The sequence below is a fragment of the Collinsella sp. TM05-38 genome (genome assembly GCF_003466445.1).
Lineage (GTDB): Bacteria > Actinomycetota > Coriobacteriia > Coriobacteriales > Coriobacteriaceae > Collinsella.
The window spans coordinates 1-57,671 of the sequence record NZ_QSPM01000014.1; the positions used below are offsets into that span (position 1 = coordinate 1).

Below are 57,671 nucleotides of genomic sequence, written 5' to 3' on the forward strand. Positions count from 1 at the left end.
CGCACCTCGCGGCCCGCGGGACTTCGCGCTCCATGCGCGGTTCGGGCACGAGGATGCCCCCGAGTCAGTTCCCTTTCCTATGCGCCATGCGGCCCCCAGGGCACGTAGATGAGACCCAGGACACCGTGAACGGTGGGCGCCGCCCACCGGTCAGCGGCCAGAGCATGGGGGGCACGCCCGGTCCCGTTCCGAACCCGGAAGCTAAGCCCCATCGCGCCGAGAGTACTGCGGGGCCAGCCCGTGGGAGGCCAGGGCGCCGCTGACCGGTGGACGGCACCGAGCCGTCAGAGGAAATGGAGAAGGGGGAGGCCTCGCGGCCTCCCCCTTTTTGCGTTATAGACACGTTGTGCTTTGGGACCTAGCTCCCTCTTATGCGCTCTTACTGTTTGGCTGTATTTTGAGCCCTTCTAGTGTATTTGAGCGATAATTACTCGCATTGGCGTTAGGGAGGGCTTGATGTTTACCGTATTTGTCTTGGGCAATATTGCTTCGGGTAAGTCGACTGCCTGCCGCTATTTCGAATCTCGTGGCGCTATGCTTATCGATCTGGATGAGCTTGCAAAATCGCTGTATGTGCCGGGCTCTGATATCGTCAATGCTCTCGCGGATGAATTCGGTTGGGACATTTTGGATGAGGAAGGCGCCATTCGCCGCAGCATCCTCGCTTCTCGAGCTTTCGCTTCTCCTGATTCGGTCGCACGGCTCAATGGTATCGTGCATCCCGTTCTCATTGAACAGCTTTCGCTTAGGATTCTCGATCCGGTTTGTTGTACGGTTTCGTCTCCCCGTTATCCCTTTGCGGTAGTCGAGGTTTCTGCTCCGACTGGTTTTGAGGATGCATTTGGCTTGGCTGATGAAATTCTGGTCATCAGCGCTCCTTTGTCAGTTCGTCGCGAGCGTGCTATACAACGTGGCATGGAGCCATCTGATTTCGATGCCCGTTCTGCTTGCCAGCCCGATGAGTCTGCGCTGTGCAATCTTGCTACAACGGTTATTGATAATGCGGCAGGCGATAACTCGCTCTTTGAACAACTGGATGCATGGCTTGCGCGCCATGGGTTCGTGGATGTTGTGGATAAGGAGGAGGCCGATGCCTAAGACACGTTTCCTTACTTGGTATCGCCTTATACCGCTGGCTGCCGTTTTTGTCTTCGGCCTTATCTCATTCGTTTACTCGTATGCTCCTGCTGCTTTCTTTAAACCGCTGTATCCGATTGACTACGAGGCGTATGTAAAGCAATCCAGCATTTCGCATAATTTGGATCCGTATTTGGTGTGTGCTGTCATTAAGTCTGAATCGAATTGGGATCCCGAGGCCGAGTCGAATCAAGGTGCTCAGGGATTGATGCAGCTGATGCCCGAGACTGCCCAGGATATGATCGCCAAGGGCCTTGTCGACGGTGGCGAGTATTCGGTCGACAACCTTAACGATCCGGCAACGAATATCGAGTTTGGCTGTGCGTATCTTTCGTATCTTCTAGCGTATTTTAACGGGTCGACTGACAGTGCCATTGCCGCCTATAACGCCGGCATGGGCAATGTCGACGGATGGGCGCAGCAGAGTACGTCGCTTCATAATGCAATTACCTTTCCCGAGACGCAGGCGTATCTGATTCGTGTCAATAATGCCTGGGTTCGCTACAAGACCCTCTATCCCGATCGGTTCGTATAGGACTATGCCTGCCGCCTGCGTATACTGCAGATATATGAGTTAGGAGTATCCATGGCGGAATTTGAAGTAGAACGCGTTGGTGGTGAACTTAAGCGCTTTGGCGTTGAAGGCTCTGACGTGCCGTTTAAGGTCGTGTCTCCCTATGACCCTGCAGGCTCTCAGCCTAAAGCCATTGAGTCGCTTGTGCAGGGTGTGAGGGACGGAGACCGCTATCAGGTTTTGCTGGGCGTGACTGGTTCGGGCAAGACCTTCACGATGGCAAAGACTATTGAGGCCCTGGGAAAGCCGACGCTGGTCATGGCTCCGAATAAAACGCTCGCCGCTCAGCTTGCGAGCGAGCTCAAAGAGTTCTTTCCCAACAACGCTGTGGTCTACTTCGTCTCGTACTATGACTACTATCAGCCCGAGGCGTATGTGCCGCAAAGCGATACATATATCGAGAAAGACTCCTCGATTAACGAAGAGGTCGAGATGCTGCGACATCAGGCGACCGCATCGCTGCTCTCTCGACGAGATGTGATTGTCGTCGCATCGGTCTCGTGTATCTATGGCATTGGCTCTCCTGAGGACTATGCGGGCCTAGCCCCGAACGTCGACAAGAAGGTGCCGCTCGAGCGCGATGACTTTATCCATGCACTTATCGACATTCAATATGATCGCAATGACTATGACCTTGCACGCGGCACGTTCCGCGTGCGCGGCGATGTTGTCGACGTGTATCCGCCTTATGCCGAGCATCCGTTGCGGTTTGAGTTCTTTGGTGACGAGGTCGAACTGATTGGCGAGATCGATGAGGTCACCGGCGAATTGCTGCGTGAGTACGAAGCAATTCCTGTGTGGCCGGCCTCGCACTATGTGACCGAGAAGCCGAAGGTCAAGGCGGCTCTGAAATCGATCAGCGAAGAGTGCGAGAAGCGCGTGGCGGAGCTCAAGGCGACCGACAAGTTGCTCGAGGCGCAGCGTCTGCAGCAGCGCACCGATTATGATCTTGAGATGCTCGAGACGATGGGCTTTTGCAACGGCATCGAGAACTACTCACGTCATCTGGACGGTCGCAAGCCGGGTGAGCCGCCGTTTACCCTGATCGATTACTTTCCTAAGGACATGCTCTGCATCATCGATGAGAGCCATGTGACGGTGCCGCAGATTCGCGGCATGCACGAAGGTGACCGCTCGCGTAAGGTGACGCTGGTGGAGCATGGTTTTCGCCTGCCCTCGGCGCTCGATAACCGCCCGCTTCGTTTCGATGAGTTTGAGGCAAGGATCCCCCAGTTTATCTATGTTTCGGCCACGCCGGGTGACTATGAGCTGCGAGTGAGCCAAAATGACGTTGAGCAGATCATTCGTCCGACCGGTCTGCTCGATCCCAAGATCGACGTTCGTCCGGTCCGAGGCCAGATTGACGATCTTGAGGACGAGATTCGCGAGCGCGTTGCCCGCAAGGAGCGTGTGCTGGTGACCACGTTGACCAAGCGCATGGCCGAGGACCTGACCGACCACCTGCTTGATGCGGGCATTAAGGTCAATTACATGCACTCCGATACGGCGACGATGGACCGTGTCGAGATCCTGCGAACGCTGCGCGAGGGCAAGATCGATGTTCTCGTTGGCATCAACCTGCTCCGCGAGGGTCTAGACCTTCCCGAGGTCTCGCTGGTGGCAATTCTCGACGCCGATAAGGAAGGCTTCTTGCGCAACCGCCGTTCGTTGATTCAGACGATTGGCCGCGCGGCCCGTAACGCCGACGGCGAGGTCATCATGTATGCAGACGTTGTGACCGATTCGATGAAAGAAGCCATCGAGGAGACGCAGCGCCGTCGCGAGATTCAGATGGCATATAACGAAGACCATGGCATTGTGCCCAAGACGGTCCGCAAGGCCATTAACGACATTTCGAGCTTTATTGCCGAGGCCGAAAAGACTGTGGGCTCGAAGGGACGCTCGAGAGGCGATTCACTGGGTCACGGTGCGTTCTATACACCCGACGAAAACGGCGAGGGCGCCGCGCCGGAGACGTCGGCACCCGAGCAGACGCTTGCCGAGCAGCTGGAAGGGCTACCGCACGACGAGCTCGTGCGGATCGTCGAGACCATGGAGGAAGACATGCGTAACGCCTCCGCCGCCATGGACTTTGAGGAGGCGGCGCGCCTGCGCGATGCCGTCGTTCAGATTCGGGCGATGCTCGAGGGTGCGTCTGAGGACGAGACGATCGAGCGCTTACGTTCGCAGGCCCGCAAGGGTTCCACGTTCGCATCGGGCAGAAAACGCCAGGGTGCACGGTTTAAGAAATAGCGAACAGGCCCCGAGTTCCCTGTGGAGCTCGGGGCCTGTATCCTTTGCGCGCTGGAATTCGTGCGCTAGAGGTCAGCGATTAGGGCTTCGGCACAACGGATGCCGTCGGTGGCCGCGCTCATGATGCCGCCGGCATATCCAGCTCCTTCACCACAAGGGTAGAGGCCCGGGGTCGACACGGCATGGCACGCTCGGTCTCGGGTGACAGTGACCGGTGAGCTCGAACGAGTCTCCACACCGGTAAGAACGGCATCGGGGCGGTCGTAGACTCGTAGCTTTTTTCCGAGTAGGGGAAGTCCCAGGCGGAGCGACTCGACGATATGCTGCGGGAGGGCATCGTCGATCGCCGTCCAGGTCACGCCAAGTGGATAGGTTGGTTTTACCTTTCCGGGTGCCGTGCTGGCGCGTCCTGCGAGGAAATCTCCGACGAGCTGTGCCGGTGCGTTCCAGTTGGAACCGCCCAGGCGATAGGCAGCCGCCTCGCAGGCACGCTGGAGCTCGATGCCGGCGAGCGGGTCATCGTTGGGAAGGTCCTCAGGCGTGACGTTAACGAGCAGAGCGGCATTTGCGTTGCGTCCGTCGCGGGCATTGAGACTGGCCCCGTTGACGCACAGATGGCACGGTTCTGAAGAGGCGGCAACAACCTGTCCGCCGGGGCACATGCAAAACGAGAACACGCTGCGGCCGTTGGGAAGATGGGCAACAAGTTTGTAAGGGGCCGCCCCGAGCGCTGGATGTCCCGCCGAGGCTCCATATTGGGCTCGGTCGATGTCGCGCTGCGGATGCTCGATGCGAACGCCCATGGCAAAGGTCTTTTGTGCGAGGGTCACGTTGTGGTCCTTAAGGAGCTCAAAAATATCGCGAGCAGAATGCCCGCAGGCGAGGATGAGGTGCTTTGTCTCGATTGGCTCGCAAGCGGCGTCTTGGGACGATTGGACATCAATACCGGTGATGGCGCCAGACACGTCGATGCGAATGTCGACGAGCCTCGTTCGATAACGGACGACACCTCCGAGCTGCTCGATGCGCTGGGATATAGCGGTGACAACCTTGGGAAGGATGTCGGAGCCAATGTGCGGCTTGGCATCCCACAGAATATCGCGGGGTGCACCCGCCTCGACGAAGGTTTCGAGGATAAGGCGATGGGCGGGATTTTTGGTTCCCGTATTGAGCTTGCCGTCCGAGAAGGTTCCCGCGCCGCCCAGGCCAAACTGGATATTGCTCTCGGGGTCGAGGATGCGCTCCTTTAGAAAGAGGTCGATCGCCTGCGAGCGGCGAAATGCCGGGTCGCCGCGCTCGATGAGCAAGGGCTTAAGACCTGCTTCGGCGAGCGTAAGCGCAGCGAAAAGGCCGGCACATCCGGCGCCGACAACGACGGGGCGTTCTTTGGGTGCGCCGGAAACGGGGGAGGGGAATGAAGGCCCATCGTCTTCTATCGCGCGTACGCGCGAGCGGTCGCGCTCGGCAACGTTGCCGACCGCTTCTCGCTCGAGGTGGGGACTAGTCAGCTCAACACGAAAGCTCAGGATAAAATGGACGTCTCGTTTTTTGCGAGCGTCGATTGACTTGCGGTGGAGCTCGATGGACTTGATCTCGGAGTCCTTGCAACGTAGGACGCGCTTGGCGACTCGCTTGCCAACAATGAGGCAGGCATTTTCATCGCCGGCTTCATCGAGCGACGCGTTGACTTGGGTGATTTCGATCATCGAGGTCTCCTTAGAGGCAAGAAAGAGGCCGTCCGGTATCCCAGACGGCCCGAATGCGTTTTTGATTATAGACTGCGTGGCTACAGGCTGCTTGCAGCGCGAATGCCCGAGAGCCAGGCCCACGCAAGGTTAAAGCCTCCACAATCGGCGTCGATGTCGAGCGCTTCGCCGCAGACGTAAAGCGGGGCGTCGACAACGCTGCGCGCGCGTAAACTGGGTGTTGAGATGCTCTCGACAGATACGCCACCACGCGTGACCTGCGCAGAGCGTTCCTCGGCTGTTCCCTCGACGAGCAACTTAAAGTGCTTGAGGATCGAGACCAGGTGGATGACATCATTGGAGCCTGGATGGCACTGCTCGAACGCTGTGCAGACGACGCGGGAGAGTTGCGGGGCGAGCATGCCGTCGAGCCAACGGGGATTGCGGGGCGAAAAGCTATCGAGCAGCTCAACGCGCCGGTTGAGCGTATCGAGCAATTCGTCTTTGGAGAGGTCGGGGAAAACGTCGAGCAGGATCGTATCGCCGCGCTGGATACGACGGGAGAGGTTGAAGACAGCGACGCCCGAGATGCCGAAGGTTCGAAACAGCACTTCACCGTCTTCGTGCCAGAGCTCACTATGGTTACGGGCGAGCGTCAAGCGGGCGCGGACGCGCAGGCCATCCAACGTCTTGAGTGCCGCCCGATCGCCAACGACCGTTGCCGAAACGGGGCAGAGGATGGGGCGCAGCGAAGTGAGGGGGAGGCGAAACGTATCGGCGATACCGGTGGGGCTGCCGCCCGTGGCGATAATTACGGCATGTGCCTGCAGGGTCTCGTTCTTGCGAGGGACATCGACGAGCGCTTTCCGAAGCGAGCGGAGCTCCGATTTTCGGTCGTCGTGCCTTTTTGCCTTGAGCGTCCGCGCTGGACGGTCTATTTGGAGTACCCAGCCTTCGGAAGCTTCGTGCGCCGAGGCAACGTTGGCTCCGCAGATTAAGGTGATACCTAGGCGGTCGCAAACGTTGAGAAGCGCGTCGCGCACCGATTCTGCGCGAAGGGAGCGCGGGTACAGCCGGCCTTCCTCGGAGGTTGTCATGATACCCAGCGAGGAGAAGAAACCCATAAGCTCTTGTTCGGGCTGGGGGCCCATGACGGATTCGACGAATGCGGGGTGGTTATACCGCTGAGGATCAATCGATTCGTTGGAGAGGTTGCAGCGGCCGTTACCGGTCGCAAGGAGCTTAAGGCCACAGGCGACATCGCGCTCAACGATGCAGACGCTTTTGCCAGCGCGTGCGGCCGTAATGGCAGCGGCGAGGCCTGAAGCCCCGCCGCCGATTACCAGGACGTCATAGAAGGCGCTCGCGTTCACTTAGGCCTCGTCGGTCTCGTGCGGGGTAATGGCCTCGACGGCAGAGACTGCCTTGGGCAACATGTCATCGGGCAGCGCGGTCTCGACCTCGCCCTTATCGCAGGCCTCGGCGAGTGCCGGATTAATGGGAAGCTGGCCCAAGATGTCGAGGTTATAGCGATCTGCGACCTCGGGGAGCTTGCTCTTGCCAAAGACCTCAATCTTCTTGCCGCAGTCGGGGCACTCAATATAGCTCATGTTCTCGACAATGCCCAGAATGGGGACGTTCATCTTCTCGGCCATGTTGACCGCCTTGGCGACGATCATCGAGACCAGATCCTGCGGGCTCGTGACGATGACGATGCCGTCGACGGGCAGCGACTGGAAGACGGTGAGCGCGACGTCGCCTGTTCCCGGAGGCATGTCGACCAGCAGGTAGTCGATGGGGCCCCACGAGGTCTCGCTCCAGAACTGCCTAATGGCGCCTGCGATGACCGGACCGCGCCAAAGGACGGGGTCGGTCTCGTTTTGGAGCAGCAGGTTGGAGCTCATGACCTTGACGCCGTGCTCGGAGATTTCGGGCAGCATAAGGTTGCCAAGGGCATGGACGTGGCGTCCGCTCATACCGAACATCTTGGGGATGGAGGGACCGGTGATGTCGGCATCGAGGACGCCGACCTTGTGGCCGTGACGGGCAAGCTCGGTGGCGATGGCACCGGTGACAAACGACTTGCCGACACCGCCCTTGCCGGAAAGCACGGCGATGACGCGCTTGACCTCGGACAGCGTGTTCTCCTCAAATTGCGACGGCGACGTTTGTCCGCCGGCGGCCTGTGCGTGTTCGCAACCCATGTATGACTCCTTTGTATATGTTGGGGCCGGGGCCCCGCGATGTGACACGAGCGTCATTGTACCCTCGTTTGCGAGCGGGAGTCATTTGTGATGCGCGGCGGGCGATCGATGGCATTCGAAAGCATGGGTCGGGTATGCGACGTGCGCGTGTCAGATAAAGCAAAAGGTCTGAGAATCTTGTATTACGAACATCTGTGCGCGTTGAGTGCGCTAAACTCATCGACGGTGTGATTTGAAGTTATAGGAGGCAAGGAGCTTCCATGTCTGATTCTTCTATCGTTATTCGCGGCGCTCGTGAGCACAACCTCCGTGATATCGATGTTTCCATTCCGCGTGACCAACTCGTGGTCATTACCGGTCTTTCTGGCTCGGGCAAGAGTTCGCTGGCATTCGACACTATCTATGCCGAGGGCCAGCGTCGATACGTCGAGAGCCTTTCGAGCTATGCGCGCCAGTTCTTGGGCCAGATGGACAAACCCGACTTGGATTCAATCGACGGCCTTTCGCCGGCGGTGTCGATCGACCAAAAGACGACGTCTAAAAACCCTCGCTCGACGGTTGGCACCGTAACCGAGGTTTACGACTATCTGCGCCTGCTGTTCGCCCGTGTGGGCACCCCTCACTGTCCCGAATGCGGCCGCGTCATTGAGCGCCAGACGACCGACCAGGTTGCCGACAAGGTCTTGGCCGCGGGGGAGGGTCGCCGCGCGTTTGTGCTGGCACCGGTGGTGCGCGGGCGAAAAGGCGAGTACACAAAACTGTTTGAGGACCTTCGCGCCGAGGGCTTTAGCCGCGTGCGTGTCGACGGTGAAGTGCGCTCGCTCGACGATCCGATCGATCTGGACAAGAAGTTTAAGCACGATATCGAGGTCGTGGTCGATCGCATCGTGATCCGCGAGAACTCTCTGGGCCGTATCGCCGAGTCTGTTGAGCAGGCGACCGCGCTGGCTCACGGCAATGTAAACGTGTACATGCTGCCCGATCGTGATGCTCCCGAGGGGACCGAGGGCGAGCTGCTGGAGTATTCGTTGGCCTTGGCGTGCCCGGAGCATGGACACTCCATTGACGATCTTCAGCCGCGTGATTTTTCGTTCAACGCGCCCTATGGCGCGTGCCCCGAGTGCGATGGCCTGGGCTTTAAGAAGACGGTCGATGCCGAAGCGCTAATCGAAGACCCCTCGAAGTCGATCGCCGACGGGGTCTTTGGCAGCCTGTTTGGCAACTCTAACTACTATCCGCAGATTTTCGCTGCGGTCTGCAAACACTTTAAGGTGAGCGTCGGTACGCCGTGGGAGGATCTGCCTCCGCGGGTGCGTCGCGCGTTTTTAGACGGCATGGGCGACCAGAAGATTTCGGTCGACTATCAAAAGCTCGATGGGCGTCGCAGCCAGTGGGACACCAAGTTCTCGGGCGTGCGCAATATCCTGTACGAGCGCTATAACGAGACGACGAATGAGAACACCAGGGCGCGCTTGGAGAAGTACATTCGCGAGGAGCCGTGCTCGAGTTGCCATGGTGCTCGTCTGCGCCCCGAGATGCTCGCCGTTACCGTAGGCGGTAAGTCCATTTACGAGGTCTGCTGCCTGTCGTGCCGCGAGTCGCTCGAGTTTTTTGAGGGCCTGGAGCTTACCGAGCGCCAACAATTTATCGGCGGGCGCATTGTTAAGGAAATCCTGGAGCGCCTGCGCTTTCTGGTCGATGTCGGACTCGACTATCTGACCCTCGACCGTGCCTCGGCGACGCTTTCCGGAGGCGAGGCCCAGCGCATTCGCCTGGCAACGCAGATCGGCGCCGGTCTCATGGGTGTCCTGTACATTTTGGACGAGCCATCGATCGGCCTTCATCAGCGCGATAACGAGCGCCTGATCAAGACACTTGAGCGCCTGCGCGATATCGGCAACACCGTCATCGTCGTCGAGCATGATGAGGATACGATTCGTGCTGCCGACTATGTGATCGACATGGGCCCCGGCGCGGGCGTGAACGGCGGACACGTGGTCGCCGCGGGAACGCCTGCCGATATCATGGCGTGCCCCGATTCGATGACGGGTGCCTACCTGACTGGCAAGCGAATGATTCGGGTTCCCGACAAGCGCCGCAAGCCCGGTCGCGGCTGCCTTAAGATCACGGGCGCCCGTGCCAATAACCTCAAAAACGTTACCGCCAAGATTGAGTTCGGTACGCTTACGGTCGTTACCGGCGTGTCGGGATCGGGCAAGAGCTCCCTGGTTACCGACACCATCGCGCCTGCCCTTACGAATGCCATTCATCGCTCGACGCGTCCCGTGGGCCCGTACAAAAAGCTCGAGGGTATCGAGTGCATCGATAAGGTGATCGACATTGACCAGTCGCCGATCGGCCGCACACCGCGTTCCAATCCCGCTACGTACATTGGCCTGTGGGATGATCTGCGCGCGCTGTTTGCGAGCACACCGGAGTCGAAGGCGCGCGGCTACTCGCCCGGACGTTTCTCCTTTAACGTGAGCGGCGGCCGCTGCGAAGCATGCAAGGGCGACGGACAAATCAAGATCGAGATGCACTTCCTTCCCGATATCTATGTCCCCTGCGAGGTCTGCGGCGGCAAGCGCTATAATCGCGAGACGCTTGAGGTCACCTACCGTGGTAAGACCATCTCTGACGTGCTCGACATGAGCGTCACCGAGGCGCTGGCTTTCTTTGGCAATATTCCTCAGATTAAGCGTAAGCTCCAGACTCTGTATGATGTGGGCTTGGGTTATGTGAGCTTGGGCCAGCCGGCAACGACGCTTTCGGGTGGCGAGGCACAGCGCGTAAAGCTCGCCAAGGAACTCCACCGCCGTCAGACGGGTAAGACGTTCTACATTCTGGATGAGCCGACGACCGGTCTCCATTTTGAGGATGTCCGCCAGCTGCTCGACGTGCTGCAGCGCCTGGTCGATGCGGGCAACACGGTTCTGGTGATCGAGCACAATCTCGATGTCATCAAGGTTGCCGACCGTCTGATCGATATGGGCCCCGAGGGCGGCAATGGCGGCGGAACTGTCGTGGTCTCGGGTACGCCAGAGCAGGTCGCGGCATGTTCACAGAGTTACACGGGCAAGTTCTTGGCCCCGCTGCTCGAGCGCGACCGCGAGCGTCAAGCACAACTCGACGCCCAGTAAAGAGACGCCGTCATGCGAGAAGCGCCACCGATTCCTTTCGATTCGGTGGCGCTTCTGTGTGTCGAGATGACGTATGCGGCTACATTGGACATATACTTAGGCGTTACGTTCGAATGCGAGGGAAGGGACATGCCATGGCAAAGGCTGCAAAGACGCCGAAAACCAATGCGATGCGCGAGCTGGAAAACGCCGGTATCTCCTATATTCTCCATACGTATGAAGACGATGGCGATGAGTCGGCGGGTTTAGGCGTTGCAATTTCGGAACAACTTGGCGAGGAGCCTGGCCAGGGTTTTAAGACCTTGGTTTGCGTGGCGCCGTCCAATGAACACGTTGTGTGCTGTATTCCCGTTGCCGACGAGCTTGACCTAAAGGCCGCCGCGCGCGCCGCTGGCGAAAAGTCGCTGACCATGATGCATGTTAAGGACTTGCTTGCCGCGACGGGGTATGTCCGGGGCGGCTGCAGTCCAGTCGGCATGAAAAAACGCTTTCGGACGCTGATCGATGAGACATGCGTCCTTTGGGATACCATTTTTATCTCAGGCGGTAAGCGTGGCTATCAGCTTGAGCTTGCCCCCGACGACTTAGTTGCATTTTGCGGGGCGACGGTTGCCCCGATCACGAGAGAGGACTGAACGATGCCGCAGGAAGAATCGAAGCGCGGGGCTCACTTTGCAAAGCGTTCGGCTTCTCAGACGCCCGCGCCTGAGGCTTCTTCGTCGCGAGATGACACTGACGACATGGGCTCGTCGGACTACTCCACGGTTGGTCGTTCCGCCGGGCTTATGACCATCCTGACCATCGTGTCTCGCGTCACCGGTTTTATCCGCACGTGGGCAATGGCGGCAGCTATCGGCATGTCGCTACTCTCGTCCTCCTATCAGGTCGCCAACAACCTGCCCAATATGCTCTACGAACTTGTGATGGGCGGCATGCTCGTGACGGCTTTTTTGCCCGTGTACATGGGCGTGAGGCGTGAGCAGGGTCGCGAGGCCTCGAACGAGTACGTGGGCAACCTGCTTGGTATTCTGCTTTTGGTGCTGGGTGGCATTTCGTTGCTGGGGACTGTGTTCGCCCCGGGCTTTATCTGGACGCAATCGTTCCTTTCGGGTGACGGCGGCAGCATGGATACCGCTGCGTTCATGTTCCGTTTCTTTGCCATCCAGATTCTGTTTTATGGTTTGGGCTCGGTGTTCTCGGGCGTTCTCAACGCACACCGCGACTACTTCTGGTCGACGTTTGCCCCGGTCCTCAACAATGTGATCGTCATTGCGAGCTTTATGGGTTTTGCGCCCGTGTCCGCACAGTTTGGCGAACGTGCCGGCATCATCTTGATTGCGGCCGGTACGACCCTCGGTGTCTTTGTTCAGATGGCATGTCAGATTCCCGCGCTTAGCAAGCACGGCGTGCATCCCCATATCCATATCGACTTTAAGGACCCCGCGCTGCGCCAGACGATTGCGCTCGGTATCCCGACGCTGCTCGCCACGGTGTGCATGTTTGTCTCGACTTCTATCACCAACGCTGCCGCGCTGGTGGTCCAGCCCGAGACTGGTCCTTCCGTCATCGCCTATGCGCGCCTGTGGTACACGCTGCCCTACGCGCTGATTGCCGCCTCGCTTTCGACGGCGCTCTATACCGAGCTCTCTCACGACGCACAGGAGAAGGATTACGACAGCGTACGCACGGGCATTTCGCGTGGCGTCGCCCAGATGCTGTTCTTCCTGATTCCGTTCGCACTGTACCTGATTGTCTTCGCACGTCCGCTCAACATGATCTACTGTGCTGGCAAGTTCGATGAATCCGGAGTGGCGCTGGTGTCCGAGTACCTTGTCTACCTGGCGCTCTCGCTGCCGCTCTACGGCGTGGTCGTGTTGATGCAGAAGAGCTTCTCTGCCTTGCTCGACATGAAGCCCTATAGCCGCTATTGCCTGTATTCCGCCATCGGCCAGGCCGGCTCGGTTCTGCTGTTTGGCGTTGTGCTGGGCTTCGGTATGCCGGCAATCGCGCTTTCGTATGTTGTCGACTACGTGATCTTGGTCGGCTGTTCGCTGTGGTGGCTGCGTCGTCGCCTGCGTGGCCTTCAGGTCAAATCTATCCTGCATGGCGGTTTCTTTGGCCTTTTGCTCGGTGGCCTAGGTGCTGCCGCAGGCGCCGGCGTCATGTGGGTGCTTGAACACTTTGTCGGGGCACTTGGCGGCTCGATTCTGATTACTCTTGGCTACGTTTGCGTTGCGGGTGTCGTCTCGCTTGCTGTTACCTTTGGCCTTGCCGTCGTCCTTAAGATGCCTGAGGTCTCGGCGCTGCTTCGTCGCAAGTAGGTGCGTGTGGCCGGTCACGACAACATTCCAACGCTTGCCGAGCAGGTTTCGCGCGTTCCCACACAGCCCGGATGCTACCTTTGGAAGGATGCCAAGGGCGATGTCATCTACGTGGGCAAGGCAAAAAACTTGCGTTCCCGTATGCGCCAGTACGTGACACTGCAGGATGAGCGTCAAAAGATCCCGCTGATGATGCAGCTGGTGGCGAGCTTTGACTATATCGTGGTGGAGACCGAGCACGAGGCGTTGGTGCTCGAGCGCAATTTGATTGGTCAGTACCATCCGTACTTTAACGTCGACCTCAAGGACGACAAGAGCTACCCCTTTATCGCCATTACAAAGGGCGACCTGTATCCCGCTATCAAATACACGCGTGAGCGTCATAAGCCGGGAACGCGCTATTTTGGACCCTATACCGATAGCCGTGCGGCACGTGAGACGATAGATACGCTGCGCAAGGTTATTCCCATTTGCTCCGCATCCTGTGCGGAGTGGCGTCGTTGCCGCCGTATCGTCGAGTCCCACAAGGGCGAGGAAGACATCGTCAATATGATTTGCGCGCAAAACGGGCGCCCCTGCTTTGACTACCATGTCGGGCGCGGACCGGGTGCGTGTGTCGGTGCGATTTCCCCGGCAGACTATGCCAAGAACGTCAAGCGTGTCGAGCGCTTTTTGTCGGGCCATCGCAAGGATGTCGTCGATGAGCTGACCTCCGAGATGACGGATGCCGCCGAGGCGCTCGACTTTGAGCGCGCGGCACGCGTCAAACGTCGTTTGGAGGTCATCAGGGGTCTGGACGATCGTCAGCAAGTCGTTTTTCCCTCCAGTGTCGATATCGATGTCATCGGTTTCTATCGCGAAGAGACCATCTCCGCCGCTTGCGTCTTCGTCGTTCGCGAGGGCCGAACAGTTCGCACCTGCGAGTTCATTCTCGACAAGGGTCTTGATGTTGACGAGGAAGAGCTCCAGTCGGGCTTTCTTAAACGCTATTACGATGAGACGGCTGATATTCCAGCTGAGGTCAACCTCTCCGTCGAGCTTGAGGATGCGGAGGCGCTGGGGGAGTGGCTTGCAGGCAAGCGCGAGCGTTCCTGCCATCTCCATAGGCCGCAGCGTGGCGAAAAGCACCGTTTGCTCGCTATGGCATCCAAAAATGCGCGCCATGCCCTCATGCGCTACATGATGCGAACGGGGTACGCTGACGACCGCACCAATCAAGCGCTCCTGGAGCTCGAAAGCGCGCTGGCGCTGCCGGCGCCGCCGATGCGCATCGAGTGCTTCGATATCTCGACGCTGCACGGAACCTTTACCGTCGCCTCGATGGTAGTGTTTACCAACGGGCGCGCTGACAAGAGCCAGTACCGTCGTTTTAAAATTCAGGCCGAATTGGACGAGGCAAACGACTTCGTGTCGATGTCCGAGGTTTTGGGACGACGCTACGCTCCCGAACGCATGGCCGATGAGCGCTTTGGCTCACGGCCCGATCTGCTTGTTGTCGACGGCGGCAAACCGCAATTGACGGCTGCGATCAAACAACTTGATGCCCTGGGGCTCGATATACCAGTTTGCGGCTTGGCAAAGGCCGATGAGGAGGTTTTCGTGCCTTGGGACGAGACGCCCGTCGTGCTGCCGACCGGGTCTGCTTCGCTCTATCTAATCAAACAGGTTCGCGATGAATCGCACCGTTTTGCAATTACATTCCATCGCGAGCTGCGCGATAAGGCCATGACGGTTTCGATGCTCGATGACGTTCCAGGGGTGGGACCCACCAGAAAACGTGCCATTATGCGTCATTTTGGCTCGATGAAGCGTTTGCGCGCGGCGAGCGAGCAAGAGATCGCGGAAGTTCGAGGCATTCCTGCCGATGTCGCCAAAGCGGTTCACGAGACGCTCGTTGCGTGGGATGCCGAGCGTTCCGGGGCGGCGGCAAAGCAATCCGAAAACTAAACACGAGCCTAAACAGCTGATATACATGATTGCGTCATTTTCAACCATTTATTTCGCCATGATTGCCTGCTGGTTTCGGGTTTTATTAACGCTAAAACGTTTGACTAACCCAAGTGAAAACCCTGCTATCCTGCGGGTTGACGAAGACTGATATCTCACCTCGTCGATACATACTGTCTGGCGAATCATTTGTCAATGAATTCGGTGAACGGTAGTAAATACCGTTCAAGCGGATGTATGTATCGGTCGCCGAGCGCGGCACCTCAGTTGGGTTCGTCGGTAGGTAAGGTATATATCGTCCGCAAGTTGCGCGGGGGCAAGTCTAGGTGCTCCCGAGTAAGATTCTCTACTGATAGGAGAAGACATGGCCATCATCAACAAGGGTATGTCCAGGCGTTCGTTCCTCGGCCTCACCGGCAGCGTCGCTGCTGTCGCCGGCCTTGGTCTCACTGGCTGCGGTGGCAGCTCTAGCGACGAGGGTTCCGCTTCCGGCTCCACCGATTCCGCCAACCGTGGCGGCGGCGTGATCACCGCTGGTTCCGCTTACGCTCCGTCCAGCTTCGATCCCGCCACCACCGGTTCCGCTGTTGGCCTGGGTGCCAACTGGCATGTCATCGAGGGCCTCTACGGCATCGATTACCACGACTACAGCACTTTCAACGAGCTCGCTACTGACGATCCCAAGTCTGTGGATGACACCACCTTCGAGGTCACCATCCGTAAGGGCGCCAAGTTCTCCGATGGCACTGAGGTCACCGCTGACGACGTTGTGGCTTCCTACAACGCTTGCGCCGCTTCCGCTACCTATGCTCCGTTCTTCCAGCCTTTCGAGTCCATCGAGGCCAAGGACGCCAGTACCGTGACGGTCAAGACCAAGGTCCCCAACTTCTCCCTGCTCAAGGATCGTCTGGCCATCATCCGCGTTACCCCGGCCACCCAGGCCGAGGAGGATCGCGCCAAGCAGCCGATCGGCTCCGGCCCCTGGATGTACGATGCCATCTCCGACACCGAGATCACCCTGGTTCCCAACCCCGAGTACAACGGTGAGTATGCTGCCGAGGACGAGAAGATCCAGTACAGCATCCTGACCGACCCCACCGCTCGCGTCACTGCTCAGCAGGAAGGCTCCACGCTCGTCATGGAGCTCGTTACCGCTGACGCCGTCGATCAGCTCGAGAGCGCTGGCTGCAAGATTGACAACGTTCAGGGCTTCGGTACCCGCTTCATCATGTTCAACGTCGCCAAGGCGCCTTGGAACGACGTCAAGGTCCGTCAGGCCGTTATGTATGCGCTCGACACCGAGAAGATGATCAGCAACACCTTCGCCGGCCTTGCTACCGCCGCCAGCTGCTACCTGCCCAAGAGCTTTACCAACTATCATGAGGCCTCCACGGTGTACAAGACCGACGCCAAGAAGGCTAAGAAGCTCATCGAGGAGTCCGGCATCACCCCGGGCGCCATCACCCTGCGCACCACCGATAACGAGCAGATCAAGGGCATGGCTGCCCAGGTCAAGAACGACCTTGACGCTCTCGGCTTCGATGTGACCATCCAGACCGATACCTCGCCGGCCACCTACGCTGCCATCGACGGCGGCGAGGCTTACGATATCCTCCTTGCCCCTGGCGATCCTTCCTGCTTCGGCGCTGACCCCGACCTGCTGCTCAACTGGTGGTTTGGCGACAACGTCTGGATGCAGACCCGTTGCCCGTGGAAGGAGTCCGCTGAGTGGGAGAAGCTCCACGGACTCATGGACGAGGCTCTTGCCGCCGAGGGCGACGAGCAGCAGAAGAAGTGGAACGAGTGCTTCGACATCATCGCCGACAACGCCGTTCTGTACCCCGTTGTCCACGTCAAGACCGTCTCTGCTTCTTGGGACGATCCGTCCACCGCGCCCAACGGCGAGGCCCTCGATGGTTTCAAGGGCATCGGCACGACGAGCATGTCCTTTAAGGGCGTCGCGACCATCAAGGCGTAAGACTCGCTTGAGTCTATATGCAGGATACCGGTCGTTGAGACCGTATCCTCATAGTTGAAACAAAGACCCGGGCGGCAACGATGTCGCTCGGGTCTTGTAATGAGTATCCGTACTCATATACCAGTTGGTCCTACCGACAAAAGAAAGGGGAGAGAACGTGAACAACTTTCTACGTTTGATTGGAAGGCGTCTTGTCGCGCTGCCGATCATGGCATTGGGCGTCACCGTCCTGGTGTTCTTCCTTATGTCGTTCTCCAAGACCGACCCCGCCTACACGGCGTTGGGTGACGGTGCCTCGCCCGAGGCGGTTGCCGAGTACCATGAGAAGTATGGTCTGGACGACCCCTGGCCCGTGCGTTATGTGCGCTATATGGGCGACTTGATCCACGGCGACATGGGCACCTACGGCGCTGCTCGTAACTCTGTTGCCAAGCGCATCTCCACGGCCCTGCCCGTCACGATGCAGCTGACCTTTATCGGTCTTGCCATCGGCGCGGTCGTTTCGTTTTTGCTCGGCGTCATCGCGGCACTGTATCGCGATAAATGGCCGGACCAAGTGATCCGCGTCTTTTCCATTGCCGGCTTGGCAACCCCGTCGTTCTGGCTTGCCGTTCTGTTGATTTTGCTGTTCTCTTCCTACCTTAAGGTGCTCCCGGCATCGGGCGCCCTGCCTCACTTCACCACGAATCCGGCTGGTTATCTGGGACGCATGATCATGCCCGCCATCGCCTTGGCATTTCCGCTGACGGGCCAGATGACTCGTATCGTGCGTACCGCCATGGTCGAGGAGCTCGATAAGGACTATGTCCGTATGGCTCGCGGTGCCGGCGTTCCCGAAAAGGTCGTCGTCGGTATCAACGTTCTTCGCAATGCGCTGATTACCCCGGTCACCACCCTCGGCCTTAAGATCGGCTACCTCATGGGCGGTGCCGTCGTCATTGAGGTTATCTTCAACCTCCCGGGCATGGGTACCGCGATTCTGCAGGGCGTTCAGGGCAACGAGGCGAACTTGGTTCAGGGCGTCGTCATCGTCGTTGCTCTTGCCTTCATCATCATCAACATCGTGGTTGACATGCTCTACCTGCTCATCAACCCGCGCATCAGGACGGTGTAGATTATGGTAAAGATTCGAGAGAAGCAAACCGAGCAGCTCGAGAAGGCTGCTTCCAAGGGGCTCAAGCTCGGTGGCTGGAAGAAGATGGCGCTATCTTCTAAGATTGCCGCCGTCGTGCTGGTGCTGGTCGCCCTGACTGCGATCCTGGCACCCCTGCTTGCCCCCTATAGCCCGGTCGATATTTTCACCGCGCGCCAGGCGCCTGGTGGCGGCTTTATCTTCGGTACCGACGACAAGGGCCGCGACATCCTTTCGCGTATGCTCTACGGCGGCCGTTACTCGCTGATCATCGGCTTTGGTGCTACCGCCATGGCTTTGGTCTGCGGCTCTGTTGTCGGCGCTCTTGCGGCGGTTTCGCGCAAGTCTGTCTCTGAGGCGATCATGCGTATCCTGGACATCATCATGTCCATCCCGGGTATCGCCCTCGCAGCCGTCTTCGTTTCCATCCTGGGCAATTCCGTGCCGTCGATCATCTTTGCGATCGGCTTTATGTACACCCCGCAGATCGCCCGTATCGTGCGCGCCAACATCGTGTCCGAGTACGGCGAGGACTATGTCCGCGCGGTCATCGTGTCCGGCGCCAAGGCTCCGTGGATTCTGATCAAGCATGTTCTGCGCAACTGCATCGCCCCGATCATGGTCTTTACCGTCACCCTGGTCGCAGACGCCATCATCTTCGAGGCTTCGCTGACCTTCATCGGCGCTGGCATCCAGGAGCCCACCGCTACGTGGGGCAACATTCTTGCCGACGCCCGCGGTGGCGTGCTCGCCGGCCGTTGGTGGCAGGCGCTGTTCCCGGGCCTGGCCATTATGATCACCTGCCTGGCACTCAACATCCTGTCCGAGGGCATTACCGACGCTATGGCCGCCGCTCCCTCCGCTGCCCTGGATCCGACCGATTCTTCCAAGCGCCGCGAGGCCGACCTGCTGGTCTCCGACCCCGTTCGTGCCTACAAGGAGCAGGCTCAGTCCCTCTCCGCTCGCCTTGGCGCCCTGCGCGATGTCGAGCTCAAGCGTAACGACCGCCACGTGCCCGATGAGTCTGTCGAGCCGATCCTTTCGGTCCGCGATTTCTGCATCCAGTTTGAGCACCACGGTGATATCAACGTCGTCGACCATGTCAACTTTGATGTCCGCCCCGGTCAGACCATGGGTCTGGTGGGCGAGTCCGGTTGCGGTAAGTCCATCACCACGCTGGCCATCATGGGCCTGACCGATGAGGACGAGCATCTTTCCGGCGAGGTCCTCTGGGAAGGCCGTGACCTGCTCAAGATGAGCAAGAAGGAGTGGTTCGGCCTGCGCGGTACCGATATCGCCATGGTTTATCAGGACGCTCTGTCCTCGCTCAACCCCTCGATGCTCATCTCCGCTCAGATGAAGCAGCTCACCAAGCGCGGCGGCACCCGCAGCGCCGAGGAGCTCCTGGAGCTCGTTGGACTCGATCCCAAGCGTACGCTCGAGAGCTATCCGCACGAGCTTTCCGGCGGCCAGCGTCAGCGCGTCCTGATCGCTATGGCTCTTACCCGCGACCCCAAGCTGGTTATCTGCGACGAGCCCACGACCGCTCTGGACGTTACCGTCCAGAAGCAGGTCATCAAGCTGCTCAACGATCTTCAGGCCAAGCTCGGCTTTGCCATGATCTTCGTCTCGCACGACTTGGCTCTGGTCGCCGAGGTTGCCCATAACATCACGGTTATGTACGCCGGTCAGGTTATCGAGCAGGCGCCCACCAAGGAGCTGCTCACCAACCCGATTCACGAGTACACCCGCGGTCTTCTGGGCTCCGTTCTGTCCATCGAGAGCGGTTCGGGCCGCCTGCACCAGGTGCCCGGCGCCGTTCCGAGCCCGCGCGATTTCCCCAAGGGCGATCGCTTCGCGCCCCGCTCGAGCCATCCGCGCATTGGCCTGGACACCCGTCCGGTCTTCAAGCGCGTGCCTGGCACCGAGCACTTCTATTCCGAGCTCCCCGACGAGGTGCTCAAGGCAAATGGTTTGACCCCTCACGCGGAGGTGATGTAGATGAGCGAGACCGCAGTCAACGGCGTCGAGCCGATCATCTTCCTTGATGATGTTCACGTCACCTTTAGGACCCGTACCGGCTCGATTCTGCACCCCAACCTGGTTCACGCCGTCCAGGGTGTAACGATTAAGCTCATGCCCGGACAGACCATCGGCATCGTCGGCGAGTCCGGTTGCGGCAAGTCCACCACCGCCAACGTCATGTGCGGCCTGCAGGCCCCCACGAGCGGCAAGGTCTACTTTAAGGGCAAGGACGTTACCAAGCGTACCGCCGAGGACCGTCGCCACATGGGTCGCGTCATCTCGGTCGTGTTCCAAAACCCGGCCACGGCGCTCAACCCCCGCATGGTCGTTCGCGAGCAGTTGCTCGACCCCATGCGCGTCCACAACCTGGGCACCGAGGCAGAGCAGGAGAAGCGCGTCAAGGAGCTCCTGGAGCTTACCGGTCTGCCCAGCTCTGCCGCCGAGGTTCTTCCCGGCCAGCTTTCGGGTGGTCAGCGCCAGCGCGTGGCAATTGCCCGTGCCCTGTCGCTGAACCCCGACGCTATCATCGCCGATGAGCCCACCTCGGCTCTGGACGTTTCGGTCCGCGCGCAGATTCTCAACCTGCTGACCGACCTTAAGAAGGAGCTCGGCCTGGCCATGGTGTTCATTAGCCATGACATCCAGACGGTCCGCTATATATCCGACGACATCATCGTCATGAATGGTGGCAAGATCGTCGAGCAGGGCGAGGCCAAGCAGGTCTTCCAGCACCCCCAGGACCCCTACACCAAGATGCTGCTCGGCGCTGCGCCGTCGCTGCTGCACCCCAAGCTCGGCGAGTAAGTTCGCTTTCCCTCCCGTGCGCCCGGTTCCCTTGCCGGGCGCACCTCCGTTGCGATTTCGAAAGGTTGGGTTCACGAGCCATGCCAAGTGCTCAGGAGCTACAGCAGCAATTTGGTGAATATCGAGGCGCCATGCCCCGTCCATCAGATTTCGATTTCTTTTGGAAAGATCGCATGGCCGAGGCCGACGCCGTTGGGCTTGACTATGCGATTGAGGCGGCATCGGTCGCCGATGCTGTGACTTGCCAGCTTTTCGACCTCTGGTTTACCGGTATGTGCGGCGCCCGCCTGCATGCCAAGTACCTTAAGCCCGTCTCGGACGAGCCCGTGCCATTGGTGCTTCAGTTCCATGGGTATCCGGGTGCAAGCCGCAGCTGGTTTGAGCAGGCGTCGTTTGCTGGTATGGGCATGGCGCTGATCGCTCTCGATTGTCCTGGCCAAGGAGGTCCCTCCGAGGACATTGGTGGATTTGAGGGCACAACGGTCGCGGGCCATATCGTCGCCGGTATCGACGGCGACCCGGCCAACCTCTACTATGTCCGCTTGCATCAGGACATCCGCATCCTATGCCGTATCGTTCGCGAGCTCGAGGGCATCGATTTTGCCCGCGTATTTGTGAATGGCGCATCGCAGGGCGGCGGCTTGGGTATTGCGACCTGCGCGCTTAACAGCGAGCTTATCAATCGCGCCGCCATCCTCTATCCCTTCCTGTCGGATTTCCGCCTGGTCTGGGATTTGGATGCCGATGATATTGCCTACGAGGGCCTTCGCTATTGGTCGCGCTGGTTTGATGAGGACTCGACTCGTATTGATGAAGCCTATGCAAAGCTTGCGTACTTCGACTCCAAGAACTTCGCCCCCATGGTCAAATGCCCCGTGCTGTTTGGCACGGGAACTGCCGATATCGTTTGCCCGCCGGCGACGCAGTTTGCGGTCTACAACAACCTGACCTGCGAGAAGCGCCATGAGTTCTTTGAGGGCTTTGGCCACGAGGAGATTCAGGACTTTGACGATCTGATCATTCCGTTTTTCTGCAAGGGAGGGGAGGCTCATGTCTAAGTGCGAAAGCAATGTCGATGAGCTGATTGTCCCCGAGCTTACGGGGATTCCCGGGACGGTTTCGTCAAAGCTCTCCGATTTCCGGGATTGGCGCGGCGATACTTCGGTGGATATTTCCGATTTGTGTACAGCCGTATCGAATCCTGAGGTTTGCGGGTTGACCGTTACGGCGATTGATTTCGCCAATCCGTGCGCGTGCTACTCCGAGGTCTCCTTTGAGGTCGGCGGGGATGTCGTACACGGCCGCTTGATTGAGCCCGCTGGTCGTGCCCGAGTATCTGAGCGTGTGCCGTTGTGCCTGATGTTCCACGACATCGATCGGCCTGTGCGCGGCTGGCATCACATGACGAGATTTGCCGCCATGGGGTATGCCGTCCTCGCGCTGGATGACGATGTTGCTGGTGCGGACGACCTGCAGCGGGGGATTTCTTCGCCCGCTTTTGTCGAGCGCGTCCGTTGGGGTTGCGCGCTGGCGAAGGTGGCGCGCAATCTTGATGGCATGGACCCCGACCGCATCTTTGCATGGGGCGAGGGTCTTGGCGGCGGAGTCGCGCTGGCGGTTTCTGCTCTGGACGAGCGGGGCCTCGCCTGCACGGCGGTTGCCAATCCGCTTCCTGGCGGTCTCGAGGCGCTGTCGTCTCGGGTGCGCGGATCGGTGCTCATGGGCACGTCGCTTATGGATACCGTGAGCGATCCCAAGGATCAGTTTGCCGTATTCAACGGTCTTGAGTGTGACCGGAGGCATATCATCTATGCAAAATACGCTCACGAGCGCATCAATGCGTTCGAAAACGAAGTCGTCGACTTTTTTAACCAAACGTTCTACTCGTGTTCTTTGGCCTAGACGGCCTGGACACTGCCAACAAGAGTGGGTGGCATAGGGCCGCCCGCCAGACAACTAAGGAGATTCTTGTGGCAACTCAGAAATTCACCGGCGTTATCCCCCCCGTCGTTGTTCCCGATACCGAAGATCACCAGCTTGACGTTGCCTCCTTTGAGCGCAGCATCAACCGCATGATCGATGCTGGCGTCGATGGCCTGTTCTTCTTGGGATCCTCGGGCGAGGTCGTCTTCTCCACCGACGAGCGCCGTCGCCAGATTATCGCCGAGGCCGTCCGTATCGTCGACCATCGCGTTCCCGTTCTGGTCGGCATCATCGATACCGAGACCGAGCGCATGATCGAGCACGGCAAGGTCGCCCAGGAGCTGGGCGCCGATGCCCTCGTCGCCACCTGCCCGTTCTATGCCCTGCAGGGCATGACCGAGGTCGAGGAGCACTTCCGCATCCTGCACGAGGAACTCGACCTGCCCATCTTTGCCTATGACATTCCCGTCTGCGTTCACACCAAGCTCCCCTGGAAGCTCCTTGCCAAGCTCGGCGCCGAGGGCGTTCTGGCCGGCGTCAAGGATTCCTCGGGTGATGACATCTCGTTCCGCTACCTCGTTCAGGAGAACGAGAAGAACGGCCATCCGATGAGCATTCTCACCGGCCACGAGGTTGTTGTCGACGGCGCCTACCTCGGTGGCGCCGACGGTTCCGTCCCGGGTCTCGCCAACGTTGAGCCCGAGGGCTACGTGCGTCAGTGGAAGGCCGCTCAGGCTGGTGACTGGGCTACCGTCAAGGCCGAGCAGGATCGCCTCAATGAGATTTCGCACATCTGGGATGTCACCTCGGGCGTCCAGGGCTATGCCGGTGGCGTCGGCGCCTTCAAGACCGCTATGAACCTCATGGGTATCTTCGACAGCCCGACCATGCCGCGCCCGGTGAAGGCCATGACCGGCGAGAACGTCGAGGCAATCAGGAAGGTCCTCCAGGACAACGGTCTGCTGTAGTGCTTTCCCAGGCGCCCAACCTCGCGCCTCAACCGTGCGGCCATGACCCATTAGGTCAATGGCCACACGGTTTCTCGGCGATCTCGGGCACCTGGAAGACCTTTACCGCGCTGTGACGGCTAGCCTGCCGGCGCATTTCCTGTAGTTGTTTATATCTCCTAAGGAGAGCGACATGGAGAACAAGTACGTTTGCTCCGTCGATATCGGCGGCACCAAGATTGCGACTGCCATTATGGAGTATCCGGCTGATGGCGGCGTGCCCCATCCGGTCTTTGAAGCTGAGGTTCCCACCGAGGCCCAAGAGGGCGGCGAGGCCGTCTTCCAGCGTATCGAGGCGTCCATCAAGGCTGCTCTCGAGGCGAATCCCGATGTCGAGGTCCTTGGCGTCGGTATCGGTGCCGCCGGCGTCGTCGATCCCAAGACGGGCGCCATCGCGTATGCCAATGAGATCATGCCCGGCTGGTCCGGCGTTCAGTTGGGGCCGCGTCTGCGCGAGGACCTCGGTCTTCCCGTTGCCGTTGTAGGCGACGTGCAGGCTCATGCTCTGGGCGAGGCCCACTGGGGCGTCGGCAAGGGCAAGTTCTCCGTCTTGTGTCTTGGCATCGGTACGGGCATCGGCGGCGCATATGTCGAGAACGGCCGCGTGATGCAGGGCTTCCATGGTGCTGCTGGCCATATGGGCCACATCGAGTGCTCGGCTGCCGCCGGCATTCCCTGCGCCTGCGGGCGTTCTGGCCATCTGGAGTCGGTTGCTTCGGGCACTTCCATTGGTCGAATGTATGACGAGCGCTTTGGTCGCGTTGACCCCAGCCGTCCTTCGGTCGGCCGCGACGTAAACGACCTGTGCCGTGCGGGCGACGCAAAGGCGACCGAGGTCATCCATGACGCCGGCTTTGCGCTGGGTGCCAGCTTGGGCTCGCTCACTAACATCCTGGACCCTGAGGTCATCGTGCTTTCGGGCGGCGTGATTCACCAAGGTCCCGATTGGCGTTCGCAGACATGGAAGGATTCGGTGCACGAGGGCTATGCCAGCCAGGCGCTCGATCCGCTTCAGGACACGCCGATCCTCATCGGTTCTCTGGAGGGCGATGCTCCGCTCATCGGTGCCGCTGAGCATCTTCTCGCCTCGTTGAAGTAAACGTATCTGCTGTAGGAGCCTCCCGAGACAACACGCCTCGGGAGGCTGTTCTGAGAAAGGTTGCAGCCTTATGACCGTCGATCCTTTGATTCAATCCCTGAAGGGTAAACTCGTCGTGAGCGTTCAGGCGTATATGGGCGAGCCGCTTCGTACGCCCGAGACCATGGCTCAAATGTCTCGCGCTTGCGAGCTCGGCGGCGCCGCCGCCATTCGCTGCCAGGGCCTTGCCGACATTGCCGCCATTAAGGGTCGCTGTGAGGTTCCCGTCATCGGCCTGTGGAAGGATGGGCACGAGGGCGTTTACATCACGCCGACGCTGCGTCACGCTCGCGCCTGCGTTGCTGCCGGTGCCGATATCGTGGCGATCGACGCCACCGATCGTCCGCGCCCCGATGGCAAGACGGTCGAGGATACCTTCCGCCCGCTGCACGAGGAGGGTGTGCTCCTGATGGCGGATTGTGCCACCATCGAGGATATTCGCCGTGCTGTTGATATGGGCTTTGACCTGGTATCCACCACGCTTTCTCACGGCGTCGCCGCCATCGACTGCACCATGGCCGATGGCCCCGACCTGCCGCTCCTGCGTCAGGCGACCGAGGAATTCCCCGGCCTTCCCATCATTTGCGAGGGCCGCGTGCATACGCCCGAGGAGGCTCGCGCCGCGATCGATGCTGGCGCCTGGGCCGTTGTCGTCGGCACCGCCATCACGCACCCCACGAGTATTACGAGTTGGTTCAAGGCTGCGCTTGAGGCGTAAGACAGGCCTCGTATCCGCTCGGGGCGGTATACTCAATATAGGCAATTGACCGCGCGGGATCCGGGTTGCTGGGTCCCGCGCTTGTTTTTAGGAGGCAGCACATGCAAAAGGGAGATGCCATGGATGCGGCGGAGCGCTCGGAGCGCATCCCCGATATCGTCATCATCACCGGAATGTCCGGATCGGGCCGAACGCAGGCCATGCATGTGTTCGAGGACATGGGTTACTTTTGCATCGACAACTTGCCTCCGCGTCTGATCGCCCAGCTTGCCGAACTCGTCGGCATCAATACGGGCGTGGGCAGGCATCTTGCCGTCACCTGCGATTTGCGTAGCCAGGGACTGTTTGACGAGTTACTCGATGCGGTCGCTGCGCTCGAAGAGCGCGAGATGAGCTGCGACATCGTGTTCCTGGAGGCTTCTGACGAGGTGCTGATCCGTCGTTATAGCGAAAACCGCCGCCGCCATCCCATTGCCAAGCCGGGGGAGACTACGGCCGACGCGATTCAGCGCGAGCGCCTGCAGCTGCAGGGTGTGCGCGATCGAGCCGATATGATCATCGACACGAGCCGCCTGCGCACCTCTGCCCTGCGCAACAAATTGCGCATGGCGTTCTCCGAGTTGTCCGACCAGCAGCTCATGGACGTTCACGTGTTCTCGTTTGGCTTTAAGCACGGTATGCCCGTCGAGGCGGACATCATGATCGACGTTCGCTTCCTGCCCAATCCGTTCTACGATCCCGAGATGCGCACCATGACCGGTCTCGATAAGAAAGTCTCCGACTTTGTTCTGGACCATCCTAAGACCCAGGAGTTCTGGAAGGCCTGGACGCAGCTGCTCGATACGGTCATGCCGGGCTATATCGCGGAGGGCAAGCCGCAACTTTCTATTGCCATCGGTTGCACGGGCGGCCAACACCGCAGCGTTGCCATCGCCGAGGCCACGGCACGTTATTTGGAAGGCGCCCAGTATCACGTGAGCATTTCCCATCGCGACCTGTCGCGCGCGAACACGAAAGCATAGGCCTGCATGTCGTTTACCGCGGAGGTGCGTGACGAGCTCGCGCGCTGCGAACCCGAATGTGAATACTGCGATTTGTCGACGCTTGCCGCCCTGACGCGCGTGAGCGGTACACTTTCGCTGGCCGGCTCCGGGCGGTATCGTTTGACGGTCGCGACCGAGACGGGCGCCGTCGCGCGCACGATGATCACACTGACGCATCGCATCCTTAAGCTCAAAACGGAATTCACCGTTCGTAAATCGGTCTTGCATAAGGTCCGTAACTATCTCATTACCCTGCCCGATCAACCCGACCTGGACAAGGCTCTGGTGCTGCTGGGCATTCTCGACCGCAGGGGAGGGCTCGTCGCCGGTGTTCCCCGGCACATCGTTGCCCGTCCCTGCTGCAGGCTTGCCTACATCCGCGGCGCGCTCATCGCCGGCGGTTTCGTGGCCGATCCCCGCGGCGACTTTCATTTGGAGATCGCGGTGCAGGGCGAGCAGTATGCCCGGGGACTCTGCGATCTATTGGAGCAGATCGGGGTCCATGCGCGCGTTAACGCGCGGCGCGGATCCTTTGCTGTCTACATTAAGAGCGCCGAGGAGATCGAGCGTCTTTTAAAGCTGATTGGTGCCAAGCGCAGCGTTGCCGAGATTGAGGAAGCGCGCGCGGTCAAGTTGGTTAAGAACGATGTGAACCGTCGCGTGAATGCCGAGCTCGCCAACCAGACCAGAAGCGCCGGTGCTGCCCAACATCAGCTTGCGTTGATCGATGAGCTCGAGCAGCGTGGCCTTCGCGATGAGCTTCCGGATGCATTGGCGGTCTTTTGCGACTTGCGCGAGCGCTACCCCGATCTGTCGCTGCGTGATTTGGGGGAGATGGCTGACCCTCCCTTGTCGAAGTCGGCCCTCTACCATCGAGTTTTGAGGCTTGAAAAGCTCATTGAAGCAAACAGGTAGTTTAAAGTATCGACTTATATACGGATTTAGCTGCTCTTTTATTCTTTAAAACGTTTTAACGTAAATTTGATTTTCAATTTCGACCATTCTCGTGAAATTCAAGTCCAAAAAAAGGTATATTAGGCGAGTGGTTAGTTTGTGGGCCTCAACGGCAGGCGCTGTAGCTTGCGGGGGCCTTACGAAAGGAGACACAATGGCAGTAAAGGTTGCTATTAACGGCTTCGGTCGCATCGGTCGTCTGGCCTTCCGTCAGATGTTCGGTCATGAGGGCTCCGAGATCGTCGCTATCAACGACCTCACCTCTCCCGACATGCTCGCTTACCTGCTGAAGTACGACTCCACGCAGGGCAACTACGCTCGCGATCACGAGGTCGTTGCTGGCGAGGATTCCATCACCGTTGACGGCAAGGAGATCAAGATCTACAAGGAGGCCGACGCCAACAACCTGCCTTGGGGCGACCTCGACGTCGACGTCGTTCTCGAGTGCACCGGCTTCTACACCAGCAAGGCTAAGGCTCAGGCCCACATCAACGCTGGCGCCAAGAAGGTCGTCATCTCCGCTCCGGCTGGCAGCGACCTGCCCACCATCGTGTACAACGTCAACCACGAGACGCTGACCGCTGAGGACAACATCATCTCTGCTGCTTCCTGCACCACCAACTGCCTCGCCCCGATGGCCAAGGGTCTGAACGACTTCGCTCCCATCGTGTCCGGCATCATGACCACCATTCACGCCTGGACTGGCGACCAGATGCCGCTCGACGGCCCGCAGCGCAAGGGCAACAAGCGTCGTAGCCGCGCCTGCGCCGTCAACATCGTCCCCAACTCCACCGGTGCTGCCAAGGCTATCGGCCTGGTTCTCCCCGAGCTCAACGGTAAGCTCATCGGTGCCGCTCAGCGCGTCCCGACGCCGACCGGCTCCATCACCAACCTCTACGCTGTCGTTGACAAGAAGGTCACTGTCGACGAGGTCAACGCTGCTATGAAGGCCTACGCTGCCACCATCTCTGAGACCTTCGGTTACAACGAGGACGACATCGTCTCCACCGACATCATCGGCGAGACCCACGGCTCCATCTTCGACGCCACTCAGACCATGTGCTCTGACCTCGGCAACGGCCAGACCCTCGTTCAGGTCACCTCTTGGTATGACAACGAGAACTCTTACACCTCTCAGATGGTCCGCACCATCAAGTACTTCGAGAAGTTCGTTGCTTAATTTAGCTTTTAGCGAATAGCTCGTTGAGCGTCTAAAGAAGGGCGCGGCCTTATAGGGCTTACACCCTAAGGTCGCGCCCTTTTTATAGGAAATCGTCTGCCGTAATGGAAGGCAGACACGTACGAAAGGTAGAAGCAAACATGGCCTTTACCAAGAAGACCGTCCGCGACATCGATGTCGACGGCAAGCGCGTTCTCGTCCGCGTTGACTTCAACGTGCCTATCAAGGATGGCGTCGTTGGCGACACCACCCGCATCAAGGCTGCCCTGCCCACCATCAACTATCTCGTTGAGCACAATGCTCGCGTCATCCTCATGAGCCACCTCGGCCGTCCTGAGGGCACCGGCTTCCAGCCCGAGCTGTCCCTCGAGCCCGTCGCCAAGAAGCTCGCTGAGCTCTCTGGTCTCGACGTTGCCTTCGTCGCCGACACCTATGGCGAGAAGGCCGCCGAGGCCGTCGCCGCCGTCGAGCCGGGCAAGGTCCTCGTTCTCGAGAACGTCCGTTTTGACAAGCGTGAGAAGAAGAACGATCCCGAGATCGCCAAGATCCTCGCTTCCTATGGCGACGTCTTCGTCCTCGATGCCTTCGGTACCGCTCACCGCGCCCAGGGTTCCGTTGTGGGCCCCGCCGCTTACCTGCCCGCAGTCGCTGGCTTCCTGCTCGAGAAGGAGGTCGACACGCTGACCGGCATCTTCGCCGAGCCCGAGCGCCCCTTCGTCGCTATCGTCGGCGGTTCCAAGGTTTCCTCCAAGATTGGCGTTCTCGATCACCTCATCGACTCCGCTGATACCCTGATCATCGGTGGCGGCATGGCCTACACCTTCTTCCTGGCTCAGGGCCTGACCGTCGGTCAGTCCCTCAAGGAAGAGGACTGGGTCGAGCGCGCTGGCGAGATGCTCAAGAAGGCCGAGGAGAAGGGCGTCAAGATCCTGCTCCCCATCGACAACCGCGTTGCCGATCACTTTGGCGAGGACGCTGTCCCCGAGGTTGTCGCTTCCGACGCTATCCCCGATGACCGCGAGGGCATGGACATCGGTCCCAAGACCGAGGAGCTCTACGCCGAGGCCGTCAAGGGCGCCAAGACTGTGTTCTGGAATGGCCCCATGGGCGTCTTCGAGTTCGACAACTTCGCTCACGGCACTCAGGCTATCGCCGAAGCTGTCGCCGAGGCCGACTGCACCTCGATCATCGGCGGCGGCGACTCTGTCGCAGCTGTCAACAAGTTCAACCTGGCCGACAAGATGAGCTGGATCTCCACCGGTGGTGGCGCTTCCATGGAGCTCGTCGAGGGTAAGGCCCTGCCCGGAGTGGAGGCGCTTCTCGATGCCTAATCGCACCCTTCTTATCGCTGGTAACTGGAAGATGAACAACGACGTCGCCGAGGCCGCCAAGCTCGCCGACGAGCTGGCTCAGGCTCTGCCCGAGGTTCCGGCTGGCGTCGAGGTGCTCGTGTGCCCTCCGACCATCGACATCACCACGGTTCATGACCGCATTCAGGCTGCCCCCATTGCCCTCGGTGCACAGAACGTGTACTGGGAGGCCAAGGGTGCCTTCACCGGTGAGTCCTCTTGCGACATGCTCAAGTCCGCTGGCTGCACCTACTGCATCATCGGTCACTCCGAGCGTCGCGACTACTTCCACGAGACCGATGAGGACCAGAACAAGAAGGCCAAGGCTCTCGTTGCCGCTGGTCTTGTTCCCGTCTTCTGCTGCGGCGAGTCCCTCGAGGTCCGCGAGGCTGGCACCTATGTCGAGCACGTCGTGAACCAGGTCAAGGCTGGCCTTGCTGGTCTTGAGATCACCTGCCCCAAGCAGGTCGTCGTCGCTTACGAGCCCATCTGGGCCATCGGCACCGGCAAGACCGCTACCGCTGAGGACGCTCAGGAGGTCTGCGGCGCTATCCGTGAGACCCTCAAGGAGATGTTCGGCGAGGAGCTCGCTAACGGCATCCGCGTTCTCTATGGTGGCTCTGCCAAGCCCGGCAACATCGCCGAGCTCGTCGCCAAGCCCGACGTTGACGGCGCCCTCGTGGGCGGCGCTTCGCTCAAGGCTGCCGACTTCGCCTCTATGGTCGTCAAGGCAGGCGAGTAGGACATATGGCACAGCGTCACCTTCCTGCACTCCTGATCATCATGGATGGCTGCGGCCTGGCTCCGGCCGATGGCGAGAACGCCGTCGCCGCTGCCAAGACGCCCTTCCTTGATAGCCTGTACGAGAAGTATCCTCACACCACGCTCGGCGCTTCGGGCGAGGACGTGGGCCTTCCCGACGGCCAGATGGGCAACTCCGAGGTGGGCCACCTCAACATCGGTGCCGGCCGCATCGTCTTCCAGGAACTTTCGCGCATCAACAACGCCATCAAGGATGGCTCCATCGCCAAGAACGAGGTTTTCGTCAAGGCTATGGACGATGTCAAGGCCGAGGGTAAGACCCTTCACCTTATGGGCCTTATGAGCCCTGGCGGCGTTCACTCCCACATGAACCACGTCGAGGCTCTGGTCAAGATGGCTGCCCAGCATGGGATCAAGACCGTTCGCGTTCACGCCTTTATGGATGGCCGCGACGTCGATCCGCAGTCCGGTGCCGGCTACATGAGCGAGTTCTGCGCCTTCCTGGCTAAGATCTCCGAGGAGACCGGTTGCGACGCTCGTGTTGCCACCGTCTCGGGCCGTTATTGGGCCATGGACCGCGATAATCGTTGGGAGCGCATCCAGCGCGCCTACGACGTCATGGTCAACGCGTCCGATGCCGATACCGACCCCGTTGCCGGTATCAAGGCCTACTACGAGAAGGACCCGCGCGGCGACGAGTTCGTCGAGCCCTTCGCTGCCCACAACGAGGGCATCCACGAGGGCGACGCGGCCATCTTCTTCAACTTCCGTCCCGACCGCGCCCGTCAGATGACCCGCGTTTTCACGGACAAGGAGTTCGACGGCTTTGAGCGTGAGCAGATCAAGCTTTCGCACTTTGTGACGATGACCGAGTACGATCCGACGTTTGACGTTGATGTCGCCTTCCCCAAGACGTTCCCCGAGAACGTCCTGGCCGACGTCATCGCAGCCAATGGCTTGAAGCAGCTGCACACCGCCGAGACCGAGAAGTACGCCCACGTGACGTTCTTCCTCAACGGTGGCATCGAGGAGCCCAAGGAGGGCGAGGAGCGCGTGCTCGTCGCTTCCCCCAAGGTTGCTACCTACGATCTGCAGCCCGAGATGAGCGCTCCCGAGGTTACCGAGAAGCTCGTCTCCGCTATTAACGAGGATCGCGCTGACTTCTACATCGTGAACTTCGCGAACTGCGACATGGTTGGTCACACCGGCGTGTTCGATGCTGCCGTCAAGGCTGTCGAGGCCGTTGACGAGGCTCTCTCCAAGGTTGTCCCGGCGATTCTCGCCAAGGGCGGCTTTGCGCTGATCACCGCCGACCATGGCAACGCCGACCACATGTTTGACGTCGCTACCGACGGTTCCAAGCATCCGTTTACGGCTCACACCACCAACCGTGTGCCGTTCATCATCGTTGATGAGAAGGCCAAGCTTACCGGTATCGAGGACGGTCGTCTCTCCGATATCGCTCCGACCATGCTCACCATGGCTGGTCTTGAGCCTTCCGCCGAGATGACGGGTCGCGTGCTCGCCACCGAGGCCTAAAGAAAACAACTAACGTTTTCTTGTAAGGGGGTTGTCCACGTCCGGGCAACCCCCTTTTGCGCTATTTCTACCCCGTCCCCAAATGGCAGATGGGGGAGTGCTCGAGGTTGTGGTACAGTACTGGAGTTTGAATTGTTCTATTAAGGAGCTTATCTATGGGTCCGTTCCAGATTCTTCTGTTTGTCGTTTGGGCTGTGTCTGCCGTGGCGCTGACGATTCTCGTTCTGATGCACTCCGGTAAGGGCACTGGTGTTTCGGATATGATCGCCAGCTCTCTGTATAATTCCACCTCTGCCACGGGCGTTATGGAGCAGAACCTGGACCGCCTGACCGTTATCATGGCTGTCGTGTTTGCCGTGTGCGTCGTGCTGTGCATGTTCTTCTTCCCCCAGGGCATCGTGGGCTACTAAGCTCGAGTTGCATATACGCTTGAAAAGGGTTCCGCAAGTGCGGGACCCTTTTTGTTTACATGTTTGTAACAGGGTCAAAATATCCCCACATACTTCGCCTAACTAAAGAAATTCTCGACCGTTAACCGGAATCAGCGCCAAATTGTGCATAAAATGCGCTACTGTATTGAAAACGTTGGCCCGCATTGCATAACCAGCCATAACGGCGGACCGCGTTTGAATGGTTCGATCGGGTTGTCTCGACGTTGCCCAATCGAATTCACTTTGTCCTATCTCATAAGGAGGATGGCATGGCTGATTCTATGTTCCACCAGCCCGTTATGGGTCGTCGCGCCTTTGTTGGCGGCACCCTCGCTGCGAGCTCTATGGCTTTTCTTGCCGCATGCGGCAAGAAGGGCGGCGACGCTTCCGGTTCTGAGTCCGGTTCGACGCTGAACTTCTACATTAACAACCCGGTTTGCATCGACCCCTACAACGTCCAGGAGGATCAGGGCACTCAGGTCAACTACCAGCTGTTCGACGCTCTGACCACCTACGACAACGAGAAGGGCGAGATTGTCCCGCTGGCTTGCGAGTCCTTCGAGGCCAACGATGACGCCACCGAGTTCACCTTCAAGATCAAGAAGGCCAAGTTCCACAACGGTGACGACGTTACCTCCAAGTCCTTCAAGCTCGGTTGGGAGCGTCTGGTCAACACCAAGTCGGCCATCGCTACCGAGTATGGTCCTTCCGAGGTCTCCTATCACCTTTCCATGGTCGAGGGCTATGACGATCTGCTTGCCGGTAACGCTACCGAGCTCAGCGGTGTTACTTGCCCCGACGATGAGACCCTCGTCGTCAAGCTGTCTTCCGCTTACGCCGACTTCCCCTTCGTCGCATCTCACCCGGCTCTGGCCCCGGTTCCCGAGTGCGCCGAGTCCGATGTCAAGAGCTTCTACCTTGCCCCGATCGGTAACGGCCCGTTCATGATGGACGGCAAGTGGGAGGATGGTCAGGAGATCAACCTCAAGAAGTTCGACGATTACTATGGCGACAAGGCCAAGATCGATGGCATCCACTTCCAGGTCATCAAGGACATGGAGACCGCTTACAAGGAGTTCCAGGCCGGTAACCTCGATGTCTGCGACGTTCCCGTTGCTCAGATCGACGCCGCCAAGAAGGATCGCGGCGTGTCCAAGGACGGCTACACCATGGGTGACGGCGAGCGCATGCTGCTCGGCGCCGAGCCTTCCACGTACTACCTGACCTGCAACAACACGGCCGAGCCGTTCAACAACGCTGACCTGCGTAGGGGCATCTCCCTGGCCATCAACCGTGAGGCCATCTGCAAGACCATCTTCAAGGGCACCCGTACCCCCGCTGACGGCATCGTTCCTCCGGGAATCGCCGGCTACAAGGAGGGCGCATGGGAGTTCTGCGAGTACAACGTTGATAAGGCCAACGAGTACCTCGACAAGGTTGCTCCTGCCGGCGCCAACGGCGACCGCGGCATCAACGTGACCCTGTCCTACAACCAGGACGGTGGACACAAGGAGATCATGGAGTCCATCATCGGTGACCTCGCCAAGGTGGGCGTTACCGCTACTTCCGATACCCCTGAGTGGTCTGCCCTGCTCGAGCAGTATCAGAACTTCAACTATCAGTTTGGTCGTCTGGGCTGGATCGCCGACTACCCGATTATGGACAACTTCCTGTACCCGTTGTTCCACTCCGACTCCCTCGGCGGCGACAACCGTTCCGGTTACAGCAACCCCGAGTTCGACGCTAAGGTTGACGAGGCTCGTACCACGGTTGACGACGATGAGCGTATCGCCAAGATGCAGGAGGCCGACGCTATGGTCGCTGCCGACTGCCCGGTCATCCCGGTGATGTTCTACACGCACACCATCGCCGGCTCCGATCGCATCAAGCACCTCTATGTTGATCCGCAGAAGCACGCCGATCTGGGTACCGCTGAGCTCGCCTAAGAGTTGCAGCTTCCGTGAGGGTCAAGTATTTACGTAGACCTCATGGGAAACATACAGTTCCCCCTAACCTGGGGTAAACTGGCTGATGGTAATTTTGGGATGCCGGTCTGGCGATCGGCATCCCATTTAGGTTAATCCCTAGATAGGGGAGTGGTATGGGTAAGTACATCGTTAAACGTGTGCTTCAGTTCATCCCGGTGTTTTTGGGCGTCACGCTGATTCTGTTCGCCCTCCAGAATATCGTGCCGGGAGATCCGATCAAGCTGATCGGTGGAGACAAGGCTCTGTCCCCCGAGGTGGAGCTTCAGCTTCGCGTTCGCTATCACCTGGTCCAGTCGGACGAGGATGGCAACGCGATTCTTGACGAGAACGGCGACCCCGTTCAAACGTCGCTCGTGGACCGTTACTTGTATTACATGAACGGCCTGCTTCATGGCGATCTGGGCAATTCGTATCAGCGCAAGCTGCCGGTTACGGAAATCTTTGCCCAGAAGTATCCGTATACGGTCAAACTTGCCGCGTGCGCCATCGTGCTCGAGGCAATCATGGGTATCGGTGCGGGTATCATTTCGGCAGTAAAGCGTTACTCCTTCTGGGATATTTTGGTAACGCTGACCACGTCGATCCTCGTTGCCGTTCCTGCCTTCTGGCTCGGCATGTTGTTGCAGCTGTTCTTTGGTGTCATCCTCAAGGATGCCACCGGCGGCGCGTTCTCCATGCCGATCTCGGGTGCTGGTGGTTCCAGCTCTCAGTATCAGGATTGGATGCACTATGTGCTTCCGACCATTACGCTGGCTTCGGTTTCGACCGCCTATGCTGCCCGCATCATGCGCTCGCAGCTGCTCGACGTCATGAACCAGGATTACATTCGCACAGCAAAGGCCAAGGGTCTCTCCAATCGTGCGATCATCATCAAGCATGCGCTTAAGAATGCACTCATCCCCGTCGTTACCTATATTGGTGTCGACTTCGGCGCCATGCTTTCGGGCGCCATCCTGACCGAGACGGTCTTTAACTGGCCCGGTATTGGCTATGAGGTCTACCGCGCCATCAGCATGCGCGACTGGCCCATCGTTATGGGCGGCGTTACGCTCATCGTTGTCGTCGTTATGGTGATCAACCTGCTCGTCGACATTAGCTATGCATTCCTCGACCCGCGCATCCGCCTTGGCGGTCCGTCGGATAAGGCTTAAGAGAGGTACGTCTCATGCAGGAAACTGATTCTCAGTCTCAGGGGCAGGCTACCGCCACCAAGGCCGCATCTGCTCCCGCCAAGTCCCGCACGCTGTGGGGCGACGCTTTCAAGCGTCTTCGTAAGAACAAGCTCGCCGTTATCGGTGTCTGCTGGATCATCATCGTTGTTGTGGTTGCCCTGACCGCCGATTTGTGGGCTAAGCCCTGGCTCGGTTCGCCGACGGCCTCCGACTCGACTACCATGGCCGAGACTTCGCTGTTGGCTCCGTGTGCCGAGCACCCGTTTGGCACCGACTCCCTTGGTCGTGACATTCTCGTCCGTGTTATCTACGGTGCACGCGTTTCGCTTTCCGTCGGTATTATGGCCACCGCCATCTCCACGGTGATCGGTCTGGTCATGGGCGCCCTCGCCGGTTTCTATGGTGGCATCTGGGATACGATCATCATGCGCTGCGCGGACATTTTCCTGGCGTTCCCGTACGTCCTATTCGTTGTCGCCATGATCGCCGTTATCGGCCGTGGTCTTCAGAACGTCTTTATCGCCATCGGTATTCTCGGCTGGCCTTCGATTGCGCGCGTCTTCCGATCCGCGATCCTGACGGTCAAAGAGAACGACTATGTTGACGCCGCTCGCGCTATGGGTGCATCCGATGCCCGTATCGTTATGCGCCATATCTTCCCGAACTCCGTTGCTTCTATCGTGGTCTATGCGACCATGAACATTGGTGGCGCTATTCTGACCGAGTCCGCTCTGTCCTTCCTTGGCATGGGCGTTATCCCGCCTACGCCTTCGTGGGGCTCCATGATTCAGGACGGTCAGCAGTATCTTCTGACTGCTCCCTGGATGATGATCATGCCCGGTCTGGCAATTCTCTCGACGGTGCTCGCCTTCACTCTGCTTGGTGACGGTCTGCGCGACGCCCTCGACGTCAAGATGAAGGACGCATAAGGATGAAGAAGAACAAGAACTATGTGGACCTGAAGGACCAGCCGGTTCCCGAGGGCCAGCATCTGCTCGAGGTCGATGACCTTAAGATGTATTTCCACACCGAGGATGGCGTCGTTCGCGCCGTCGATGGTGTGTCCTACACGCTCGATCGCGGTGAGACCCTGGGTGTCGTCGGTGAGTCCGGCTCTGGTAAGTCCGTGACCGCCATGACCATCATGGGCCTTATCTCGATGCCTCCGGGAAAGATTGAGGGCGGTGACGTTCGCTATCGCGGTCGTTCCATCCTCGAGATGACCGAGGAAGAGATGCAACACATTCGCGGTAACGATATCGCGATGATCTTCCAGGATCCTATGACCTCCCTTAACCCGGTCTATAAGATCGGTAAGCAGGTGGGCGAGGGCCTTCGTCTGCACCGTGGCTACTCCAAGCAGGAGGCGCTCAAGCGTGCCACCGAGCTTTTGGACCTCGTTGGTATCCCCGAGCCCGAGAAGCGCGTCAACGAGTATCCGCACCAGTTCTCCGGCGGCATGCGTCAGCGTGTCATGATCGCTATGGCTCTTGCCTGCGATCCCGATATTCTGATTGCCGACGAGCCCACGACTGCTCTGGACGTTACCATTCAGGCTCAGATTATCGAGCTCATGCAGGAGATGCAGGAGAAGAACGGCAACGCCATTATCATGATTACCCATGACCTAGGTGTTGTCGCCGATATGGCCGATAAGATCATGGTTATGTACGCCGGTCGTCCCGTCGAGTTCGGTACTGCTGAGGAAATCTTCTACGAGAGCCGCCATCCCTACACCTGGGGTCTTATCCGCTCCATCCCGGAGCAGGCTATCGATGAGAAGAAGCCGCTTACGCCGATTCACGGCAACCCGCCCTCGCTCATGAACCTGCCCGAGGGTTGCGTGTTCTCGCCTCGTTGCCCCTATGCGACGGACAAGTGCCGCAAGCAGCGCCCCGAGCGCGTTGTTACCGAGTCTGGTCATTACTCTGCGTGCCACTACTCCGGTGACCCCGAGTTCCTCAAGAACGCTCCTGAGACGTCCCGTACCCGCAAGGATTCCAAGAAGGGAGGCGAGGCGTAATGGCAGATACCAACGAGCGTACTCCGCTGCTTAAGGTCGAGCACCTCTCTAAGGAGTTCCCCGCTGAGTCCGGCATGTTCGCCAAGCGCTTCTCCAAGCGTGTCGTCTCTGCTGTGAATGACATTTCGTTCGAGATTTATCCGGGCGAGACCTTTGGCCTGGTCGGCGAGTCTGGCTGCGGTAAGTCCACCACGGGCCGCACCATCATGCGCCTGACCAAGCCGACGGCAGGCAAAGTGTTCTTCCAGGGCAAAGACGTTGCCGAGATGAGCAAGCACGAGATCAAGGATATGCGTCGCGAGATGCAGTTCATCTTCCAGGACCCCTATGCTTCGCTCAACCCTCGCATGACCATCGGCGAGATTGTTTCTGAGCCCATGACCATTCATGGCGTGGGTACCAAGGAAGAGCGTATCGAGCGCGTCCGCGAGCTGCTGGACGTCGTCGGTCTGAACCCCGAGCACATCAACCGCTATCCGCACGAGTTCTCGGGCGGCCAGCGCCAGCGTGTCGGCATCGCCCGCGCGTTCGCTCTGAAGCCCAAGCTGATCATCTGCGACGAGCCCGTCTCTGCACTTGACGTATCCATTCAGGCCCAGGTTCTGAACCTTCTTAAGGAGCTCCAGGACAAGTTCGGTACGGCTTATCTCTTCATTGCTCACGACCTCTCTGTCGTGCAGCACATTTCTGATCGCGTTGCCGTTATGTATCTGGGCAAGATGGTCGAGGTTTCGGACTGGAAGACGCTCTACAGTGAGCCGCACCACCCGTACACGCAGTCGCTGCTGTCTGCTGTGCCGGTGCCCGATCCGGATATCCAGAAGACCCGCAAGCGCATCATTCTCGCTGGCGATCCGCCGTCGCCGCTGGATCCGCCGACCGGATGCCGTTTCCACACGCGCTGCCCGATCGCGCAGGGCATCTGCTCCGAGAAGCTTCCTGAGTTTAAGGAAGTTGCCCCGGGTCATTGCTGCGCGTGCCACTTCGCCGAGCCGTTCCCGATCAAGGAATCGCACATCGACCTGTAGTCGGTAAACGGCCGGGTCCTTGCTGGGGTTACTTTTCAGAACGTCCTCGGACATGCAAGAAGCCCTCGCTGCGCACTTCGTGCGGCGAGGGCTTCTTGCGTCCTGCGGAGTGTTCTGAAAAGTAACCCCAGCAAGGACCCTGCGTTAACTCGGCTGAGGGGAGGGCGATTCCTTGATCGCTCACTTAATCTAATGGGAAATTGAGTGAGGCCGGAGCTTTGGCTCCGGCCTCTTTTTATAAGGGCTCGGCTTTGCCGAGCCACTATCTTTTTATCAGCCTCAGAACATGTTTGGGAATTGTGCTTGGAGAATGTGGCTGTAGGTCCCGAATCGGTGTTGCCTCCCGGCGCATTCCGCAGGGGGAGCGATATTTTGCAGCACGAAGTGCAAAGCAAAATATCGCTCATGCCCGAGGACGCGCCGGGAGGCAACACCGATTCGGGACCGGACATACGAATCTACCTGCGCATTTACAAATTCGTAAACTTTTTTGAAAAAAGTGCTTGCGCAGCTCTCGAAACATAGGTTATTATCTTCCTCGTTGAACGCGCGGGTCCAACAAAACGAACCGCGAATCAACAACATAGCATGTCGGAGTGGCGGAATTGGCAGACGCGCTAGCTTGAGGTGCTAGTGACCGCTTTTTGGTCATGCGGGTTCAAGTCCCGCCTCCGACACCATCGCATTTGAGGAGCCTCTTCGGAGGCTTTTTTGTTACCGATAGACGGTGAGGTTCACGATGGAAACGCTTGAGCGCAACGAGTGGGCAGACGTTGCCCAGTTGGTCGAGATCACGAGCGATGCGGTCATCATCTGCGAGTTCGACGGAACCATTTTGCATGTGAATAATCGATTGCTCGACCTGATGTGTGAAGAGCGTCCCGATGTGATCAATGGCGACGTTAAAGATCTCTTGTACTCTTCGGCATTTGAGCGCGCGACAGAGCACCGTCTTCCGTTTGAGACCAATGGAACCGAGAGCGAGTTGATGCTCAAGCTAAGCGACGGTTCCTTTATTCCCGTCCTCGTTCGTGCCGGCTCGGTTACACCGCCTCGCATCTTTGGCCGCCGCGCGCCGCGCGTTCTGGTGGCGCTCCATAGCATCGAAGAACAGTATTCGCACGACCGTCAGCTCAAGCGCGCACTTTCGGAGCTCAGGGTGGCGAATAAGCGTCTCTCGGGCACGTTGTCGGTCATTATGAGCACGGTGGGCTCCGATGAGCTGCCCAGTTTGCTGGATACCGTTTTGAACCAACTTGTAGGAACGCTCGATGCCTCGGGTGCTGCCATTTATTTTTCTGAGAGCGGCGGGTTTAAGCTTCGCGGCGTTTCTAAGGAGCTGCATGACAGCTACCTGCCCGAGTTTATGCCGTATGGCGCAGGCATCCCGACGTATGTGCTTCGCGAGTCGCGTGCGTGCCGCTTGTCGATTCAACAGGACCTGGAGGGCGATCGAGTCGCCTCGGGTATGTTCATGGACTTGGACAACCGTTCTAAGCACCTGCTACGCGTGCAAGATATGCCTCCATACCGTAGCGAGATCTGCCTTCCCGTGTTTTACGGTACTCAGGTTCTTGGCGTATTGGAGGTCGGTTGGAAACGTCCGCAGGCGCCGCTTGCCTATGACGTCAACGTGCTCGAAGTCATTTGCGATTACCTGTCCATTCAGCTGGTCGGCATGGCATCGAGCCTGCGTTCGCGTCGTACGGCAGAGCTCGGCCGCTCGCTCAATGTGCTGCGTGATGAGTTGTTTGCCTACCTTGATGATCCTGTTGCCGCCTCGCGTGCTGTGTCGTCGGAAATCTGCGCCGTGCTCAATTGTCATTTCTGCCCCGTGGAGTATGATGCGGGCCTCGAATCCTATGTCATCGATTTTGAGGGCGGCAGTCGTGTGGCGTTGCCGGGCGATCCGGAGTCGCTCTTCTTTTCTGTCACGACGCCAGCGGCGCGCCTGGGGGCAACTTCTGATGGGTTCGAGACATCGGTGCTGGGCGGGACGAGCGTTGACGATCTTAAACACGTGCGTCTAACGCGTGTGGACGAATCCACGCCTATGGGTACATGGCTGAGGGCTCACGGCCTGCCGTGCCAGGGACTATATGTCGACTCTGGTATCGAGGCGGGGCGCTATCGCTTGGAGGCGGATGGCAAGCGAAGCAACGATGCGATTGTTCCCGCTGATGTCGCCAAGGGACCGACGACGCGCGCCTTGCTGCTCCGCGATGGCAGCCAGGAGCCAATCGACGATCTCGAATACGACTACATGGTTCATTTGGCGCACGACTTTGAGTTGATCTATGAGGGCGAGTCTCAAAAGCGCGAAGAGCGCCATATCGCTCAGACGCTTCAGATTGGCATGAGAAATTCGCTTAGTGACGTTCCGGGTATCGCAACCGATTCGGTATACCTATCGGCAACGAATTCGGCGTTGGTCGGCGGCGACTTCTATACGCTTGTTCGTCTTCCCGACGATTGCGCCGTCATGATTTTGGGTGATGTGTCCGGCAAGGGAATCGAGGCGGCGTCGATGTCGGCGCTCGTTAAGACAGCGTTGACGGCTTATGCCTGGGAGGGCGCGGGGCCCGCACGCATGGCCCGCTCGCTCAATAGTATGCTCATGGGCTTTTCGAGGGTCGAGACGTTTGTGACGGCGTTTATCGCCAAGATCGATCTTAAAGCGGGCCGAGCTACCTATTGCTCGGCGGGACATCCTCCCACCATGGTCATCAGACCGTCGTCGACGCCGCTTGGCGGCACGGAAGCCCGAGGGGGAGAGGTGGAGCTCCTTGGGTGTCAATCGGGCGTAATCGGTGCCTTTGAAAGCATGGTGTACGAGACGGGCGCCTTTACGTTCGCTCCTGGTGACATGCTCTTTATGTATACCGACGGAACGATTGAAGCACGCGATCGCTCGGGTGCTTTCTTTGGCGAGCAGCGCCTTCGCGACCTTCTGCTCTCTGTCTCGGGTGAGGGCGTATCGGGAATCTGCGGTAAGGTCTTGGGCGAGCTTGACCGCTTTACCGAGTCGGCGCTGGACGATGACATCGCGCTGGTTTCCCTTGAATTTTTACGAGGTCGATCGTAGAGCGCGACGCTTGACGGGCAAAATCTTCGCAGTTACAGATACGTATGCATCGAGCGAACTCTTTTGGGGAACCATGGTCGTATGAATGAGTGGAATGACATAGCGGTTTTGACGCCACCGGGCGATATCGACATCGCCTCGGTGACCGCGTTGCGCCGACGGTTGGATAATTTGATCGGCCGGGGCGTGCGTCGTGTTGTCATCAATTGCCAGACTGTGAGCTTCATCGATTCGACGGGCTTGGCGTTTTTGCTCACGCGTGCCAGGGAGCTCATGAGGCGCGAGGGCTTGCTTTCGCTTGTTAATGCGTCCGATGAGGTCGTTCGCTTTTTGGAGATTGCCCGACTTGTCGACATCCTCCATGTTGCAGGGCCGCCGCGCGAGTCAATTCCTGCCATTCCGGTGGGGGAGTTGCCGCGCTGGAGCAAGAGCGTCGAGGTGCGCCAGGGCATCGAGAATCTTCCGTACTACCGACACCGTATTGCCGAGCTGCTTGAATCGCTTCCGCTGCGTCGTGACGAGCGCTATGACGTCGCATTGGCATCGGGCGAGGCGCTGGGCAACGCGTATGACCATGCGGACGGTATCGGATGCATCCTGACGGTTCAGGCCTACGGCGATCGCGTCGTGATTGAGGTCGTCGACCGTGGGGCGGGCTATTCGATCGACGGGTCGAGTGAGCCGGTTACGACTGAGGAACGCGGGCGTGGAATCAAGCTCATGCGCATGTTGGTCGACAACGTGGAGGTTGCCCGTCGTACGGATGGTGCCGGTACGCGCGTTCGGATGGTCAAGCTGTTTAGCGGAACGTTGGAATCGTGCGCCTAGTAAATCGTTTTGACATGTTTATCTGCCAAGAGCATGTGGCGGACAACTTTTTTGAAAAAAGTACTTGCGTCTTTTGGGCAACTCGCGTAAATTAATAACCCGCAAGCGGACATGGCTCAGTTGGTAGAGCACAACCTTGCCAAGGTTGGGGTCGCGGGTTCGAGCCCCGTTGTCCGCTCCATTGCATTTCCGGACCGTCTCAAGCGGTCCTTTTTCGGCGAAGTGGCCAAGTGGTAAGGCAGAGGCCTGCAAAGCCTTTACCCCCGGTTCGAATCCGGGCTTCGCCTCCAGGCAACATCCGGGCGCTCCGGCGCCCGTTTTGTTTTACATATGCGGACATGGCTCAGTTGGTAGAGCACAACCTTGCCAAGGTTGGGGTCGCGGGTTCGAGCCCCGTTGTCCGCTCCAAGCGCAACAGCCCGACTACCACGGTAGCCGGGTTTTTCGTGCCCGTTGTTTCGTACCCGTTGCTTGGCCTCGAACTTTTTTCAAATTATTCGAAAATAGTTCTTGCATTTGGGTTGATCATCCCGTATATTAAATCCTCGCAGGCGGACATGGCTCAGTTGGTAGAGCACAACCTTGCCAAGGTTGGGGTCGCGGGTTCGAGCCCCGTTGTCCGCTCCATTTGGGCGTTTAGCTCAGGGGGAGAGCGCTTCCCTGACACGGAAGAGGTCAGAAGTTCAAATCTTCTAACGCCCACCAAATGTTCGCAGCTCAGAGGCTATGTCCTCTGGGCTGTTTTGTTTTGGTCGCCAAATGGGTCGCCAAATCGCCGGCAAAAGGTACCTCGATTCATGAAAGAGCGGTTCTGAGCGTCTGTTTAGCCTTGTCATCTCAATCGAGTGGGGGTTGACCATTTTGAATATAACCGTACATCTCGTTGATGTTTCTGCGATCGATCTCGGCGAGACCGTTGATATGGCATTAATCGCGGGACGCTATGCCTTACGTGCTTCCAACGGTGATCTCCCAATTGCGTCTCGGAGGGAAGCTGCAGGCGTGGGTCTGCTGCTTCGCGACGCCCTGGGTGTCTTCGACGACGCCCAGCTTGCGCGTTCTGCTTTCGGCAAGATCGAGCTTGCGGATGGGGAGGCACCCTCTATTTCCATTTCACATGGCGGAAGCGTGGCCGTCCTCGCTGTTTCCGATGTTGCTCGGTCGGTTGGAGGACCTATTGGCGTGGATATCGAGGCGATCGATGAGATTGCTCCCGTTGCGGTTGGGCGTATGGTGAACGATGACGAGCGCGCGTGGATTAACGCTGCTCCCAATTTGCAAGAACGCAATCTTCGCATGAGTCAGACGTGGACGCGCATCGAGGCCATCCTCAAGGCTGAAGGCGTCGGGTTTTCGATTGACCCTCGCAAAGATGGCATGCCCGGCGGATGGAATACTTCGTCGGTGACATACGGTCGCTGCGTCATCTCTTGTGCGGCACGCTCTAAGCCTCGTATCGTCGTCAAGGAGCATCCCTTTCGGGTAGCATAGGAGCCAATCGCCAATAGGGAAGGCCGCCATGTCACTGAACGCTCAAAACGATATTGCTTCACGGATCGAGGATGCCGTCTTTGAACTTATGGCGACAACTCCGGTGCAGTCGATTAAGGTGGCCGAGGTACTTCGCCTTGCCCATACATCCAAATCGACGTTCTATCGCTGTTATCGCTCTGTCGATGATGTGGTTAAACGTTTTGAAGATGAGCTGCTCCAGAATATGCAGGACATCAATGATGTTGCGCTGGAGGCTCGCTTTGGCGATGCGCAGCTGGACCCTACGCCCACGATGATCAAGCGCATGGAGATCCTCAAGGCTAATCGCTCGAAAGTTTTGGCGCTTAACAGCGATAACGGCGACCCCGTGTTTGCTCACAAGGCAACGATCTTTATGCATGACTATTTTCGCAATCGGCTTCGCTCGACATTTTCCGATGAAACGGACCTCGACCTGTATCTAGCATTTGCGCTTGCGGGCCACCATAACCTCATTCAGTATTGGCTCGAGGCCCGGCCCGACCTTGAGGCGCGCACCGTTGCCGCCGCCCTCAATCGCATGTTCTACGCACCGCTCTTTGTCGACGATGCATCGCGTCATCGACACCCACGTATTCCCGATTTTGAAAGGCCAGTCGCGTGAGCGGTCGATATTTGGGGATAAACGGTTGTATTCAGGGCGAGTTTTAGATATCTCTGATCATTAGCTCAAATAATACGAGTCCGTTTATCTGCTATTTAGAACGCTTAGCCCCGATGCGTCCCATATGATGGGACACATCGGGGCTTTTTGTCTCACGTGTCTCGTTTAACCCCTCATAAACTAAAGCTACGTTCAAAAGAACCACTGCAGTAGTTCAACGTGTGACGGCACAGAAAAGCCGCGAGCGCTCTCTCACCTTCGCTCGCGGCCGGACTGCGCCATCACTCCGTACACCTTCACATGATTAGGATGTGATATTCAGTGGTTACGCTCGGAAAGAACATGCGCAGCGTCTCGATTGTAGGCGTGGGCTGCACCCCGTTCAAGGATTTTGAGGAGCATCCCGAGACCCAGGGTATTGGCGAGGGCGAGGCGTTTGGCTATGCGGCCCTCGAGGCAATTGCCGATGCCGGTCTTGAGCCCCGCGATATCGACTTTTTCTATCACGGCAGCGCCAATCCGTATCTCGTTGGCGATTGCATTACCCCCAACATGCAGGTTGCCGATTGGTTTGGCGTTCGTGCCAAGGGCTCCGTCCATCATTCCGAGGCTTGCTGCACGGGTTACGTCGCCCTTGAGCAGGCCGTGATGGCGGTTGCTTCCGGTGCTTACGACGTTGTCCTTACGGGTGCCTGCGATTTGGCTTCGACTCTTCCCGTCGAGCATATGCCCTCCCATATTCGTCAGGACTTTACGCTCGACGTCATGATTCCCTCGCTCGATAAGATCTATGACCGCGCGTATGGTCGCCCGCTCGACGGCGCCTTTGGCGTGTCGTTCGACAACTGGATCAACGAGTATTCGATGCAGTACGACCTTACCGCCGATCAGATTGATGACGCCCTGAACGGCCTTACCAAGAGCCTTCGCCGCGGTGCCGTCCTGAATCCCCTTGCCTGGTACGAGACTACGGTCGAGGAGGACGCGAAGGCAGCCGGGTTCGATACCGCCGACGAGTATCTCAAGAGCATGTATAACCCGCGCGTTACGCAGTACCTGCGTGTTACCGGCTTTGAGAAGAAATGCGACGGTGCCGCAGCTGTTGTCGTGATGCCCACGGAGAAGGCCAAGACCATGGGCGTGCCGTATGCGCCTATTGAGGTTTTGGGTACGGGCGCTTCTGCGGTCGAGGCCGGCCTGCTTCACAACGAGCACTGGGCTACCGAGCTTGCCGCCAAGCAGGTCTACGACCTTACCGGCGTGAGTCCCGACGAGATCGACCTGTTTATGTGCAATGACTTCTTCCTTGCTTCCGAGATCGTCTCGGCTGAGGAGTGCGGCTATATTCCGCGCGGCGAGGCTTGGAAGTACGCGATCGATGGTCGCACCGCTTTTGACGGCGATAAGCCCATCAACCCGCACGGTGGTCGTTGCAACTTCGGTCACGCCCATGGTGCATCCGGCATCGCCGATATCGTTGAGGCCGTCAAGCAGATGCGTGGCGTCGCCGGTGCTACCCAGATGAAGAAGGTTCCCGAGACGGCGTTCCTGCGCGGTTTTGGCGGTTCTCAGAACGTGCGCTGCCAGATTCTTCGTACCGTCGCCTAAGCGACCGCGGTTTTCGATTTCCCATAAGGAGTATTCTCATGCAACTCAAAGATATGGAGCCCGTGGTCAAGAAGTTCTACACGGGTCTTGAAGAGGGCATCTATTGGGCGCGCCAATGCCCCGAGTGCGGAGCCGTCGAGTTTCCGCCCCACCTTGCCTGCAATGCCTGCGGCTATCACAAGACCGATTGGGTCCAGGTTTCCGGTCACGGCCATCTGATCGATTTTACCTTGCCTGGTCCGCAGAACGACAAGCCCTACCTTAAGGAGTATGGCAAGTACGCCTACGGCGCCGTTGATATCGACGAGGGTTCTCAGTACACCTACGTCATCTACGGCATTACCAAGAAGAAGGCCCCCGAGATTCGCGCCAAACTCATGGCGGGCGAGACCGTTGGCGTCCATGCCAAGGTCATCGACCGTCCGGGCTACAAGGAGCTTACGTTCGAGCTTGACGACTAAGTTTTCACCCTTGTAACAATTCGATTCCTCTCTTAGGCCACGGCGGGACCCATGTCTCCAGCCCGCCGTGGTCGCCCCTCTTTTTTATCTTAGAAAGGCTTTGCCATGAACGAAGAACTCACTCAGCAGATCTGCGATTTTGCCAAGTCCGCCTACAACTATGACGGCGATGTGACCCCCGAGACGACGTTCGAGACCCTGGGCAAGGGCTCGATGAAGATGATCGCCCTGACGTCCATGATCGAGAACGAGCTCGATGCCGAGGTTCCCGTTCGCGAGGTCATGGTCATGAAGACCATCGGCGAGCTTATCGAGCGCACTGCCGAAGAGATGGAGTAACTGCCATGGACCTGATGCAGACCCTGCGCGAGCAGGCTGCCGCCAAGCCTATGCGCGTTGCTTTTCCCGAGGGCGAAAACGAGACCATGATGCAGGCGGTCGCAAAGATCGCCGCCGAGCATCTTGCCGAATGCGTGCTGGTTGGCGACGGCGGTAAGCTCAAGGAGCTTGCCGACGAGCGTGGTATCTCCCTTGACGGCATCGAGATTGTCGATGTGACCGACGAGGAGGCGAACGCCGCTTGTTGCGAGCGCTACCTTTCTCATCCGGATTGCAAGTTTAAGCCCAAGGGCGCTGCGCGCCGTATGACGCGTCCGCTTGAGCGCGCCCTGATTTTGCAGGTGCTCGGCGATGTCGACGTTATGTTCGCCGGTATCGATAACGCTACGGGCGATATCATCCTGGCGGGTCAGGCCATCGTCGGTCTTGCTGACGGGGTGGACACTGTGAGCTCGTGCGGTATCGCCGACATTCCCAACTGGAACGGCGGCGAAGGTGGCCTTTTGGCTTTTGGCGATTCTGCCGTTTGCGTTGACCCCACGAGCGAGGAGCTTGCCTCGATCGCGATTTCGTCGAGCGAGACGGTGCGCTCTCTGACCGGATGGGATATCCGTTGCGCGTTGCTTTCGCATTCGACTGACGGTTCGATGGACAATGAACTTGTCGACAAAGTGCGCCGTGCTCGCGAGATTGCCAACGATCGCCGTCCCGATCTTGCCATCGACGGCGAGTTCCAGTTTGATTCGGCAATTAACCCCAAGGTTGCGGCCAAGAAGGTGCATCGTGAGTCCGCTGTTGCGGGCCAGGCCAACGTGGTCATCTGGCCCGATATCAACGTGGGCAATATCGGCGTCAAGATCATCCAGAATCTGACCGGCGCCAATGCTTACGGTCCCATGCTTCAGGGCTTCAAGAAGATCGTGTGCGATTGCTCGCGCTCTGCGCCCGTCGATGAGATCGTCGGCAACGTGGTGATGAGCTGCGTGCGCGCTCAGGCGCTTAAGGAGGCTTAAGGTATGTCCGATAAAAAGACTCCCTGGCGCATCCTGGTAATCAACCCGGGTTCCACTTCCACGAAGGTGGGCGTTTTTGAGGGCGATGAGTGCAAGCTCAGTAAGAACGTTGCGCACGATGCGAAGGACCTTGCCCAATTCGACGGGGTTTCGGCTCAGATGCCGCATCGCTGCGATCTGATTCTCGGGGCACTGGAGGAGGCGGGCCTAAAGCTCGAGGTCTTTGATGCTTTTGTCGGTCGCGGCGGTGGCTTGCTTTCGCTGCCCGGTGGTACGTATGCCATCAATGAGGTCATGCTCGAGCATGCTCGCGTTGGCGCAAATGGCATTCAACACCCGGCGCAGCTGGGACCCCAGATTGCCTACGAATTTGCCGTGAAATGTGGCAAGCCCGCCTTTGTGGTGAATCCTCCCGATACTGACGAGCTGTGCGACCTCGCACGTATGACGGGCATTAAGGGCGTGTATCGAAACGTGCATCTGCACGCCCTTAATCTCAAAGAGACCGCCATCCGCCATGCGGCAAAGCTCGGTTGCCCCTATGATGAGTGCAACTTCATCGTTTGCCATATCGGCGGCGGTATCTCTATCTCGGCTCATCTTAAGGGCAAGATGGTGGACGGCAACGACATCGTCGGCGGCGAGGGCCCCATGGCACCGACGCGCTGCGGATCGGTTCCCGCGATCGAGGTCGCAAAGTACACCGCGGAACACGGCCTTGATGTCGCCCGTGCCCATTGCATGAAGACCGGCGGTTTTGTCGATCTTTTGGGTACCTCCGATGCCATCGAGGTGTGCGAGCGTGCCGCTGCGGGCGATAAGGCTGCAGCTCGCGCCTGGGATGCAATGGTTTACCAAATCTGCAAGTGGATTGGCGAGATGGCCTGTGTGCTGAAGGGCGACGTCGACGGCATCTTGCTCGGAGGTGGCATGGTCCACAGCAAGGAGCTCGTTGCCTCGATTGAGGAATGCTGCTCTTGGATCGCCCCCGTGTCGGCTTATCCCGGCGAGTTTGAGCTCGAGGCGATGGCGTCTGGCGCTTGCCGCGTGCTCGATGGTGTCGAGGAAGCGCTCGTGTACAGCGGAGAACCCGTGTTCACCGGATTCAACGACTAATAGTGCTGTGTTTGGGGCGGCCGCTGGTGATGCCTGGCCGCTCCGACCCTTTTCTTTAAGTGTAAGGATGGATCATGGATAAAAGCAAGATCAAGTACCTGGTGGGCATTTATGCTGCCGCCATGTGCATTATGGGCATGTTGGTGCCCGTCCCCATCGTGGCCTCTGTCGCGGCGGCGTTTCCCAACGAGAACATCGCTGCCGTTCAGATGATTATCGGCATCATCCCGTTGATGATGGCGCTGTCCGCCATGCTCGTGTCTTCCCAGCTCGCTTCGCGCGTGTCCAAGAAGAAGACGACGCTCGTCGGTCACGTTATCGTGATGCTGGCAGGCGTCTCGGTGCTGGTGTTCCACGACTCGCTCGGCCAAGTCTTAGCGGCTTCTGCTGTCATGGGCCTTGGTCTCGGTGCCGTGCAGAATTCAACGGACGCTCTTATCGCGGATTACTTTGGCGGAAAGCAGCGTTCGTTTGTCATGGGCATCTACTCCACCTTTGTTGCCCTTGGCGGCATTATCTGGACCATGGTGTCCGGTATTTTGGGTTCCGCCGAATGGTTTCATAGCTATGCGGCGTACTTCATCATGATCATTTTCATCGTGATTGAGGCTGTTTGTCTTCCCGAGGGTCATCTTGAGCCCAAGCGCAAGGTCAATGTGTTTGCCAATATGCCTAAAGAGGTCGCGATTATCACGCTCATGAGCTTTGTGTTCGTACTCACGTTCCAGCTCTTCAGCTCCAACGTTTCGCTGCTTGTTGTGGGTCGCGGCTTTGGCGGTACCGTGGAGGCCGGTCTTGCCTCTACCGTTATGACCGTTGCCGGTATTGCGGCTGGTCTTTTGGTCGGTCCGCTGTTTGCCAAGTTTAAGAACTTGGCTATGCCGTTTGCGTGGGGCGTGACGCTCGTTGGCCTAGGCCTGACGCTGGTTGCGCCCGCCTTTATGGTGCTGTGCGTTGCGGGTTTTGTCGTTGCGCTAGGCAAGGAGACCTACGTGCCGCTGGAGGGCAATTTTGCCGCCGGCAACTCTGCCCCCGAGGGACGTGCGTTTAACCTTGCCATTGGCATGGCCGGCATCAACTTTGGCATGGCACTGTCTCCCATTGTGTTTGAGGCCGTGACGTCGCCGTTTGGTGCGACGATTGACCAGAAGTTCATCGCCGGCATGATCGTCTGTGCGGCTTGTGTCGTCTTTGGCGCCATCAAGTATCGCAAACTCACCCCGGCCCAGCTTGCCGAGGCCGAGAAGATGGCGGCCGGCGGCGAGGCGGAGTAGCCGTTCGAGTAGTTGCTTTGCCGCACATCATGTTTTATCGGGGCCGCCGACATATGCCGGCGGCCCTCTTTCTATCAATGACTTTGAAAGGCTTACGGCTATGAAGTTACCTGTCAACCGCGTTACCGGTATTCTCAACGGCTTCTTTAACCCGCTATCGCTCTGCGCGTTTCTCCCCATCATTGAAGGGGCGCCCGGCTTGGATCTGACGAGCCCCACGGGCTTTTGGGGACAACTCATCGTGGCCACGGTGATCGCCGAGGTTCTGAGCGCACTCCCGCTGTTTGGCAAAACGGTTGGTATGTGCCTGGACTTTTTTGGTTTTGAGCGGGGGAGTGCGTCACACAAGATCGCCGGTACGGTCATCGGTGCCACGCTCCTTTTTATGGTAATCGGTTTTGGCGAGATTGCCTTCCGGGGAGGATTCGGAACGATTGAAGGCCGTACGTTCTTCGCGCGTTGGGCAGGTCTTGTCACAAAGGGGTGGGCTTTTGTGGTTATCGCCGGCGTGCTGCTCGATCCCTTTACAGCGGCTCTCGGCCGCATGGTAGCTCGCGAAGAGAAGAAATAGTTCCTCGCCTATCGAATGCCGGCGGACGGGGTGCCGGGGCTGCAGTCTTCCGAGCGTTTGCAGTCCTGTCACTCCGTCCGCCGGCATTCGACCGCAACATGTTGGTCAAGCATAATCTTTTGGATTCTTTTGGCGTGAGCGGCTTGGTTTTGGTAGGATTTGTCGGCGGCTTGACTAAGGGGGTTTTATAACTGCCATGCAGGTAGCCGTGTTGGTAACGTTTTACCGACTTGCCAAGAGCCCCTCATAATTTATGTGTCTGCAAAATGACCAATTGCTTTGACCTGCTAAAACACTATATGTTGTGTTTGATCTAAAAAAAGAATACAGGATATAGATGCGTCTTTGTCGTATGATAGATGGCGGACAGAGAACGAAGACCTTAACTGCCTCTTTTGAACGTGTCCCTGAGCCGCTTGATCGGCTCCTGGGCATGTCCGCATGGAGGCATATGGTTTATCGAGAACACAGATTGCGCGACGGCGCCGCAAGACAGGGGCACGCCCTGCCGGGCATCGTTTGGCTCTGAAGCGCAATGAGACTACGACGCGAAAGAGGCAAGAGGATGAAGATCATCAAGCGCAGCGGCACCGAGGTCGTCTTTGACATCGAAAAGATCGTCAATGCCATCCGCGCCGCAAACTTGGAGGTCGAGGAGAGCTCTCGTCTAACCGACCGTCAGGTGGTTTATGCGGCACAAAACGTTGCCGAGGCATGTGAGAATGCCGGACACACCGTTTCGGTCGAGGAAATCCAGGATTTGGTCGAGGACGAGATCATGCGTCTCGACTGCTACGAGGTTGCCCGCCACTACATCATCTATCGCTATGTTCAGAGCCTGAAGCGCCAGAAGAACACGACCGATGACAAGATTCTGTCGCTCATCGAGTGCAACAACGAAGAGGTCAAGCAGGAGAACTCCAACAAGAACCCGACCGTCAATTCCGTCCAGCGTGACTACATGGCCGGCGAGATCTCCAAGGATCTGACTCAGCGTGTGCTGCTGCCCCAAGAGATCGTGGATGCCCACAATGAGGGCCTGATCCACTTCCACGATTCCGACTACTTTGCCCAGCACATGCATAACTGCGACCTGGTGAACCTGGAGGATATGCTCCAGAACGGTACTGTTATCTCGGGTACGCTGATTGAGAAGCCGCACAGCTTCTCGACGGCCTGCAACATCGCGACGCAGATCATCGCCCAGGTTGCATCCTCCCAGTATGGCGGCCAGTCCATCTCGCTGACCCATCTCGCCCCCTTTGTTGAGGTGAGCCGTCAAAAGATTCGCGGCGAGGTCGCCCGCGAGCTCGAGGAGCTCGGCGTTTCCGCATCCCCCGAAAAGGTCCGCGAGGTTGTTGAGGACCGTCTGCGTGACGAGATCCGTCGCGGCGTCCAGACGATTCAGTATCAGGTCGTGACCCTTATGACCACCAACGGTCAGGCGCCGTTCGTGACGGTCTTCATGTATCTCAACGAGGCTCGTTCAGCGCAGGAGAAGCACGACCTTGCCATGATTGTGGAGGAGACGCTCCGTCAGCGCTATGAGGGCGTTAAGAACGAGGCCGGCGTGTGGATCACTCCGGCGTTCCCCAAGCTTATCTACGTGCTCGAGGACGATAACGTTTACGAGGATTCCCCGTACTTCTATCTGACTCAGCTGGCTGCGAAGTGCACCGCCAAGCGCATGGTGCCCGACTACATCTCCGAGAAGAAGATGCGCGAGCTCAAGCTGTCGAAGGGCGAGACCGCGGGCAACGGCGACTGCTATACCTGCATGGGTTGCCGCAGCTTCCTGACGCCCGACCGCTCTGGTAACGGATTTAACAACGTGGCCAACGCGCTGAACTATGACCCGAACAAGCCCAAGTACTACGGTCGCTTTAACCAGGGCGTTGTGACCATCAACCTGCCCGATGTCGCGTTGAGCTCGCATCAGGACATGGACAAGTTCTGGAAGATCTTCGACGAGCGTCTTGAGCTGTGCCATCGCGCCCTGGTGTGCCGTCATGAGCGTCTGATGGGTACGCTTTCGGATGCCGCACCGATTCTTTGGCAGTACGGCGCCCTGGCGCGTCTGAAGAAGGGCGAGACGATCGACAAACTGCTCGTGGGCGGATACTCCACCATCAGCCTGGGCTATGCCGGCCTGTATGAGTGCGTCAAGTACATGACGGGCCACAGCCACACCGAGAAGGAGGGCACGCCCTTTGCCATGGCCGTCATGCAGCGCATGAACGACAAGTGCGCCGAGTGGAAGGCAGAAAGCGATATTGACTTCTCGCTGTACGGGACCCCGCTTGAGTCGACGACCTACAAGTTCGCCAAGTGCCTACAGCGTCGTTTTGGCATCATCCCAGGCGTGACGGACAAGGGCTACATCACCAACAGTTACCACGTCCACGTGTCCGAGGAGATCGACGCATTCGACAAGCTCAAGTTCGAGGGCATGTTCCAGCAGCTTTCGCCGGGCGGTGCCATCTCCTATGTCGAGGTTCCCAACATGCAGGACAACCTCAAGGCTGTCATCCGCGTGATGCAGTACATCTACGACAACATCATGTACGCCGAGCTCAACACCAAGAGCGACTACTGCCAGGTGTGCGGCTACGATGGCGAGATCAAGATTGTCGAGGATGACGGCAAGCTGGTGTGGGAGTGCCCCAGCTGCGGCAACCGCGACCAGGAGAAGATGAACGTCGCCCGTCGTACGTGCGGCTACATCGGTACCCAGTTCTGGAATCAGGGTCGAACCGAGGAGATCCGCGACCGCGTGCTGCATCTCTAATAACCATCTCAGGCTGTCCCGTAGCGAGGCCCCGGACCTTTACTCGCTATTTCGGACAGTCCTGGCTCACGACGGAGGCGCCACTGGCGCCTCCTGTTCGTGCGGAACTCATATCGAGCAAAGGTCCGGGGCCTCGCTACGGGACAGCCAAGTTGATGTAGCTGAGATGCAGCATGCGGTCTGCTCACCCCTCGAAGTTCTTAGCGGAAATGAGTTGACTTGCAACAACGCTTTGCTTGCGATGACGGTTGAGCTGCAACCCAGTTTTTATTGGACCTCGAACCCTATGCTCGATGTTCGCTTCGTTCATTGAGTTACCCTTTGCATGAGGCCGGGACATATCGTCCCGCCCGCAGTTTCGCAGGCCGCAGGCCGAGAATGTTTGAGGACGGGATGATATGTCCCGGCCTCCCGGGAGAGTTACCTATGAACTATGCGAACATTAAGTATTTCGACATTGCTGATGGGGAAGGCGTCCGCACTTCTCTGTTTGTGAGCGGGTGCCGTCGTGGGTGCAAGAATTGCTTTAACTCCGTCGCGTGGGACTTTGCCGCGGGCGAGCCGTTCGATCGTGCCGTCGAGGACAAGATTATCGAGAGCCTCGATCATCCCTTTATTGACGGCCTGACGATTCTGGGCGGCGAGCCTATGGAGCCCGAGAATCAGGCGGGGCTCGTTGAGTTTGTTGAGCGTGTTCGTGCCGCTTATCCTGCGGGGTCAGGAAAGACCATTTGGTGTTTTACCGGCGACGTGCTCGAGGAGCTTATGCCGGGCGGTCGCCACCATACCGAGGCAACGGATCGTATCCTTGCCTGCCTCGATATGTTGGTGGATGGCCCGTTTGTTCAGGATCTGTACGATATCTCATTGCGCTTTAGGGGTTCGAGCAACCAGCGCGTGATCGATATGAACGCTACGCGTGCCCGTGCTGAGCGCGAGGGCGTTGCGCTTTGTGATGCGGTTGAACTTTGGCGTGATGATCCGGTCTATTCGACCCATACTATGTAGCTTGTGGTCGATGCCGGAGGGCGTGGTACCATAGCGCGAACGTGAAATCGGAAAAGTGAGGCCCAGATGGTCGATCAGGAAAAAGTCGAGGCCGCCATTAAGCTGTTGCTTGAGGGCATAGGCGAGGACCCAACTCGTGAGGGCCTGCTGGAGACCCCGGCGCGCGTTGCCCGTATGTATGGCGAGATTGCCGGCGGTATGGACCAGAGTGCCGAGGAACATCTGTCCAAAACTTTTGCCGTCGCTTCGAACGATTTGGTTATCGAGCGCGACATCACGTTTTACTCGCTGTGCGAGCACCATCTGCTGCCGTTTTATGGCAAGGCTGCGATTGGCTATATCCCTAACGGTCGCGTGGCTGGGCTTTCTAAGCTTGCTCGCACGGTTGAGGTCTACGCCCGCCGTCTGCAGCTGCAGGAGCAGCTGTGCGCGCAGGTTGCCGATGCCCTCATGGATTATCTCGCTCCCCAGGGAGCGATTGTGCTCATGGAAGCTGAGCATATGTGCATGACCATGCGCGGCGTGCAAAAGCCTGGCACCAAGACCGTGACGCTCGCTCGCCGCGGCGTCTTTGAGACCGATCCCGCGCTCGAGGAGCGGTTCTTTAGGATGCTGGGCCGCTAGCCATGAGAGTCGTCAACGACTTTACATCGAAGACCGATGAGGGAACGTCGCGTCGCGGCTTTATGGCTTCGGGCCTGGCCCCTTTTGGATCCATGCCTCGCATCGATTACATTTGTGCCAACGGGCTGTTCCGGCGGCACCTGGGCAATATTGCACAGCTGGAATCGGGGCGCATCTTCTGCCGCCACGGTATTGACCATCTTCTCGATGTCGCTCGCATTATGTGGATCAAGAATCTCGAGGAACAGCTCGAATTTGACCGCGAGGTCATCTACGCCACGGCACTTCTTCACGATATCGGCAAAGATGAACAGTATGAATCGGGTATATCCCATGATGTTGCAAGCGAGCGCGTCGCTGATGCAATACTCGCCGGCATGCCCGGTGACGTGGCGTTTGAGCCGGCCGATACCGCAGCCATTAAGATGGCCATTTTGGGCCATCGAAAGTTGCGCGTGAACAGCCAACCGCTTGAGCGTCTGCTCTATGCAGCCGACAAAGCGTCGCGTGCCTGCTTTGCATGCCCCGCGCGCAATGCTTGCAATTGGAGCGATGATAAAAAGAACCTGTCGATTCGCGTGTAGTTAGTTTGCGCGGTCGGGGTTCTAAACGAAGGAGACGATCGCGATGAGTAACAAGAAACTGCCCGAGAATGCAACCAAGGTTGAGGGTGCCGAGCTCGCCCGCCGTGGAAGGGGCGAAATATCCACCGCAACGGCGGTGCCTCACGTGAGCTATGACGATTTGCGCCATGCCGATCGTATTGTCATTGACGGCCTTGAGGTTTTTGCCAACCATGGCGTGTATCCCGAGGAGAACGCGCTGGGTCAGAAGTTCATCGTTTCTCTGGTGCTCTATGCCGACCTGCGCGCGGCGGGGGAGCACGATAACCTGGATGCCTCGATTGACTATGGCTCGGTGTGCCACGATGTCGATGGCTATCTGCGCGAGCATACGTTTAAACTCATCGAAGCGGCAGCCGAGGGGACAGCCCAGATGCTGCTACGTCGTTACCCCCTGCTGCTTGGTGTGCGCATCAAGCTCGATAAGCCGTGGGCTCCTGTTGGCCTGCCTCTGGCAAGCTGCGGCGTCGAGATCGAGCGCGCGCGCTAACCGGTTCTAATACGTCTCTATGGGTGGCTGCTTGAGCCGCTGCGACAGGGCTCTATTGTTGGGGCAGTACGTGTCGAGCAGGGTGTGGAACCGCTGGTTGTGGCTCGGCTCGAGTAGATGGACGAGCTCGTGGGCAACAACCATGTCGAGGCATTCGACAGGGTAGGCGGCGAGCTCGCGCGCGATGCGAATGGCGCCGGATTTGGGCGTGCAGGAGCCCCAGCGCGTCTTCATACTGCGCACGGAGGCGC

General features: G+C 58.5%; 48 protein-coding genes, 6 tRNA genes and 1 rRNA gene (1 of these 55 running past the window's edge). 51 read left to right on the top strand and 4 right to left on the bottom strand.

Annotated elements, in window-relative coordinates; translation table 11 throughout:
- Positions 1-149: 149 nt before the first annotated feature.
- From rrf to uvrB, 4 genes are all read left to right on the top strand, one after another.
- Positions 150-265, top strand: a 5S ribosomal RNA gene (rrf, locus tag DXD49_RS07990).
- Between the two features lie 191 nt (positions 266-456).
- A complete protein-coding gene (gene coaE, locus DXD49_RS07995; protein WP_117743847.1) occupies positions 457-1,098 on the top strand; it encodes a dephospho-CoA kinase in 642 nt (213 codons plus the stop codon).
- The gene (locus DXD49_RS08000; protein WP_117763877.1) at positions 1,091-1,672 is read left to right on the top strand and encodes a lytic transglycosylase domain-containing protein; all 582 of its coding nucleotides are present in this window, start codon (positions 1,091-1,093) and stop codon (positions 1,670-1,672) included. Before coaE ends, DXD49_RS08000 begins: the two co-directional genes overlap by 8 nt.
- A 51-nt stretch (positions 1,673-1,723) precedes the next feature.
- Positions 1,724-3,964: an excinuclease ABC subunit UvrB gene (uvrB, locus tag DXD49_RS08005; RefSeq protein ID WP_117763876.1), complete on the top strand. Its 2,241-nt coding sequence runs from the start codon at positions 1,724-1,726 to the stop codon at positions 3,962-3,964.
- Between the two features lie 65 nt (positions 3,965-4,029).
- Here uvrB and DXD49_RS08010 read toward each other — a convergent pair whose 3' ends face one another.
- The 3 genes from DXD49_RS08010 to DXD49_RS08020 all read right to left on the bottom strand — a co-directional run bounded on the left by DXD49_RS08010 (position 4,030) and on the right by DXD49_RS08020 (position 7,853).
- The gene (locus DXD49_RS08010) at positions 4,030-5,670 is read right to left on the bottom strand and encodes an NAD(P)/FAD-dependent oxidoreductase (RefSeq protein ID WP_117794682.1); all 1,641 of its coding nucleotides are present in this window, start codon (positions 5,668-5,670) and stop codon (positions 4,030-4,032) included.
- 80 nt (positions 5,671-5,750) lie between these two features.
- Positions 5,751-7,022 carry an NAD(P)/FAD-dependent oxidoreductase gene (locus DXD49_RS08015; RefSeq protein WP_117794683.1) on the bottom strand — a complete coding sequence of 424 codons (1,272 nt, stop codon included), beginning with the start codon at positions 7,020-7,022 and terminating at the stop codon, positions 5,751-5,753.
- Positions 7,023-7,853: an Mrp/NBP35 family ATP-binding protein gene (locus DXD49_RS08020; RefSeq protein WP_117743842.1), complete on the bottom strand. Its 831-nt coding sequence runs from the start codon at positions 7,851-7,853 to the stop codon at positions 7,023-7,025.
- Between the two features lie 260 nt (positions 7,854-8,113).
- On the opposite strand from DXD49_RS08020, the gene uvrA reads away from it, so the two are divergent.
- The 47 genes from uvrA to folB all read left to right on the top strand — a co-directional run bounded on the left by uvrA (position 8,114) and on the right by folB (position 57,420).
- Positions 8,114-10,993 (top strand): excinuclease ABC subunit UvrA, encoded by a 2,880-nt coding sequence (gene uvrA / locus DXD49_RS08025; RefSeq protein WP_117763872.1) that lies wholly within the window; start codon positions 8,114-8,116, stop codon positions 10,991-10,993.
- A gap of 134 nt (positions 10,994-11,127) precedes the next feature.
- On the top strand, positions 11,128-11,628 hold the full coding sequence (gene ybaK / locus DXD49_RS08030; protein WP_117735354.1) for a Cys-tRNA(Pro) deacylase: 501 nt from the start codon (positions 11,128-11,130) through the stop codon (positions 11,626-11,628).
- 3 nt (positions 11,629-11,631) lie between these two features.
- A complete protein-coding gene (gene murJ, locus DXD49_RS08035) occupies positions 11,632-13,314 on the top strand; it encodes a murein biosynthesis integral membrane protein MurJ (protein WP_233541777.1) in 1,683 nt (560 codons plus the stop codon).
- A gap of 6 nt (positions 13,315-13,320) precedes the next feature.
- On the top strand, positions 13,321-15,261 hold the full coding sequence (gene uvrC, locus DXD49_RS08040; RefSeq protein WP_369831616.1) for an excinuclease ABC subunit UvrC: 1,941 nt from the start codon (positions 13,321-13,323) through the stop codon (positions 15,259-15,261).
- Between the two features lie 364 nt (positions 15,262-15,625).
- Complete coding sequence (locus DXD49_RS08045) at positions 15,626-17,239, top strand: ABC transporter substrate-binding protein (protein ID WP_117794685.1); 1,614 nt, start codon at positions 15,626-15,628, stop codon at positions 17,237-17,239.
- Positions 17,240-17,396: 157 nt separating this feature from the next.
- Complete coding sequence (locus tag DXD49_RS08050; protein ID WP_022094871.1) at positions 17,397-18,353, top strand: ABC transporter permease; 957 nt, start codon at positions 17,397-17,399, stop codon at positions 18,351-18,353.
- A gap of 3 nt (positions 18,354-18,356) precedes the next feature.
- Positions 18,357-20,372: a dipeptide/oligopeptide/nickel ABC transporter permease/ATP-binding protein gene (locus DXD49_RS08055; protein ID WP_117735351.1), complete on the top strand. Its 2,016-nt coding sequence runs from the start codon at positions 18,357-18,359 to the stop codon at positions 20,370-20,372.
- The gene (locus DXD49_RS08060; protein WP_006236159.1) at positions 20,373-21,200 is read left to right on the top strand and encodes an ABC transporter ATP-binding protein; all 828 of its coding nucleotides are present in this window, start codon (positions 20,373-20,375) and stop codon (positions 21,198-21,200) included.
- 80 nt (positions 21,201-21,280) lie between these two features.
- Positions 21,281-22,258, top strand: a complete 978-nt coding sequence (locus DXD49_RS08065; RefSeq protein ID WP_117763871.1) for an acetylxylan esterase — start codon at positions 21,281-21,283, stop codon at positions 22,256-22,258.
- The gene (locus DXD49_RS08070; RefSeq protein ID WP_117794686.1) at positions 22,251-23,102 is read left to right on the top strand and encodes an acetylxylan esterase; all 852 of its coding nucleotides are present in this window, start codon (positions 22,251-22,253) and stop codon (positions 23,100-23,102) included. Before DXD49_RS08065 ends, DXD49_RS08070 begins: the two co-directional genes overlap by 8 nt.
- Before the next feature lie 68 nt (positions 23,103-23,170).
- Entirely contained in the window at positions 23,171-24,091 is a 921-nt protein-coding gene (locus DXD49_RS08075) for a dihydrodipicolinate synthase family protein (protein WP_089573615.1), read from the top strand.
- Positions 24,092-24,263: 172 nt separating this feature from the next.
- A complete protein-coding gene (locus DXD49_RS08080) occupies positions 24,264-25,229 on the top strand; it encodes an ROK family protein (protein ID WP_117794687.1) in 966 nt (321 codons plus the stop codon).
- A 70-nt stretch (positions 25,230-25,299) separates the two neighbouring features.
- The gene (locus tag DXD49_RS08085; RefSeq protein ID WP_022094877.1) at positions 25,300-25,986 is read left to right on the top strand and encodes an N-acetylmannosamine-6-phosphate 2-epimerase; all 687 of its coding nucleotides are present in this window, start codon (positions 25,300-25,302) and stop codon (positions 25,984-25,986) included.
- A 101-nt stretch (positions 25,987-26,087) separates the two neighbouring features.
- Positions 26,088-27,008 (top strand): RNase adapter RapZ, encoded by a 921-nt coding sequence (rapZ, locus tag DXD49_RS08090; protein ID WP_022094878.1) that lies wholly within the window; start codon positions 26,088-26,090, stop codon positions 27,006-27,008.
- A gap of 6 nt (positions 27,009-27,014) precedes the next feature.
- Positions 27,015-27,944: a DNA-binding protein WhiA gene (gene whiA / locus DXD49_RS08095; protein ID WP_117794688.1), complete on the top strand. Its 930-nt coding sequence runs from the start codon at positions 27,015-27,017 to the stop codon at positions 27,942-27,944.
- A 193-nt stretch (positions 27,945-28,137) separates the two neighbouring features.
- Positions 28,138-29,163, top strand: a complete 1,026-nt coding sequence (gene gap, locus DXD49_RS08100; RefSeq protein WP_117735344.1) for a type I glyceraldehyde-3-phosphate dehydrogenase — start codon at positions 28,138-28,140, stop codon at positions 29,161-29,163.
- A gap of 140 nt (positions 29,164-29,303) precedes the next feature.
- Complete coding sequence (gene pgk, locus DXD49_RS08105) at positions 29,304-30,494, top strand: phosphoglycerate kinase (RefSeq protein WP_117735343.1); 1,191 nt, start codon at positions 29,304-29,306, stop codon at positions 30,492-30,494.
- Positions 30,487-31,254, top strand: coding sequence for a triose-phosphate isomerase (gene tpiA, locus DXD49_RS08110; RefSeq protein WP_022094882.1), 768 nt, complete (start codon positions 30,487-30,489; stop codon positions 31,252-31,254). The genes pgk and tpiA overlap by 8 nt, the downstream gene beginning before the upstream one ends.
- 5 nt (positions 31,255-31,259) lie before the next feature.
- Positions 31,260-32,813, top strand: coding sequence for a 2,3-bisphosphoglycerate-independent phosphoglycerate mutase (gene gpmI / locus DXD49_RS08115; RefSeq protein WP_117735341.1), 1,554 nt, complete (start codon positions 31,260-31,262; stop codon positions 32,811-32,813).
- Between the two features lie 155 nt (positions 32,814-32,968).
- Entirely contained in the window at positions 32,969-33,223 is a 255-nt protein-coding gene (gene secG / locus DXD49_RS08120) for a preprotein translocase subunit SecG (RefSeq protein WP_117735340.1), read from the top strand.
- Positions 33,224-33,513: 290 nt separating this feature from the next.
- Positions 33,514-35,190, top strand: coding sequence for an ABC transporter substrate-binding protein (locus DXD49_RS08125; protein ID WP_117735339.1), 1,677 nt, complete (start codon positions 33,514-33,516; stop codon positions 35,188-35,190).
- 155 nt (positions 35,191-35,345) lie between these two features.
- The gene (locus tag DXD49_RS08130; RefSeq protein WP_117735338.1) at positions 35,346-36,383 is read left to right on the top strand and encodes an ABC transporter permease; all 1,038 of its coding nucleotides are present in this window, start codon (positions 35,346-35,348) and stop codon (positions 36,381-36,383) included.
- Between the two features lie 14 nt (positions 36,384-36,397).
- Positions 36,398-37,333 (top strand): ABC transporter permease, encoded by a 936-nt coding sequence (locus DXD49_RS08135; protein WP_117735337.1) that lies wholly within the window; start codon positions 36,398-36,400, stop codon positions 37,331-37,333.
- 2 nt (positions 37,334-37,335) lie between these two features.
- On the top strand, positions 37,336-38,427 hold the full coding sequence (locus DXD49_RS08140; protein ID WP_117564867.1) for an ABC transporter ATP-binding protein: 1,092 nt from the start codon (positions 37,336-37,338) through the stop codon (positions 38,425-38,427).
- Entirely contained in the window at positions 38,427-39,455 is a 1,029-nt protein-coding gene (locus DXD49_RS08145; protein ID WP_022094888.1) for an ABC transporter ATP-binding protein, read from the top strand. Before DXD49_RS08140 ends, DXD49_RS08145 begins: the two co-directional genes overlap by 1 nt.
- A gap of 590 nt (positions 39,456-40,045) precedes the next feature.
- Positions 40,046-40,135 (top strand) — tRNA-Leu (locus DXD49_RS08150).
- Between the two features lie 59 nt (positions 40,136-40,194).
- Entirely contained in the window at positions 40,195-42,540 is a 2,346-nt protein-coding gene (locus DXD49_RS08155) for a GAF domain-containing SpoIIE family protein phosphatase (protein WP_117794689.1), read from the top strand.
- A gap of 81 nt (positions 42,541-42,621) precedes the next feature.
- Entirely contained in the window at positions 42,622-43,368 is a 747-nt protein-coding gene (locus DXD49_RS08160) for an anti-sigma factor antagonist (protein WP_117735335.1), read from the top strand.
- 105 nt (positions 43,369-43,473) lie between these two features.
- Positions 43,474-43,549, top strand: a tRNA-Gly gene (locus tag DXD49_RS08165).
- A 35-nt stretch (positions 43,550-43,584) separates the two neighbouring features.
- Positions 43,585-43,658: transfer RNA gene (locus tag DXD49_RS08170), tRNA-Cys, on the top strand.
- Positions 43,659-43,700: 42 nt separating this feature from the next.
- Positions 43,701-43,776, top strand: a tRNA-Gly gene (locus tag DXD49_RS08175).
- A 143-nt stretch (positions 43,777-43,919) separates the two neighbouring features.
- Positions 43,920-43,995 (top strand) — tRNA-Gly (locus tag DXD49_RS08180).
- A gap of 3 nt (positions 43,996-43,998) precedes the next feature.
- A tRNA-Val gene (locus DXD49_RS08185) sits at positions 43,999-44,073 on the top strand.
- A 297-nt stretch (positions 44,074-44,370) separates the two neighbouring features.
- Positions 44,371-44,859: a 4'-phosphopantetheinyl transferase superfamily protein gene (locus DXD49_RS08190; protein ID WP_158564883.1), complete on the top strand. Its 489-nt coding sequence runs from the start codon at positions 44,371-44,373 to the stop codon at positions 44,857-44,859.
- A gap of 28 nt (positions 44,860-44,887) precedes the next feature.
- Positions 44,888-45,505 carry a TetR/AcrR family transcriptional regulator C-terminal domain-containing protein gene (locus DXD49_RS08195; RefSeq protein WP_117743881.1) on the top strand — a complete coding sequence of 206 codons (618 nt, stop codon included), beginning with the start codon at positions 44,888-44,890 and terminating at the stop codon, positions 45,503-45,505.
- Positions 45,506-45,826: 321 nt separating this feature from the next.
- Entirely contained in the window at positions 45,827-47,113 is a 1,287-nt protein-coding gene (locus tag DXD49_RS08200; protein WP_233541778.1) for a thiolase family protein, read from the top strand.
- A 38-nt stretch (positions 47,114-47,151) separates the two neighbouring features.
- Positions 47,152-47,574: a Zn-ribbon domain-containing OB-fold protein gene (locus tag DXD49_RS08205; protein WP_117583871.1), complete on the top strand. Its 423-nt coding sequence runs from the start codon at positions 47,152-47,154 to the stop codon at positions 47,572-47,574.
- 105 nt (positions 47,575-47,679) lie between these two features.
- The gene (locus DXD49_RS08210) at positions 47,680-47,913 is read left to right on the top strand and encodes an acyl carrier protein (protein WP_055251381.1); all 234 of its coding nucleotides are present in this window, start codon (positions 47,680-47,682) and stop codon (positions 47,911-47,913) included.
- A 5-nt stretch (positions 47,914-47,918) separates the two neighbouring features.
- Positions 47,919-48,926 (top strand): phosphate acyltransferase, encoded by a 1,008-nt coding sequence (locus DXD49_RS08215; RefSeq protein WP_117735332.1) that lies wholly within the window; start codon positions 47,919-47,921, stop codon positions 48,924-48,926.
- Positions 48,927-48,929: 3 nt separating this feature from the next.
- The gene (gene buk / locus DXD49_RS08220; RefSeq protein WP_117794691.1) at positions 48,930-50,042 is read left to right on the top strand and encodes a butyrate kinase; all 1,113 of its coding nucleotides are present in this window, start codon (positions 48,930-48,932) and stop codon (positions 50,040-50,042) included.
- A gap of 74 nt (positions 50,043-50,116) precedes the next feature.
- Complete coding sequence (locus DXD49_RS08225; protein WP_117794692.1) at positions 50,117-51,316, top strand: MFS transporter; 1,200 nt, start codon at positions 50,117-50,119, stop codon at positions 51,314-51,316.
- Positions 51,317-51,416: 100 nt separating this feature from the next.
- Positions 51,417-51,887 (top strand): hypothetical protein, encoded by a 471-nt coding sequence (locus DXD49_RS08230; protein WP_117794693.1) that lies wholly within the window; start codon positions 51,417-51,419, stop codon positions 51,885-51,887.
- 565 nt (positions 51,888-52,452) lie between these two features.
- On the top strand, positions 52,453-54,675 hold the full coding sequence (gene nrdD / locus DXD49_RS08235; protein WP_117794694.1) for an anaerobic ribonucleoside-triphosphate reductase: 2,223 nt from the start codon (positions 52,453-52,455) through the stop codon (positions 54,673-54,675).
- A 426-nt stretch (positions 54,676-55,101) separates the two neighbouring features.
- Positions 55,102-55,683, top strand: a complete 582-nt coding sequence (gene nrdG, locus DXD49_RS08240; RefSeq protein WP_117735327.1) for an anaerobic ribonucleoside-triphosphate reductase activating protein — start codon at positions 55,102-55,104, stop codon at positions 55,681-55,683.
- Between the two features lie 66 nt (positions 55,684-55,749).
- On the top strand, positions 55,750-56,307 hold the full coding sequence (gene folE, locus DXD49_RS08245; RefSeq protein WP_022094399.1) for a GTP cyclohydrolase I FolE: 558 nt from the start codon (positions 55,750-55,752) through the stop codon (positions 56,305-56,307).
- Positions 56,308-56,309: 2 nt separating this feature from the next.
- A complete protein-coding gene (locus DXD49_RS08250) occupies positions 56,310-56,891 on the top strand; it encodes an HD domain-containing protein (RefSeq protein WP_199569015.1) in 582 nt (193 codons plus the stop codon).
- Positions 56,892-56,934: 43 nt separating this feature from the next.
- On the top strand, positions 56,935-57,420 hold the full coding sequence (gene folB / locus DXD49_RS08255; RefSeq protein WP_117794695.1) for a dihydroneopterin aldolase: 486 nt from the start codon (positions 56,935-56,937) through the stop codon (positions 57,418-57,420).
- Between the two features lie 6 nt (positions 57,421-57,426).
- Here folB and DXD49_RS08260 read toward each other — a convergent pair whose 3' ends face one another.
- A protein-coding gene (locus DXD49_RS08260) for a M48 family metallopeptidase (protein ID WP_158564884.1) crosses the window boundary here: on the bottom strand, positions 57,427-57,671 show its 3' end. Its footprint extends 532 nt past the window's final position; the window shows 245 of its 777 coding nt (coding positions 533-777); its start codon lies beyond the right edge, outside the window — the gene reads right to left on this strand; the stop codon is at positions 57,427-57,429.

Coding starts and splice junctions, on each gene's coding strand:
- nrdG (WP_117735327.1), top strand. CDS start 55,102: ATGAACTATGCGAACATTAAGTATTTCGACATTGCTGATGGGGAAGGC.
- uvrA (WP_117763872.1), top strand. CDS start 8,114: ATGTCTGATTCTTCTATCGTTATTCGCGGCGCTCGTGAGCACAACCTC.
- DXD49_RS08085 (WP_022094877.1), top strand. CDS start 25,300: ATGACCGTCGATCCTTTGATTCAATCCCTGAAGGGTAAACTCGTCGTG.
- DXD49_RS08000 (WP_117763877.1), top strand. CDS start 1,091: ATGCCTAAGACACGTTTCCTTACTTGGTATCGCCTTATACCGCTGGCT.
- folE (WP_022094399.1), top strand. CDS start 55,750: ATGGTCGATCAGGAAAAAGTCGAGGCCGCCATTAAGCTGTTGCTTGAG.
- DXD49_RS08250 (WP_199569015.1), top strand. CDS start 56,310: ATGAGAGTCGTCAACGACTTTACATCGAAGACCGATGAGGGAACGTCG.
- DXD49_RS08225 (WP_117794692.1), top strand. CDS start 50,117: ATGGATAAAAGCAAGATCAAGTACCTGGTGGGCATTTATGCTGCCGCC.
- folB (WP_117794695.1), top strand. CDS start 56,935: ATGAGTAACAAGAAACTGCCCGAGAATGCAACCAAGGTTGAGGGTGCC.
- DXD49_RS08070 (WP_117794686.1), top strand. CDS start 22,251: ATGTCTAAGTGCGAAAGCAATGTCGATGAGCTGATTGTCCCCGAGCTT.
- DXD49_RS08130 (WP_117735338.1), top strand. CDS start 35,346: ATGGGTAAGTACATCGTTAAACGTGTGCTTCAGTTCATCCCGGTGTTT.
- DXD49_RS08045 (WP_117794685.1), top strand. CDS start 15,626: ATGGCCATCATCAACAAGGGTATGTCCAGGCGTTCGTTCCTCGGCCTC.
- tpiA (WP_022094882.1), top strand. CDS start 30,487: ATGCCTAATCGCACCCTTCTTATCGCTGGTAACTGGAAGATGAACAAC.
- DXD49_RS08140 (WP_117564867.1), top strand. CDS start 37,336: ATGAAGAAGAACAAGAACTATGTGGACCTGAAGGACCAGCCGGTTCCC.
- DXD49_RS08205 (WP_117583871.1), top strand. CDS start 47,152: ATGCAACTCAAAGATATGGAGCCCGTGGTCAAGAAGTTCTACACGGGT.
- DXD49_RS08055 (WP_117735351.1), top strand. CDS start 18,357: ATGGTAAAGATTCGAGAGAAGCAAACCGAGCAGCTCGAGAAGGCTGCT.
- gpmI (WP_117735341.1), top strand. CDS start 31,260: ATGGCACAGCGTCACCTTCCTGCACTCCTGATCATCATGGATGGCTGC.
- coaE (WP_117743847.1), top strand. CDS start 457: ATGTTTACCGTATTTGTCTTGGGCAATATTGCTTCGGGTAAGTCGACT.
- pgk (WP_117735343.1), top strand. CDS start 29,304: ATGGCCTTTACCAAGAAGACCGTCCGCGACATCGATGTCGACGGCAAG.
- DXD49_RS08195 (WP_117743881.1), top strand. CDS start 44,888: ATGTCACTGAACGCTCAAAACGATATTGCTTCACGGATCGAGGATGCC.
- gap (WP_117735344.1), top strand. CDS start 28,138: ATGGCAGTAAAGGTTGCTATTAACGGCTTCGGTCGCATCGGTCGTCTG.
- buk (WP_117794691.1), top strand. CDS start 48,930: ATGTCCGATAAAAAGACTCCCTGGCGCATCCTGGTAATCAACCCGGGT.
- DXD49_RS08230 (WP_117794693.1), top strand. CDS start 51,417: ATGAAGTTACCTGTCAACCGCGTTACCGGTATTCTCAACGGCTTCTTT.
- ybaK (WP_117735354.1), top strand. CDS start 11,128: ATGGCAAAGGCTGCAAAGACGCCGAAAACCAATGCGATGCGCGAGCTG.
- whiA (WP_117794688.1), top strand. CDS start 27,015: ATGTCGTTTACCGCGGAGGTGCGTGACGAGCTCGCGCGCTGCGAACCC.
- DXD49_RS08065 (WP_117763871.1), top strand. CDS start 21,281: ATGCCAAGTGCTCAGGAGCTACAGCAGCAATTTGGTGAATATCGAGGC.
- DXD49_RS08020 (WP_117743842.1), bottom strand. CDS start 7,853: ATGGGTTGCGAACACGCACAGGCCGCCGGCGGACAAACGTCGCCGTCG.
- secG (WP_117735340.1), top strand. CDS start 32,969: ATGGGTCCGTTCCAGATTCTTCTGTTTGTCGTTTGGGCTGTGTCTGCC.
- nrdD (WP_117794694.1), top strand. CDS start 52,453: ATGAAGATCATCAAGCGCAGCGGCACCGAGGTCGTCTTTGACATCGAA.
- DXD49_RS08145 (WP_022094888.1), top strand. CDS start 38,427: ATGGCAGATACCAACGAGCGTACTCCGCTGCTTAAGGTCGAGCACCTC.
- DXD49_RS08010 (WP_117794682.1), bottom strand. CDS start 5,670: ATGATCGAAATCACCCAAGTCAACGCGTCGCTCGATGAAGCCGGCGAT.
- DXD49_RS08135 (WP_117735337.1), top strand. CDS start 36,398: ATGCAGGAAACTGATTCTCAGTCTCAGGGGCAGGCTACCGCCACCAAG.
- DXD49_RS08215 (WP_117735332.1), top strand. CDS start 47,919: ATGGACCTGATGCAGACCCTGCGCGAGCAGGCTGCCGCCAAGCCTATG.
- DXD49_RS08060 (WP_006236159.1), top strand. CDS start 20,373: ATGAGCGAGACCGCAGTCAACGGCGTCGAGCCGATCATCTTCCTTGAT.
- rapZ (WP_022094878.1), top strand. CDS start 26,088: ATGCAAAAGGGAGATGCCATGGATGCGGCGGAGCGCTCGGAGCGCATC.
- DXD49_RS08160 (WP_117735335.1), top strand. CDS start 42,622: ATGAATGAGTGGAATGACATAGCGGTTTTGACGCCACCGGGCGATATC.
- DXD49_RS08080 (WP_117794687.1), top strand. CDS start 24,264: ATGGAGAACAAGTACGTTTGCTCCGTCGATATCGGCGGCACCAAGATT.
- DXD49_RS08155 (WP_117794689.1), top strand. CDS start 40,195: ATGGAAACGCTTGAGCGCAACGAGTGGGCAGACGTTGCCCAGTTGGTC.
- DXD49_RS08210 (WP_055251381.1), top strand. CDS start 47,680: ATGAACGAAGAACTCACTCAGCAGATCTGCGATTTTGCCAAGTCCGCC.
- uvrB (WP_117763876.1), top strand. CDS start 1,724: ATGGCGGAATTTGAAGTAGAACGCGTTGGTGGTGAACTTAAGCGCTTT.
- DXD49_RS08125 (WP_117735339.1), top strand. CDS start 33,514: ATGGCTGATTCTATGTTCCACCAGCCCGTTATGGGTCGTCGCGCCTTT.
- murJ (WP_233541777.1), top strand. CDS start 11,632: ATGCCGCAGGAAGAATCGAAGCGCGGGGCTCACTTTGCAAAGCGTTCG.